Genomic DNA, 56612 nt, shown 5'->3' on the forward strand with positions numbered 1-56612 from the left:
GCCCAACTGCCGCCCCGCGCCAGCGGCAGGCCCGGATCGAGGGGCAGGCCGGCCAGCCACGGGCCCGCCGCCTCGGCCGCCAGGGCCGCCAGGCCGGCATCGGGATCGTCGGTCTCGGCCAGTTTCCGCAGGGACACGCCCTCGGCGGCGGCCAGCCGCGCTGCCACCGCCGCCAGGCCCTCCAGCTCCTGCCGTAACCCCAGTCCCACCAGCAGCAGTCCACCGCGGTACTGCGTTTCGGCCCCTGAAACCGACATGGTTGTTTGCACTGTCCGGGCCGGCTCGCTTCTACCATCGTGCTGCGAAGCAACACCGCCTGCGCCCTTGTCCACTTTCTCGACCGCTGAACGGGTGGAGCAGAGCGGCCAGCCGCCCCTCACCAGCCACGACCCTCGCCGGTTGCGGTTGTTCTGCGGCAACGCCAACCCTGACCTGGCCCGGGAAATCGGCGCCTATCTCGGAGTGCCCGACGGCCCGAGGGTGATCAAGCGTTTCGCCGATGGCGAGCTCTACATCCAGATCCAGGAGTCGATCCGTGGCTGCGACGTCTTCCTGATCCAGCCCACCTGCGCTCCGGTGAACGATCACCTCATGGAGCTGCTGATCATGGTGGATGCCTGCCGGCGGGCCTCGGCGCGCCAGATTACGGCCGTCATCCCTTACTACGGCTACGCCAGGGCCGACCGCAAGACGGCCGGACGGGAATCGATCACGGCCAAACTGGTGGCCAACCTGCTGGTCAAGTCCGGCGTCGAACGGGTGCTGGCCATGGACCTGCACTCCTCCCAGATCCAGGGCTACTTCGACATCCCCTGCGACCACATCTACGGCTCGCCGGTGCTGGTCGACTACCTCTCCACACGGGACCTGGGCGAAGTGGTGGTGGTCTCCCCCGACGTGGGCGGTGTGGCCCGGGCCCGTGCCTTCGCCAAGCAGATGAAGGACGCACCCCTGGCCATCATCGACAAGCGCCGCTCCGGCCACAACGTGGCCGAAAGCCTCACCGTGATCGGCGATGTGGTCGGCAAGACGGCGATCCTGATCGACGACATGATCGACACCGGCGGCACCATCTTCCAGGGCGCCCAGCTGCTGCGGGCCCGGGGGGCGGCCCGGGTGCTGGCCTGCGCCACCCACGCCGTGTTCTCCCCCCCCGCCGTTGAGCGCCTCTCCACCCCGGGCCTGTTCGAGGAGGTGGTGGTCACCAACAGCATCCCCCTGCCCCCCGACCTTCACTTTCCCCAGCTGCGGGTACTCTCGATCGCCAACATGCTGGGTGAAACGATCTGGCGCATCCACCAGGAGAGCTCGGTCAGCTCGATGTTCCGCTGAGCGGCACCGTCATGCCCGCCGCCCCACCGCCCGTCCAGCGGGTGCCGCTCAAGCGCTTCGCCCATCTCAAGCGCCACCTGCCGGTGCCGCTCACCGTGCTGGTCACGGCCCTGCTCGCCCTGACCGTGGGGGCGCCCGGTCCCGCCGCCGCCGAGGGACGCCTGCCGAAGGGGTTCGAGCGCCGCATCGGCGTCTGGCTCACCAACAGCCCCAGCCCCCTCTACTACGACGCCAAACGCATCGAGACCGCCGTGGCGCAGCTCGACGCCGCTGGCTTCAACACCCTCTACCCCAACGTCTGGAGCCGGGGCGCCACCTTCCACCGCAGCCGCTGGGCGCCGCTGGAGCCCGCCCTGGCCCGTTCCAACCCCGGCCTCGACCCGATCTGCCGCTTCACCAAGGCGGCCCATCGCCGCGGCATGCAGGTGATCCCCTGGTTCGAGTACGGCCTGATGGAGCCGGCCGATGCCGATGTGGTCCAGCGGAACCCGGAGTGGGTGCTGCGTCGCGCCGACGGCAGCGCGCTCTACGCCATGCACGGCGCCAACCTGAAAACCTCCCCGCTCAAGGACCTGCGGGTGTGGCTGAATCCGGCCCATCCGGGTGTGCGGGCCCGCTTCATCGGCCTGATCAGCGAGATCGTCCAGCGCTGCGGCGTGGACGGCATCCAGCTCGATGACCACTTCGCCTGGCCCGTGGAACTGGGCTACGACCCCTACACCCGCTCCCGCTATCTGGCGGACACCGGCCGGGAGCCGCCCACCAACTTCAACGACCGCTACTGGATGAAGTGGCGCCGCCAGCAGCTCACAGCCCTGCTGCGCGAACTGCGGGGCACCCTGCAGGAGGTGGGTGGTCCGCGGCGCACGGTGATCAGCCTCTCGCCCGGTCCCTTCCGCTTCGCCTACAACCACTGGCTGCAGGACTGGGAGCTCTGGGCCCTGGGCGAACTGGTCGACGACCTGATCGTGCAGAACTACGCCTATTCGGTGAAGGGCTTCGAGCGCGACCTCGACCAGCCGGCGCTGGTCAAGGCCCGTCGCTGGGGCATGCCGGTGGAGATCGGCATCCTGTCCGGCTTCGGCGGCCGCACCCCCGACATGGCCACCCTCGAGCAGAAGGTGCGCCTCTCCGCCGCCCGGGGCCACGGCGTGATCTTCTTCTACTGGGAGGGGCTCTGGGGCCAGCACGCCGGGCCGGAGGGGGCCGCCGTCCGGCAGGCCGCCTTCCGGCGCCTCAACAAAGAGGTGTTCGGCAACCGCTAGTCGTTCTCGGCAGCCGCGCCGAGGCACTGCCCCACCACCTCGCGGGTGTTGGTGGAGAGTTCGGCCGCCGCCAGCTGGTCGAGGGCCTCCCGCATCCGCTCCCGCCTCCCGGGGCCGTAGCTCTGCCAGCGGCTGAACACCTTGGCCAGGCGCGAGGCCGTGATCGGATTGCGCTGGTCCAGGGCGGCGATCTGGTCGGCCATGAAGCGGTAGCCGCTGCCATCGGCGGCATGGAACACCGATGGATTGCCCGCCAGCCCCCCCAGCACGGCCCGCACAGAATTGGGCGCCGCAGGATCGAAGCGGGGATGGTCGAGCAGCCGCTGCACCCGCTCAAGGCCATCGGCGAAGGGGGCTGAGGCCTCCAGGGCGAACCAGGAATCGAGGATCACCGGCTTCTGCTCCCAGCGGGCATAGAAGGCCTCCACCGCCTCCTGGCGCGCAGCGATCGGGTGATCCTGCAGCGCCCGCAGGCCCGCCCGGGCCAGGGTCATCGAGGGGCCGTCCACTGCCGAGCGGGCGGCGGCGATCACCGACGCGTCGCCGGCGGCCACCCGCCAGCTCCAGATCGAGGCCGTCAGCATCCGGTCGCCCACCCCCTCCGGCCAGGCCAGGGACCATTGGTTGCTGCAGCGCTGCAGGGCCCGCTGCAGCGGTTCGGCCAGGGCCTCCCCGAAGCGGCCGCGCAGGGCCTGCAGGGCGGCGAACAGGGCCGGGGGATCGGGCTGGGGGGCGGCATCCTCCAGTTCGGCCAGGCCCGGCAGGGCCAGCAGCAGGCTGCGGCTGGCCTCCGAGAGGGAGGGATCGGCCAGGATCCGTTCAAAGGCGGCGATCAGCGCCTCTTCCAGGCCCTCGTCCACCCGGCCGGCGGCCCGGCGCAGCACGGCCCGGCGCAGCAGCAGCTGGCCCGCGTCCCAGCGGGCGAAGGGGTCGCTGTCGGCCGCCAGCAGGCGCACCAGCTCGCTGCAGGGCCGCCCCAGTTCCACCTTCACCGGCGCCGAGAACTGACGCAGCAGGGAGAGGGCCGGCGGCGGTGCCTGGGCCGGCAGCCCCTCGAAGCGGAAGACCTGCTCCTCCTGATCGATCAGCAGCAGGCGCGTGCCCGCCCCCCAGCGCCGTGGCAGCAGCGGGGCGGCGCCGTGGTCGGGGTCTTCGGCCACCAGCTGCATCGGCAGGGGCTGGCCGGCCTGGCTCACCAGCCCCACCGCCAGCGGGATCACCAGGGGTTGCTTGTCGGGCTGACCGGGGGTGGCTGGGGTCGACTGGCGCACGAACAGCTCCAGGATCCCGGCCGCCTTGTGCCAGCGGCGCCGCAGCTTCAGCACGGGTGTGCCCGCCTGGTGATACCAACGCCGGAACTGGGCGAAATCGAAGGGCGGCAGGCGGCAGCTGCCCGCCACCGCGCCGGCCGCGTCCTGCATCGCCATCACGAAGTCCTCGCAGGTGGCGGCGGTGCCGTCGTGGCGCTTCACATAGAGCGCCATGCCCCGCTGGAAGGTCTCTTCCCCCAGCAGGGTGTGCAGCACCCGGATCACCTCCGATCCCTTTTCGTAGATCGTGGTGGTATAGAAATTATCGATCGCCTGGTACTGATCCGGTTGCACCGGATGGGCGGTCGGACCCGCATCTTCCCGGAACTGGGTGTTGCGCAGCATCGCCACGTTCTCGATCCTGTTGAGGGCATGGCCGTGCAGATCAGCCGAGAAGCACTGGTCGCGAAACACGGTGAGCCCCTCCTTCAGCGACAGCTGGAACCAGTCGCGGCAGGTGATGCGGTTGCCCGTCCAGTTGTGGAAGTACTCATGGGCGATCACACTTTCGATGCGCTCCAGCTCACCATCGGTGGCCGTGGCGGCATCGGCCAGCACCAGCTTGGAGTTGAAGATGTTGAGGCTCTTGTTCTCCATCGCGCCCATGTTGAAGTGGCGCACGGCAACGATGTTGTACTCGTCGAGGTCGTACTCCAGGCCGTAGACGCGCTCGTCCCATGCCATCGCCCGTTTCAGGGACGCCATGGCGTGGGCGGTGAAGGGGGCATCGCCCGGCTCCACATGCAGGCGCAGCTGCACCGTCCGGCCGCTGGCGGTGACGAAGCTGCCGCGAATCTCCTCCAGCCGGCCCGCCACCAGGGCGAACAGATAGGAGGGTTTGGGGAACGGGTCGTCCCAGACGGCGTAGTGACGGGCTTCCCCGTTGGGTCCGGGCGGCAGGTCGCCGCTCTCGAGGCTGTTTCCGTTCGAGAGCAGCACCGGGGCGGCCTGACGGTCGGCCTCGATCCGCACCCGGAAGCGGCTGAGCAGGTCGGGGCGATCGGGGTGGTAGGTGATGCGGCGGAACCCTTCCGCCTCGCACTGGGTGGTGACCATCCCCCCGCTCACGTAGAGCCCTTCGAGGCTGGTGTTGGCCCGCGGATCGAGCCACACCGTGCTGGTGATCACGAAGGGCCCCTGGGGCGGTTGCAGCACCAGCAGTCGATCCTCCTCCAGCCGGATGGCCTCGGGAGACAGGGGGACGCCATCGAGCTCCAGGGAGCGAAGCTCCAGATCCACGCCCCTCAACTCCAGCGGCGCGATGGTCCCCTGCGGCCCGTCGGCGCCAGGCCCGGGCAGGAACGCCAGTCGCGCCTCCACCAGGGCATGGTCGGCGAACAGGCGCACCGTCAGATCGGTGCGCTCGAGGAGATAGGGCGCCGGCCGGTAGTCGGCGAGGTGCACGACGGCCATCAGTGGCTCACTTGGGGGCTGGCTTGGCGGCGCCCTGCTGCTTGATGGCGTCCTGGACCTTCTTCATCACGTCGGCAGGCACTTCCTTGGGGCAGATTTCGGCGGCACCGAGCACGGCCGAGTTGATGGCGCCACGGCGCAGTTCCTCAATGGTGAGGGCCTTGGTGCCCACCTGTTGGATTTCCCCCTTGTGCTGGCCGAGGATCAGCTGGGCGATGGTTTCGCCGGCGATGCCCACCGATTTCTCGAAGTCGATGCCGGCGGCGCGGGAGATGCAGACGTTGACGGCGCCGATGCGGGTGTAGAGAGCCATCTCAGCGGCGGTGGCGGGTGCGGCATGGGCCGCCACGGGTGCCAGCAGCAACGGCATGGCCACCAGGGGGGCCACCAGCAGCGGCCGGGTGCGGCGAAGCAGGAGAGACAAAGGGGTAGGACGTCGTGAACCCCCATCGTGATGCATCACAGCAGTCGCCACAGCCGCCTCAGAGTCCGCTCCGCGAGGCGTCCCCGCCGCCGGGGCCCCGGCGCCGCCAGCGCTTAAGCGATCGGTTCTCCCGCGGGCTCCAGCCGGATTTCGTGGTGGAACTCCACCAGTTCGAGGCTGCCGTGGCGCCAGGTGTGGATCGAGCGGGAGCAGTAGTTGTCCTGATCCACCAGGCGGATCTGCTCGAGCACCTCCCGGTCGTCGTCGTGGGACTGGAACGCCATGGTGTGCTCATCGATCTGGCGGATCTGGCTGATGGTTGGGGCCCCCGCCAGGTCGCCGCTGCTGCGCCGCAGCTGGTGACCGCACAGCCTGGCCTCCATGGTGCCCTCCGGCCTGTAGTCGGGTTTGATCTGGAAGAACGGCTGATCCCCTTCCGGCCACCAGGTGAAGCGGTAGCCCTCATCCCCGTCCACCCTCTCGGCGTGGACCTCGATGCGCAGGTTCATGTCGACCCGCAGCACCACATCGTCCTCGGTGAAGAAGTAGGTGCGGCGCGACCGCCAGAGCCCCAGGTTGCGGGCGAACCAACGCCTCAGGCTGGTGTCGAGGCGGATGCGGCTCTGCACGGGAGCTCCCCTGGCAAGGTCCGGCTGGGTTGGCGTGGTCATGGCTGGCCCACCCCGGCACAGACGGACGATCCCTGAAGTCCTAGCGACGTTTATGGGAATGTGCCCAAAAGCCCATAAGGTTGGTGGCATTGCCGCCTGCCTGCCGTTGCCGGTCCTGGGGGAGCCAGAGTTCCCGATGTCAGCGGTGCCAGCCGCCACCGCCGAAGCCAGCGCCGCCGGCGCTGTGGCCCAGAAACCGCTGCAGCTCCTGCTGGTGGCGGCGCGTCATCACATGGCGTCGGCCGACCTGCGGGCCCTGCTCGGCTTCATGAATTCCGAGGAGTGCACCTACAAGGTGTCGCTGCAGGTGGCCGATCCGGCCGACCATCCCGAGCTGCTCGAACTGCACCGGCTGGTGGCCACACCGGCCCTGATCAAGCTCGACCCCCTGCCGAAGCAGGTCTTTGCCGGCAACACTCTGGCGGTGCAGCTGCGCACCTGGCTGCCCCGCTGGCAGCAGATGGAGGTGGTCACCAGCCTGGGGCTCAGCCTGAGGCCGCCGGAGATCGACGGCAGCCGCAGCCAGCGGGAGGTGCAGCTCGAGGACCAGCTGCTGGTGCTGCGGCAGGAGAACGAAACTCTGATCGAGCGGCTCGGTGTCCAGGAGCGGCTGCTGCGCATGGTGGCCCATGAGCTGCGCACCCCCCTCACCGCCGCCAAGCTGGCCCTGCAGAGCCACGCCCTGGGCCAGATCGACGAGAGCCGCTTCCGCGACGTGCTCAACCGCAGGCTCGACGACATCGAGGCCCTCTCCGGCGACCTGCTGGAGGTGGGCACCACCCGCTGGGAGGCCCTGTTCAATCCCCAGCGGCTCGACCTGAGTCAGGTGGCGGCCGAAGCCATCCTGGAGCTGGAGAAGCTCTGGGTGGGTCGGGGGCTGAGGCTGGTCACCGACATCCCCGCCGACCTGCCCGATGTCCATGCCGACCAGCGGCGCATGCGGCAGGTGATGCTCAACCTGCTGGAGAACGCCCTGAAATTCACCCCCGATGGCGGCAAGGTGAGCCTCAGCCTCATGCACCGCACCAGCCAGTGGGTGCAGGTGAGCATCTGTGACAGCGGCCCGGGCATTCCCCGCCAGGAGCAGCACCGCATCTTCCAGGACCGGGTGCGGCTGCCCCAGACCTCCGGCACCACCTCCGGCTTCGGCGTGGGCCTGTCCGTGTGCCGCCGGATCGCCGAAGTGCACGGGGGCCGTATCTGGGTGGTGTCCGAACCCGGTGAGGGCGCCTGCTTCAACGTCACGGTGCCGGTCTGGACCGGCCAAAGCTCCCCCGAGCCCGATCGCACCGCCGCCGCCTGGCCTGCCGCCAGCGACCTTTCTTGACGAAGGGTCCCTCCGGCCCGTAGCGTCCATCACATCAGACCGGCCGCAAGCCGGCTGTGGCCTCGCCCCCATCGTCTAGAGGCCTAGGACACCTCCCTTTCACGGAGGCGACAGGGGTTCGAATCCCCTTGGGGGTATCCATCGGTTCAGGGTCCGAGGCGGTCATGCCGCGGCCACAAGCTGGCTTCAGTCAGCGATGCCCTCTGGGGTGCAGCGTCAGCGTCAGCCCTGCTCGTAACGCCGCTGGGCTTCCCGCTGCACGCCGCGGAGATTGCTGGCCAGGTCCTCCTTGAGGCGCTGCTCGATCAGACCGATCGGCATGCCGGGTTTGCCCTGCACGGTGAGGTCGTACAGAAGCCAGGTGCTGGTGTCGTCGATGCCCACCTGCCAGAGGCCCTGGAAGCAGCGGAAATCGCCTTCCAGCATGCGGAAGGCGAGGCGGCCCTGCTCAGGGTCTTCATTGAGCTCCAGCTGCACGCGGGCACTGAAACGCAGACCGCAGAACTGCTGGGTGCCCACCTGCTCCAAGGCCACCTGGTTGCCGCGGCGCCAGAGCTGGCGGGAACTGGCCAGGTTGGGGATGAAACGGTCGAGATGGTCGTAGTCGGTGAGCACCGACCAGATCCAGTCCGGGGCGAGGTTGAGCCGCAGCTGCACGGCCAGACGGCGCGTGCCCTGGGGGAGCCGCTCCATCTCCTGCTGGATGGTGTCGAGGGCACAGCTGGCCTCTCTGGCGCCCATGGCCTCGGGGGACGGGAGGGTCACGGAGCTGGGAAACAACGCCAGAAGCTGTGCCAAGACGGATCGGAGCTCGCTCGGGGCTTGGGGGAGGGTGGCAGCGGTCGGCACCGGTCAAGGTGCGACGGAACACAAACTAGCCCTGGTTTCCGCTTTCCGGTCAAAGCGTCCGCTGCGAGGGGTGTGGGGCGAGTTCTCTATGATCGGCCCGATTTTCGGCACCGTTGCCCGCATGCGCGTTTCCACCGGCAAAGCCACCCAGTCCGACGGCCGCATGTTCACGGTTGTCGTCGAAGGTTTCGGCGTCGGTCTGCAGCGGCGGGCAGAACGTCGCCTCACCGTGCCGTTCAGCCAACTGCAGCGCCTGATGCAGACCATCGCCCTTCAGGGTGGTCGGATTCGGGCCATCAACGCCGAGGAGGTCCCTGCAGGGTCCGAACCCCAGGCCAGCGACGCCGCAGCCGAGGCCCCGGCCGCCACCCCCACCCCCGCCAGGAAAGCCCCCGTGAGCCACGCCGACGTTCCGGTCAACCTCTACAAGCCCAAGGACCCCTTCATCGGCACGGTCACCGGCAACTACAGCCTCCTGGTCGAGGGGGCCATCGGCCGTGTGAACCACATCACCTTCGACCTCTCGGAGGGCAACCTGCACTACGTCGAAGGCCAGAGCATCGGCATCATTCCCGATGGCGAGGACGCCAACGGCAAGCCCCACAAACTTCGTCTCTATTCGATCGCCAGCACCCGCCATGGCGACAACTGCGAGGGCGGCACGGTCTCCCTCTGCGTCCGCCAGCTCCAGTACGAGAAGGACGGCAGCACCATCAACGGCGTCTGCTCCAGTTTCCTCTGCGACATCGAACCCGGCGCCAAGGTGAAGATCACCGGGCCGGTGGGCAAGGAGATGCTCCTACCCCCTGATGAAGACGCCAACGTGATCATGCTGGCCACCGGCACGGGCATCGCCCCGATGCGGGCCTACCTGCGCCGCATGTTCGAGCCGACCGAGCGCGCCAAGAACCCCGAGTACCAGTTCCGCGGCAAGGCCTGGCTGATCATGGGCGTCCCCAAGACCCCCAACCTGCTCTACGAAGACGACTTCCAGCGCTATCTGGCCGAGTACCCGGAGAACTTCCGCTACACCAAGGCGATCAGCCGTGAGCAGCAGAACCCCGGCGGCGGCCGCATGTACATCCAGGACCGGGTCACTGAGCACGCCGATGAGATCTTCTCCCTGATCGAGGACCCCAAGACCCACGTGTACATGTGTGGTCTGCGCGGCATGGAGCCCGGCATCGACGAGGCCATGACCGCCGCCGCCGCCGCCAAGGATCTCAACTGGAGCGAACTGCGGCCCCAGCTCAAGAAGGCCGACCGCTGGCACGTCGAGACCTACTGACCCCAGCGGCAGCTCAGCCCCTTCCATCGCTCCCAAGGCCCGCCTCCGGCGGGCTTTTTCATGGGCGACGATCCGAGAATGCACACACCGGCGGGCTCCCCGCGGCGGCGATGCAGCGGGATGTCGGAGCAGCCGTTAAACCAGGGTGACCGGACGCTGCTTCCATGACCGCCATCCTCACCAATCCCCTGCGGGTGGGTCTGCGCCAGGAGCGGGTGATCTCGCCCCAGTGCATCGTCATCTTCGGGGCCAGTGGCGATCTCACCCACCGCAAGCTGATCCCGGCGCTGTTCGAGCTGTTCCGCCAGCGCCGGCTGCCCAGCGAGTTCGCGGTGCTCGGCTGCGCCCGTCGCCCCTGGAGCGACGAGGAGTTCCGCGACAAGATGGGCGCGGCGCTGTCCGATGAGATCGCCGCCCATCGCACCGCCTGGGACCAGTTCGCCCAGGGGCTCTTCTATGAGCCGGTGGATCTGCAGCAGCCCGACCACCTGGTGCGCCTTGGCCAGCGGCTCGAAGGCATCGACCGGTTGCGGGCCACCCGCGGTAACCGCACCTTCTATCTCTCGGTGTCGCCTGAGTTCTATGGCAGCGGCTGCCGTGCCCTGGCCGGGGCCGGCCTGCTGGCCGATCCGGAACGCAGCCGGGTGGTGATCGAGAAGCCCTTCGGCCGTGACTACGCCAGCGCCCAGGCCCTCAACAAGGTGGTCCAGGCCTGCGCCAAGGAAAGCCAGGTGTTCCGCATCGACCATTACCTGGGCAAGGAGACGGTCCAGAACATCCTGGTTCTGCGCTTCGCCAACACGATCTTCGAGCCGATCTGGAACCGCAACTACATCTCCAGCGTCCAGATCACGGCCGCCGAAACCGTCGGGGTGGAGGAACGGGCCGGTTACTACGAATCCTCCGGCGCCCTGCGGGACATGGTGCAGAACCACCTCACCCAGATCCTGGCCCTCACGGCCATGGAGGCCCCCGGCCGCTTCGATCCGGAGGCGATCCGCAACGAGAAGGCCAAGGTGCTGCAGTCGGCCCGCCTGGCCAACGAGGAGGAGGCCTGGAAGTGCTGCGTGCGGGGCCAGTACGCCGCCGGCGGCACCCTGCTCCAGCCGTTGCCCGGCTACCGCCAGGAGCCGGGGGTGAACGCCAACAGCACCACCGAGACCTACGTGGCCATGAAGGTGGCCATCAACAACTGGCGCTGGCAGGGCGTTCCCTTCTATCTGCGCACCGGCAAGCGGTTGCCGAAGCGCCTCAGCGAGGTGGTGCTCACCTTCCGGGAGGCCCCGGTGCACCTCTTCGACGCCGCCGGTGGCGCCCCCACCCCCAACCAGCTGATCCTGCGCATCCAGCCCGACGAGGGCGCCGAGTTCAAGTTCGAGGTGAAGGCCCCCGGATCGGGGATGCGCAGCCGGCCCGTCGACATGGCCTTCAGCTACGACGAATCCTTCGGTGAACCCTCCGATGAGGGCTACGTCCGGCTGCTGGCCGACGCCATGCTCGGCGATCCCACCCTGTTCACCCGCAGCGATGAGGTGGAGGCGGCCTGGCGGCTCTACACGCCGCTGCTGGCCCTGATCGAGGAATCCCCCTGGCAGCTGCCGGTCCACCCCTACGAAGCCCGCACCTGGGGGCCGGCCGCCGCCGATGGCCTCCTGGCCGATGACGGCCTGATCTGGCGCCGCCCCTGAGGCACGGGTCAGCCCCCCCACCACCCTCCAGCTCCGCCGACCAGCGATCTCCGCCCCCTCCCGCGTCCCAATGGCTCCCCAGCTCACCCTCCAGGCCCCCCTTGATCTGCCGCCCGAGGAGGTCCATCCCTACCTCCAGCGCCTCTGGACCCATGACCTGGAGGGGTCCATTGGGGCTGCCACCTTCACCCTGGTGGTCTGGGAACCCTCCTGGCTGGAGCAGCAGATGGTGCGCATCGGCCGGGTCGACGGGCCGATCACCGGCCTGCTGCGCCAGGAGCTTCTCGAGGCGGCCCGCCTGGCCCTGCCGGACACCGACCTGCCCCTCAGCACGGCGCCCATGGATCCCCGGCTGGCCTGGGCCATCGGCCAGAAGGATGGTGACCACAAGAGCCAGGACCTGCGCGGCCAGTTCGTGGAAAGCGCCATCAGCGCCCACATGCCGCGGCGGTTGATCACCCTGGCCCCCACCCTCGACCCCGGCCATCCCCTCGAGACCCTGGTGGCTGCCTACTGCCCGCTGCCGGAGGATGGTGGCGCTGGCGCCGCCTGCGGGGATGTGGTGGTGCTGCGCGGCGGCATGGGAGCCCTGCAGCAGAGCCTCGACCTGTTCCAGACCCTGGTGGACGAAAGCCTGCCCTGCTGGGTGTGGTGGAACAGCAGCCTGGATGAACCCTCCGAAATGCTGGAGGCGCTGGCACCGGTCCCCCGGCGTCTGGTGATCGACAGTTCCCTCGGGGAACCGCGCCGCTGCCTCGATCTGATGCTGGCCCGGATCAGCGCCGGTCAGGCTGTCAACGATCTCAACTGGCTGCGGCTGCGCACCTGGCGCGAGTCCCTGGCGATGGTGTTCGATCCCCCCTCCCGTCGGGACGCCCTCGGCCATGTGGTGCAGCTCGACATCGACGTGGAGGGGGACCACCCGGTGAAGGGGTTGCTGCTGGCCGCCTGGATCGCCGACCGCCTGGGCTGGCACCTGGTGAGCAGCTATGCGATGGAGGTGGACGGACCGGGCCAGGGCATCACGGCGGAATTCGAACGCACCGACGGGGTGGGGGTCCAGTTCACCCTGATGCCGGTGCCCATGGGCGTACCCAAGACCCATCCCGGCGCCATCGTCGGGATGCGACTGATCTGTGAACCCCAGCAGCGACCACCTCTGTGCGTGATTCTCTGTTCGGAATCGGGAGGCTGCATGCGGCTGGAATCCGGCGGCATGGCCAGCATCGATCTCGCGGAGGGGGTGGTTCCCCTGCCCGAGGAGAGCGAGGAGATGGAAATGGCCCGCCTGCTCTCCGGCGGCCACGACTCCACCGCTCCGCTGCTGGCGGCGGCCGTGCCGATGGCGGCCAGCCTTCTGCCAGCCTGAAGCGCCCCCCTTCCCCGGCTAAGCCACTCACCGCATGAGTTGCCTGATCGCCGCCCCCTGCAGCGGCAGCGGCAAGACCCTGCTCAGCCTCACCCTGGCGGCCGTGGCGCGGGCGCGGGGGGAGACCATCCAGCCCTTCAAGGTGGGGCCCGACTACCTCGATCCCCAGTTGCTGGGGGCGGTGGCGGGGCGCCCCTGCCGCAACCTTGACCCCCTGCTCTGCGGCGAGGAGTGGGTGCGGCGTTGCTACCGCTGGCATGGTGGCCGGGCCGGGCGCGTGCTGGTGGAGGGGGTCATGGGCCTGTTCGATGGCCGTGGCTCCGGCAGTGAGGGCAGTTCCGCCGCCGTGGCCGATCTGCTGGGACTGCCGGTGGTGCTGGTGGTGGAGGCGTCGCGCCAGGCCGGCAGCCTGGCGGCCCTGGTGCGCGGTTTCCGCGACCACGGCCCGCCCCGGGTGGCCCTGGCCGGGGTGGTGCTCAACCGGGTCGGCAGCGATCGGCACCTCCTCCTGCTGGCCGAAGCCCTTGAGGCCATTGAGGTTCCCCTGCTGGGGGTGCTGCCCAGCCATCCCAGCCTGGAACTGCCCTCCCGCCACCTGGGCCTGCTCACCCCGGGGGAGCTGGGCGACCTGGGCGAGCGCCAGCGGATCTGGGCCCGGCTGGCCGAGGAGCACCTTGATCTGGGCCGGCTCTGGCCCCTGCTGGCCCCTCCGGCCCCGGCTCCGGATCGGCTGGATCCGATTCGCTGGTGCCTGGAGCAGGCCCCGCCGGAGCCGGCCACCTCCACCGTCCCCTCCACAGCCACCTCCGCAGCGGCCCCCGGCCCCCTGCCCGTGGCGATCGCCAGCGACGCCGCCTTCCACTTCCGTTATCCCGAAGCCCAGGAGCTGCTCTCAGCCTGCGGCCTGCGGCCGGTGCCCTGGAGTCCCCTGGCCGACGAGGCCCTTCCCCCGGATTGCCGGGCGGTGCTGCTGCCCGGGGGCTACCCGGAACTGCATGCCGCCCAGCTGGCGGCCAGCCGGCGCAGCCTGGGATCCCTTGCCGCCGTCGCCCGCGCCGGTCTGCCGATCGTGGCCGAATGCGGCGGCTTGCTGCTGCTGGGCCGGGAGCTGGAGGATGGGGACGGTCGTCGCCATCCCATGGCTGGCCTGCTCCCCTTCAGCGCCCGCCGGGGTGGCCTCAGCCTCGGCTACCGCCAGGCCCTGCCGGCCGCCGATGGGCTGCTGGTGCGCCGCGGTGAAGGCCTCTGCGGCCATGAGTTCCACCGCTGGCAGCTCGTGCCCCAACCGGCCCTGGGCGATGCGTTGGCAGAGGGGGAGGGCCTGTGGCAACTTGATGGCTGGGGAACACCAGCAAGGATCGAAGGATGGACCACCCCGACCGTTCACGCCAGCTGGCTGCACCTCCACTGGGCTGGATGCCCGGCGATTCCCTTGAGACTGGCGAGAGCCGCCGCCAGCGCCGTGCCGCTGCCGAGGAACGCCGTTTCGTGCAGCCCTCTCTCCGGGTGAGTGCCACCCCCCATGAACGCTGGCGCATGAACGTGCGAGGGCTGGTGCAGGGGGTGGGGTACCGGGTGAGCTGCCGCCAGAAGGCCATCGACCTCGGACTCAGCGGCTGGGTGCGCAACCGCCCTGACGGTTCGGTGGAACTGGAGGCCGAAGGGCTTCCCGATCGGCTGGTGGAGCTGCGGCTCTGGTGTGAAAAGGGGCCCCAGGGCTCCCAGGTGAGCGGCGTCACCAGCGCCCAGGTGGCCGTAGCGGGCACCGACTGGTTTGAGATCCGCGCCTGAATGCGCGGGGAGCCCATACCCGGTCCCCGCTCAAAGCTCCGCGTCGAGATCGGCCAGCATCCGCCGCATCGCATAGGTCTCCTCCTGCAGGGGATCCAGCACCCCCAGCTGCCGCCGCCAGTCGGCCAGGGGGCGCTCCCAGCCCTCCTCCCAGCGCTGCACGCAGAAGGGGGCGCTGGCCAGTCCCATGGCCGTGCCCCGGGCGATCGCCTGGCTCACCAGGCCGTAGCGCTCGGGCTGGAAACGGAAGCTGCCGAAGGCTGCCGCGGTGTTGAGGATGACGAAGGCGGGGAACCCGATCTGCACGGCCGTGATCGCCAGCACTCCGTTCTCCCCTTCGCCGACGGTGGCGAAGCCGCTCACCACGTGGTGGATGTCATGGGTGGTGGCGAGGCGCTGGATCAGCCACTGCTCCGGCGTTGCCACCGGCCGGGGCCGGGCGAAGTCCGGGTCGTAGCCGAGCCGCAGCAGCACCGCGGCGACGCTGTGGCCCAGGCTGCCCCGTGGCAGTTGCGCCAGGGAGTCCAGATCCAGCTGCAGCGGCGCTGGGGCCAGGGCCAGCAGCTCCGGGCCACCGGGCAGGGCCAGAAAGCGCTCGAGACAAAGGGCCATCTGCTGGCTGCCGGCGAAGTTGTCCACCAGATCGGCCACGCTGGTCAGGGATCCGCCGCTGCGGCCGATGTCCCCCAGCAGCCGCAGGGTGCGAAGCGAGCGCAGGGCTTCCTGGAGACGGGCCATCGGGACGGGGATGCAACCAACACCCCACTCTGGCGCGGCCCCCAAACCCCCACTGCGCCCTGGCACCGACAGCACGGCACCGGACAATGGGGCATCGACGATCCCAACGATGCCGACCACCAGCCTCTGGCGTGAACTGTTCGGATTCGGCCTGGCGATCAGCTTCAGCCCGTTGCACATCGGCCTGCTGCTGCTGATCCTGGTGGGTCCCAGTCCGCTGCGCCGGGGGAGCTGGTTCGTTCTGGGGTGGCTGCTCACCTCCGCGGCGGCGATCGGTTTGCTGCTGAGCGTGGGCCATGGGCTGCTGCTCACCATGGAACAGGGCACCGATCAGCGCACCGGCCTCGACCTGCTGGGGGCGGGGGGGCTGCTGGCCCTGGGCCTCAAGGGTCTGCTGGGCAGCCGCGAGGAGGCTGGCCCCCCCGGCTGGACCCGCCGACTGGATGGCTTCTGCGCCCTGCCCCTGCCGCTGCTGCTGGGCCTCAGCGCCGCTGTGCAGGTGTCGAGCCCGGATGATCTGTTCCTGTACGCCAAGACCGCCGCCAGCCTGCTGGAGGCTGGGTTGAGCCGCCCCCGGGAGGTGCTCACCACGGGGGTGTTCAGCCTCTTCACCGGCATCCTGCTGCTGTTGCCCCTGGCGGGGCTGGCGCTGGTGGGCCAGGAACGCCTGTTGCCCGTGCTGCAGGCGGGCAAGGGCTGGCTGTTTGCCAACGCCGAGCTGATCGTGGCGGCCATCTGCTTCGGCCTGGCCGCCTACCTCGGCTGGCAGGGGATCGAGGGGCTGCGGGCCGGCTGAGCTCAGGGGCCGGCCGGGGGGTCCTCAGCGTCGAGGATCCGGCCGAGATACTTGGGATCGTGAAGGGTGCCGTGCCGGGAGACGCGCAACACCCGCTCCCGTGGCAGTCCCGGCATCGACGGCCGTGAGCGCAGCCTCAGCCAGCGCCGCACCAGCACGATCACCCCCACCAGGACCGCAGCGACGAGCAAGGCTCCCACCTCGCTGGTCAGCTCCCCGCCGCCCCCGGATGCACTGGCCACCCCTGGACGTTCCGCGTCCTTACCCACCGCTGGGGCGGTGCCGAGCAGAGCCACCGGATTCGTCGGGGACGGTGTCAGGCCGAGGAGAGGATTCAGGGTGCGATCCAGACAGGAACCTATGGATGGAGGGTAGGCGCTGTGCTCGGGTGGGTCCAGCTCATGGGGCCGATGTGATGCTGTCGGCCTCCCGCAACCAGCGTCCCCAGTGCTCCCGCTCGGCGTCATCCCCGGCCCCGGCCATCAGCGTCACCGCCTGGCTGGCCCGGCTCACCGCCACGTACACCAGCCGCTGCCGCAGCAGCAGGTCCCGGGGCCAGAAGACGTCCTCGTCGATGAAGACCTCGCCGAAGGTGCTGCCCTGGCTGCGGTGGACGGTGAGCACGGCCGCCGGCCCCAGGGAGGCGAAGGCGTCACGCACCAGGAAGTAGCGGCGCCAGAAGGGTTTGCCATCTTTTTTGCCCGCCTCGCGGGCCTGCTGCCGCAGCCCCTCCATCACCCCGTCCAGGCTGGCCCGGGGACCGCTGCCCAGGGGCGGCAGCAGCCGCAGGTTCAGCTGGGCTTCCCCCGCCTCCACGGTGGCGGTGAGGGTGTCGATCACGGGGGCGCCTAAGGAGGCCTCCACGCCGAACTCGGCCAGATCGCAGCGTTCGGGTCGCACGTCGCGCACCACCAGTTCCCGGTTGCTGCCAAGGAGCAGGTCGGGCTCCTCGGCGGCGGCGTCCCCTTCGCGGCAGGCCGGCGCCATCACGGCCGTGCGGGTGATCAGCACTTCGCCGGGGAGCACGGGCAGCTGGTCGGCCATGGCGCCGTGCAAGGCGCGGCGGGCGATCGGCACCAGCCGCTCCAGGGAACGGTTGGTGTAGCAGAGGATCCGGGCCAGGTCGGGATCGTCGGCGGCGGCGCTCCGGCGCAGGCCCTCCTGGGCGGCCGCCAGCCAGTCGCCGCGTTCCAGCAGCGACACCCGACCCGTGGCGGTGCGCACCGGCGCCAGCACGGGCGGCCTGCGGCAAGGGAGGTTCCCCTGCCGCAGGCCGCCGGCCAGCCGCAGCACCGGTCCCTGGTGGCGAACCACGTGGGTCAGGGCCACCCGCTGGGCCCGGCCCAGGGCGAACACCGGACTCTGCTCCTCGCCCACCGGCGGCAACTGGGCCGGATCCCCCACGAACACCAGACGGGTGCGGTAGGCCTGGGCGCAGCGGAGGGTGATCTCCAGCAGGCTGCCATCCACCATGGAGGCCTCGTCGACCAGGACCAGGCCCAGGTTCTCGAGCGCCAGGGCGGTCTGCGCCGTTTCCTCGCAGCGTTCCCGATCTCCCTCCCGCTTCAGCTTCAACCGCAGCAGCCGGTGGATGGTGGAGGGATACCAGGTGGGTTGCAGGCCCGCCAGGGCGAGGTGGTGGCGCAGCACGCCCACCGCCTTGTGGGTGGGGGCGACCACGGTCCAGCAGAGGCCGGCCCGCTCCGCCTGGGCCAGGAAGCGCATCGACAGGAACGTCTTGCCGGTGCCGGCATAGCCCTCCAGCACGAACGGCACGCCGTCGGCCGGGGCCGACAGCCAGGCGGCGAAGGCGGTCGCGGCGTTCTGCTGGTCGTCGCTCAGGCCGGAGAGATCGCTCACCCCAGCGGCAACCAGCCGGCGCCCTGGGCGATCTGCCAGGGCGAACCCAGCAGGGCCAGCCCCGGCAGGGCCACCAGGGGGCCCATCACGCTGCCAACCAGCACCTCGGTGCGGGTGTGGCCCAGGTTCTCCTTGAGGGGACGGAGCACGGGCTCGCTGCTGCTGCCACCTTCCTCAGCCTGCGTGTCCCAGAGGCCATCGGGGAGGCCGTTCACCCGCTGGGCCATCAGCCCGGCGGCGCGCCGGACGCCGCTGGCGTCGTAGAGGACGACAAAGCAGAGCACGGCCGCCAGGGCAAACAGGGGATCGGCAAAGCCCAGTTCCCACCCAAGGCCCGCGGCCGTGCCCGTCATCAGGGCGGAATGGCTCGACGGCATGCCTCCGGTCTCGACCAGCACCGCCGGCCGCCAGCGGCGATGCACCACCAGTTCGATCACCAGCTTGGAGAGCTGGGCCACGCCGCAGGCGGCCAGACCCCAGGCGAGCACACCGTTGGCCAGGAGTTCACCCAGGGCATCGAGCGCGCCGACGGCTTCGCTCATCGGTCGCGACTGGTGATGTAGTCAGCCAGGGCCAGCAGGGGTGCGGCCTGGGCGCTCCAGGGGGCCAGTACCGCCTTGGCCTCGCTCACCAGGGAGTCGGCCCGGCGGCGGGATTCCTCCAGGCCCAGCAATTTTGGATAGGTGGTCTTGTCGGCGGCCAGGTCCTTGCCGGCCGTCTTGCCCAGCACGTCGCTGCTGGCGGTGACGTCAAGGATGTCGTCGATGATCTGGAAGGCCAGGCCGATGCCGCGGGCGTAGGTGCGCAGGGCCGCCAGCAGCTCCTCTGAGGCCCCGGCGATCAGGGCGCCGGAGATCACGCAGGCCCGCAGCAGGGCGCCGGTCTTGTGCAGGTGGATGTATTCGAGGGTGTCGAGATCCACCTGCCGGGCCTCGCACTCCAGGTCCACCACCTGGCCGCCCACCAGGCCTGGGGCACCGGAGGCCAGGGCCAGCTCGCCGACCACCTGCAGCAGCCGCTCGGGCGGCACCCCGGGGCTGCGCAAGGCCACCATCTCGAAGGCACGGGTCAGCAGGGCATCGCCGGCCAGGATCGCCTTGGCCTCGCCATAGACCTTGTGGTTGGTCGGCCGGCCGCGGCGCAGGTCGTCGTTGTCCATGGCGGGCAGGTCGTCATGGATGAGCGACATCGTATGGATCATCTCCATCGCCACCGCCGTGGGCATGGCCAGATCGGCGTCACCACCGGCCAGCTCACAGGCCGCCAGGGTGAGGATCGGCCGCAGGCGCTTGCCGCCGGCCAGCAGCGAGTAGCGCATCGCCTCCCGCAGCGACTCCGGGCGCTCCGGGCCCAGGGAGCTGTCCAGGGCGGCCTCCACCCGCCAGCGGGCCGCCTCCAGGTAGGCGGTGAAGTCGAATGCCGTGCTCACCGCCGAGGTCATGGGGTCCTGAGGGTTGGGGCGGATTCTCTCAGGCCGATGGTGGCAGCGGCCGGATCCTCGCAACAGTTGCTGGATCCGCGCAACAGTTTGGAATTGGTGCAGCGGATTCGGGGCAGAAGCGGAATTGCTCCGGAAAGCCTCACTAGGTTTTCTTATTGACCTCGGCCAGTTCTCCTCATGAGACGCCTCAGGAGTGACGGCAGCGCCGGCGATGTCATTCGGCGCCCGTGATTGCCACCTCGCCTCCCGGCCAAGAGGCCTCGGTTCTCGTGGCCAGCGTCCTGGCCGTGGTGGGCCTGATCGCCCTCTGGATGGCCAGCGTGCAGGTGGTGGTGCGCCGGCGGACCGCGGAGCTGCAGCGGGTTCAGATGGACCTCAACACCACCATCAACTCGATTCCCGATCCCCTGGTCGAGCTCTCTGCTGACGGCGAGATCCTGGCGATCCACAGTGCCGAACGGGGGCTGTTCCACCTGCCCCAACAGTCCGATGGACTGAGTCGTCTGGAAGATGTGCTCTCCCCCGCGGCCGCCACCATGATGAAGGCAGCACTGGCGAAGGCGGAAGCTTCGACTGACGGCAGTAGGCCCCCTTGTCAACAGATCGAGGTGGCCAAGCCCGGGGGCGTCGACTGGTTCGAGCTCTCGATCGCTCGACGGGAACACAAGAACGGCGACGGCCCCCACTACCTGATGCTCTGCCGGGACATCACCGAGCGCAAACATCACGAAGCCGGGATTCTGCGCCTGAATCGGCTCTACGCCACCTTGAGTGCCGCTAACAAAGTGGTGGCCAGTGGTCGGGACTCTGAGGAGATGCTGGGGCAGATCTGCCGCCTGGCGGTCACCTCGGGGGAGATGCGACTGGCCTGGGTGGGGATGATCGAACCGCTCAGCCTCCGCATCAGGCCGGTGGCCTGGTTCGGCAACGACAGCGCCTATCTGGATGGATTGGAGATCAACCTCGATCCGGAAGACCCGAAGGGGCAGGGCCCCTTCGCGATCGCCCTGCGGGAGAACCACCCCTGCTGGATCAGAGATTTCATGACGGAGGCCTCGTGCGTGCCCTGGCACGAGCAGGCACTCCCCTACGGCTGGGGGGCCGCCGCCTTCCTGCCCCTGCACCGCGACGGCGTCGTGATCGGTGGTCTGGGGATCTATGCCAATGAAATCGATCGATTCGATGTCAAGAGCCAGCAGTTGCTGCTCGACATGGTCGGTGACATCGACGTCGCCCTCGATCGGCTCAGCCTCGAGGCTGCCCACGGGGCGCTCGAGGACGCGGTCAAGGACAGCGAGGAGAAGTTCCGTGAGATCACCGAGTCCACCCACGAAGTGATCTGGTCATTGGATCCCGAGACGCTTCGCTACCTCTATGTGAGCCCCTCCGTGCGGCGGCTGCAGGGCTACACGGCCGAGGAGGTGATGGCCAGGCCGTTCGGTGAGGCCTTCGGTGGGCAGGCCGCCGAGCGGCTGAAAGGGCAGATCAGCCAAGAGCTGGCCCAGTTCAGCGCCGGATTGCGCAGCAGCGACATCGTCTCGATCGACGAGAGCGAACTCCTGAGCAAGGACGGCTCGACGGTCTGGACCGAATCGGTCTCCAAGATGGTGCGCAACAAACGCACCGGCCGGGTGGAGCTCCACGGGGTGACCCGTGACATCACCGAGCGCAAGTTCGCCAAGGAGCAGATCGAGCGGCTGGCCTTTTTTGACCCCCTCACGGGCCTGGCCAACCGCACCCTGCTGCAGGATCGGATCCGCAACGGCCTTGAGGTGGCCAGGCGTTCCAACCTGCCCCTGGCCCTGCTGGTCCTCGATCTCGACAACTTCAAGCACGTCAACGACAACCTGGGCCATGCCATCGGCGACCGGGTGCTCCTTGAGATGGCCAAGCGCCTGAAGGCCAACATGGCGGACGCCGACACCCTGGCCCACACCAGTGGCGACGAATTCGTGGTGGTGCTGCCCGATTCGGACAACACGGCCACCCTGGCGAAAACGGATCGGTTGCGGAAATCGATTGCCATGGCCTTCAGCCTCGGCGCCGAGCCCCTCTACCTCACCGCTTCGGTGGGCATTGCCATCTTCCCCGACGATGGCACCACAGCGGAGCAGCTGATGTGCAACGCGAACATGGCACTCCATCAGGTCAAGATCGCCGGCCGCAACGGCCTCCAGTTCTTCACGCCCAACGTTCAGGAAAGGAGCATCCGCGCCCTGCGGCTCACCAACGCCCTGCACCAGGCCATCCAGCGTGGCGAACTCAGCGTGGAATACCAACCCCAATTCGAGCTCAGCAGCAACCGCATCTTCGGGGCCGAAGCCCTGGTCCGCTGGACCCATCCCAATCTGGGTCCGGTATCGCCGGCCGAATTCATTCCCCTGGCCGAAGTGTGTGGCCTGATCTTGCCGATCAGCCAGTGGGTGATGTGCGTCGCCCTCCAGGACGCCAGCGCCTGGACGGAGCTTGGATCGACACCGTTGACCGTCTCCGTCAACATCTCCGCGGTGCAGTTCGACCATGGCGATCTTGTCAGCATGGTGATCGAAGAGCTTCACGCTGAAGGGTTCCCGCCCGAGCGATTGGAGTTGGAGCTCACCGAGTCGGTGACGCTCGCGGATCCGGAGAAGGCTCTGGCCCAGATGGAGAAGCTCTATGCCCATGGCATCCGACTGGCCATCGATGACTTCGGCACCGGCTATTCCTCCTTGAGCTATCTGAAGAAGATCCATTCCCATCGGCTCAAGATCGACCAATCCTTCATCCGCGAGCTGGTGACCAGCGAAGATGATCGCGCCATCGTGGTGACGATCATCAACCTGGCCCGCTCGATGGGCATGCGCACGATCGCCGAAGGGGTGGAAACCCCCGAGCAGCTGGCCCTGCTCCGCGCCCTGGGCTGCGATGAGGTTCAGGGTTACCTGCTGAGCAGGCCCCTGCCCCAGGCGGCCTTCCTGGAGTTCCTCAAGACCCCCGTCCCCTTCACCCTCCCTGTAGAGGCCTCAGGGGAGCAGATCAGCTAGGGGATGGTCCAGCCCGTGGCGATCACACCAGGCCACCACGGTGTTCACCAGCAGCATGGCCACGGTCATCGGCCCCACCCCACCTGGTACCGGCGTGATCGCCGCCGCCAGGGGCTCCACCGTCTCGTAATCCACATCGCCGCAGAGTTTCCCGTCCAGCCGGTGGATGCCCACATCCACCACCACCGCCCCTGGCTTGATGTGGACCGCACCGATCAGATGGGGGCGGCCGGCCGCCGCCACCAGCAGATCGGCCTGCCGGGTCACCTCGGCCAGGTGATGGGTGCGGGAATGGGCCACGGTGACGGTGGCATCGGCGGCCTGGAGCATCAGGGCCATCGGCTTGCCCACCAGGATGCTGCGGCCGACCACCACCGCCTGGGCACCGGCGATCGGCACGTCGGCGCTGCGCAGCAGGGCCATCACCCCGGCCGGCGTGCAGCTGCGCGGGCCCCGCTCCCCCTTCAGCAGGCGACCCAGATTGAGGGTGTGCAGGCCATCGGCATCCTTGTCCGGGTCGATCGCTGCCAGCAGCGGTTCTTCAGCCAGACCCTGCGGCAGCGGCAGCTGCAGCAGGATGCCGTCGACCGTCGGGTCGGCATTGAGGCGCCGGATCTGGGCCAGCACCGCCTCGGCTGGGGTGTCCGCCGCCAGATGGCCGCCATGGCTGCTGATGCCCACCCGGCTGCAGGCCTTTTCCTTGTTGGCGACGTAGACGCCGCTGGCCGGATCGTCACCCACCCGCAGCACCGCCAGTCCGGGAGCCCGACCTGCCACCGCCAGGCCTTCGGCGATCACGGCGCTGAGGCGCCGTTCGATCTCCGCTGCCAGTCTTCGGCCGTCGAGAAGGGTGGCCATCAGAAGAAAGCGTTGCCTGACCCAGCATGCACCGACAACTCCCTGATGGAGCGATCTCGTGTATTGGCTAGCGTGGGGACATGAGATTGGGGCTGCGGCGGATCAGGGGACTCTGGCGCCAGCTGCTGCGGCTCGAGCGTCCCCGCCAGGCCCTGGTGGCCTGGCGGAGCGGAGGCGCGCTGCTTGTGCTGCTGCTCTGCCTTCTGGTGGCCCTGCTCTCCAGCTGGCCCTGGCTGGTGGAGCCGAGCCTTCGTCCCGGCATGGCGGCCCCCTTCACCGTCCGCGCACCCGCCGATGCGACGGTGATCGACAGCACCGACCTGGAGCAGCGCCGCAACCAGATGCTGCCCCGCAGCCAGGTCCAGGTGGTCGATCCCCAGGCCAGCGAGGCCATGGTGCAGCGGCTGGAGCAGCGGTTGCAGAAGGTGCGCGAGAAGGTGGCCGATGACCAGCCCCGCCCCGATTCCCTCAACCTCACCGAAGACGAGCGCCGCTGGCTCACGGGGCTGACACCCCCCCGGCTGGTGGCCTGGAAGGTGTCCCTGCGCCAGGCCCAACAGCGCATGCTCAGCCAGGGGGTCGTGGCGAGCCTTTCGGAGGGCCAGCTGCTGCAGGCCGCGGTGCTTCAGCTCGACAACCTTCCACCGCCCGCCCGCAGCCTGGGCAGCCGTCTGCTGGCCAGCAGCCTGCAGGGTCGTACCAATCTGCGCAGCGACAGCTTCCTCAGCCAGCGCCGGATCGAGGACCTGCTCACCCGTCAGGGGCTGCCGACGATCCGGGTCAGCAGGAACGACCTGATCACCCGTCAGGGGGAGGCGATCAGCCCCCAGTCGTTTGATGTGCTGGAGCACTTCGACCTGGTCAACCATCGCCCCCGCCCCCTGGCCTGGCTGGTCCGCTTCAGTGAGGCCCTTGCCGCCTGCGGCGTGATGCTGCTGGTGATGCGCCGTTGGCGGGCCAGCCTGGAGCCCCGCCAGGCCCTGCTGGCGCTGGCGATGTTGGTACTGGTGCAGGGATGCAAGCTCTGGCTGGGCAACCAGGTGAGCCCCCTGGCCTTGCTGGTCCCCCCCACCCTGCTCCTGTCCCAGGGCCTGGGCACGGCCGCCGGCCTCGCCTGGCTGGCCGTTGCCGCCATGCTCTGGCCGGTGCCGGTGCAGGGCCTGCTGGTGCCCCAGCTGGGGGTGGCGGCCCTGGTGGCGGCCATCTCGGCCGTGCTCGCCGGTCGTCAGCGCAATCGGGCCCAGCTGCTGCAACTGGCCCTGTTGCTTCCCGTCGGCGCCGTGCTGCTCCAGTGGCTGTTGATCCAGGTGTTCAACCTCCGCGACCTGGAGGCTTCCCAGGGACCGTTCAGCGGCAGCGACCTCCTCCAGGAGGCCCTGCTGATGGCCGGACTGCTGATGGCGGGCCTGCTGCTGGCGCCCTTGGTGGAGAGCTTTTTCGGCCTGCTCACCCGGGCCCGGCTGATGGAACTGGCCGATCTGGAACGCCCCCTGCTGCGGCGGTTATCGATGGAGGCGCCGGGCACCTTCGAGCACACCCTGATGATCTGTGGCCTGGCTGAGGAGGGGGCCCGTGCCATCCAGGCCGATGTGGATCTGATCCGCACGGGGGCCCTCTATCACGACGTCGGCAAGTTGCATGGCCCCCACTGGTTCATCGAGAACCAGGAGAACGACGCCAATCCCCACGACGAACTCGACGATCCCTTCGCCAGCGCCGCGATCCTCCAGGCCCATGTCGACGAGGGGCTCAAATTGGCCCGTCGGTACCGGCTTCCACGCCCCCTGGCGGATTTCATCCCCGAGCACCAGGGCCGGCTCAAGATGGGGTACTTCCTGCATCAGGCCAAGGAGCGCGATCCTTCTGTCAGGGAAGAGCAGTTCCGCTATCGCGGACCCGCCCCCCGCAGCCGGGAGACGGCGATCCTGATGATGGCCGATGGTTGTGAGGCGGCCCTGCGATCCCTGCCGCCGGGCACCACGGAGGCCGAGGCCCAGGCGATGGTGCGACGCCTCGTCGAAGCCCGGCAGAACGATGGCCAGCTCGACGGCAGTGGCATTTCGCGCGCGGAGCTGGAGTTGGTGATCCGGGCCTTCGTGCGGGTCTGGCGGCGCATGCGCCACCGGCGCATTCCCTATCCCATCTCCCCCCGCAAGGCCTTCAGCGCCTGAGGCGCCCGTGGCCCAGCCAGCGGCCGAGCCAACGCCCCAGCACCAGACCCACGCTCACCGCCACCAGACCCCCCAACAAGCTGATCAGCACCACCGCCAGGGCTTCATCGGGGCGCCCGCGGCGCAGGGCCAGGCTGATCTGCAGCATCCAGCTGCTGAAGGTGGTGAGCGATCCGCAGAAGCCGATGCCCCCCAGCAGCATCAGCCGCGGCCGGGGGGCTGGTTGGGCCGCGATCACGCCGATCAGGAACGTGCCGAGCATGTTGGCCACCAGATCGGACTCGATCAGGCCGGCGTGGCCTCCCACCAGCCCCTTGCCCAGGTCCTCCAGGCGCCAGCGCAGCAGGGCACCGGGCACCGCCCCGGCGGCCACCAGCAACAGGTCCCGCACTTCGCGGCGCAGGGCTGGAGGGCCTTCGGTCGGGGACGGTGCCATGGCGTGCCTAGGAGCTGCCCAGGGCCAGGCCGGCGCCCACGGCCAGCAGCCCACCCAGCACCGAGCCGCCACAGAGGAGGAGAGCCTCCCGGCGCTGCTGCCGCTGCAGGGTTTCGTGCAGTTCGGCGATCCAGGTGGAGAAGGTGCTGAAGCTGCCCAGGAATCCCGTGCCCAGGAGCAACAGGGTGCGGCCCGCCGCCAACCCGCAGCTGGTCTGCAGACTCACCAGCAGGCCGAGGGCGAAACAGGCGATCAGATTCACACCGAAGGTGCCCCAGTGCTTGCGGGGCAGCATCGGCTCGAAATGGTTGACGACCCGGAAGCGCAACCAGGCCCCCGGTACCGCTCCGATGGCGACGAACAGGGCCTCGTTGCTGAAGGCTGCCGCCATCTCAGCCCTTCCCCCGGGGACCACGGCCCCAGGGTTCTCGCCCCTCCAGCAGCGCCCGTAGCTTGCGTTCCAGCACCACCGTCGCCGGCACCAGGGTGACCAGGTTGGCGATGATCACTGGGCCATCGGCCTTGAGCAGTCCGTAGGCGGCCCAGGCCAGGATCCCCAGGGTGAACAGGCCATACATCCGCAGGGAAATGGCGCTGGTGTCGCCACTGCGCACGGTCTTCACGGCCTGCGGGAACAGGCTGAGGGTGGTCAACGAGGCAGCCCCATAACCGAGGGCACTCACCGCGAAGGACTCCATTGGCGCTGGCGTCTGTTGGGAGCAGCATGACGATATTCCGCCCATTCCGCCGTGGTCCTGAGCTTCCGCGAACTGCAGGGGCAGCTGCAGGCCCCCTGGGGCCGGGAGCATGGCGAGGCCAGTGGTACTGGTGCCGGTGGCAGTGGGGCCGGTGCGGACTTCGATCTGCTGATGGTGCCCTCCCTCACCATGGATCCCTCCCAGCTGGCCCTGGTCACGGGAGCCCACCACTACGAGGAACGGCAGCTGTTCTCCCTGATGCGGCTCCGCAATCCCGGGGTGCAGGTGGTGTACGTGACCAGCAAGTTGTTGCCGGAGCTGGTGGTGGACGCCGTGCTGGAGCTGATGCCCGGGGTCCCCACCTCCCATGCCCGCCGGCGGCTGCACCTGTTCGACACCGACGACGGCTCCGCCCGACCGCTCACCCAGAAGCTGCTGGAGCGTCCGGCCCTGCTGGAGAGGATCCGGGCACGGCTCCGGCCCGGCCGCAGCTTCATCAACTGCTACGTGGTGACGCCGCTGGAGAAGACACTCTCCGAACGCCTGCAGGTGCCGCTGCTGGGCACCGATCCGGCCCTGGGTTACTGGGGCACCAAGGCGGGCAGTCGGGAGCTGTTTGCCCGCTGCAGCGTTCCCCATCCCCCCGGCACCGGCCTGGCCCATGGTCTCGAGGATCTGGCGGAGGCGGTGGCCGATCTCTGGGACGCCCACCCCGAGTTGGGTGGTTGCGTGATCAAGTTGAACGAGGGCTTCAGCGGCGAAGGCAATGCCCGGCTGGAGTTCACCCCCCTGGCCCTGGCCGGTCGCTCCAGGCGGGAGCGGGTCGCCCGGCTCGCTGAGGCCCTGGAGGCCCTGCCGATGCCGGCGGCGGCCTGGAGGGGGCTGATGGCCCAGCAGGGGGCGCTGGCCGAGGCCTGGCTGGAGGGTGGTGCCGAGCTCCGTTCCCCAAGTGTGCAGGGCACGATCCATCCGGGGGGGCTGGTGGAGGTGCTCTCCACCCACGAGCAGATCCTCGGTGGCCCTGGCGGCCAGACCTACCTCGGCTGCTGCTTCCCCGCCGCCGAGCCCTACCGGGTGGCCCTGATGGAGCACGGCCGGGCCGTCGGCCAGGCCCTCGCCGCCGAAGGGGCCCTGGAGCGCTACGGGGTCGATTTCATCGCCCGCCGCTTTGGCGAAACGTGGGATCTCCAGGCCATCGAGGTGAACCTGCGCCAGGGCGGCACCACCCATCCCTTCATGGCCCTGCGGGCAATCACCGCCGGCAGCCTCGAGCCCGCCACGGGCCGCTTCCTCTCCCCCACCGGCCAACCGCTGCACTACCGCGCCACCGACAACCACAGCGACCCCCGTCTGCGGGGCCTGATGCCGCTCGACCTGATCGACATCGTCGCCGAGGCCGGCCTGCACTACGACCCCGCCCGGTTGCATGGCAGCGTCTTTCACCTGTTGGGCTGCCTTTCTGAGTTCGGCAAGCTGGGCATGACCTGCATCGGCCGCGATCCGGAGCAGGCCTCGGCCGTCTACCGATCCACGGTGGCGGAGCTGCTGGCCGGTGCCAGCGCCCGCAGTGGGGCCTGACGGTCAGGTCCATGCAGGGCAGGATGGGGCAGCACAGGGGGCGGCATGGTCTCGATCACCGACCGCGACGACGATGGCCTCAGGCCACCACCGGCGGCTCCCAGTGGGCCGCCGGTCTGGACCGGCTGGCTGCAGATCGGCCTGAGCACCATGCTGGCGGTGCTGTTCCTGGTGATGCTGACGAAGTCGCGGGAGCAGAGCCAGCGGCTGATGCGGCTGGAGCAGCGCCTGCAGGGACTGGAGAACAGTCGGGCCCTCGATCGCACCTCCGTGCTGGAGGAACAGCAGCGGGCGATGGTGGGCCGCCTGCAGACCCTGGAAGCCGGTGCCCAGCGGCTCGAAGCCCTCGAGCGGCAACAGGAGCAATGGCGTGCGGCCCTGGCCGACATACAGGGCCGGGCGGTGCGGCGCCCGCCGGCGGATGCGGATCCTTTCCCTGTCTCGCCGATGCCATCGTCAGGCCCTGGTGGGCGCTCCGGCCCAGCACCGGCCGACCGCAGTGATGGCGGCGTTCTGCGCCCCCCAGCCCCCGGCAACCCCTGAAGGGCCCCGTCTCAGCCCTTCACCGCATCGCCGCTGGCGCTGGGAAGGATGTAGCGCTGCAGCAGCACGAACAGCAGCAGCACCGGCAGGATCGAGACCACCGACCCCGCCGCCACCAGGCGCCAGTCGAGGGAGAAACTGCTGGCCAGCTGCTGCAGGCCCAGGGGCAAGGTGTAGAGATTGGGGTCGTCGAGAATGATCAGCGGCCAGAGGAAATCACTCCAGGTGCCGATGAACACGAACATCGCCAGGGTGATCAGATCGGCCCGCGCCGCCGGCAGCATCACGTTCCACCATTCCCCGACCGGCGTGCAGCCGTCGATCCGGGCCGCCTCCTCCAGTTCCACCGGCACCGCCAGGAAGCTCTGGCGCAGCAGGAAGATGCCGAAGGCGGTGGCGGCCTGGGGCACGATCAGGGCCCAGAGCGTGTTGCGCAGGCCGATCTGCACCATCAGCAGGTAGAGGGGGATCATTACCACCTGGAAGGGGATCAGGATCGTGGCCACCACCAGGGCCAGCACCAGCCCGCGGCCGCGGAAGCGCATCCGCGCCAGGGGATAGGCCGCCAGGGAACAGAACAGCAGGTTGGCCAGCACCGCCAGGGCGCTGACGATCGTGCTGTTGAGCAGGTAGGTGCCCATGGGATTGGCGGCGAACAGGCGCCCGTAGGCCTCCAGGCTGGGCTGACTCGGCAGCAGGGCGGGAGGGCTGGTGAAGATGTCCTCCGCCGGCCCCTTCAGGGAGGTGCTTACCAGCCACAGCAGGGGCAGCAGCAGCAGCACGGCCACCAACAGCAGCACGGCGAGTTGCAGGCCCGTGGCCAGCGAGGAGCGGTTGGGGGCGTTCACAGCCGCGGCAGTTCCGCCACCGGAAGGGGGGTCTTCTGGGGATGGAGCGGGGCGCGCTGGCTGCCCGACACCAGCCGGTTGAGGGCGTTGACGAAGGCCTGGGCCGCGGCCACGACGATGTCGGTGTCGGCGGCATGGCCCGAATAGAGCACCCCCTGGTGGCGCAGGCGGATGGTCACCTCGCCCATGGCGTCGATGCCTTCGGTGACGGACTTGATGCTGAATTCCACCAGCTCGTTCGGCACCTGGGCCAGGTGGTTGAGGGCCTGGCAGACCGCATCCACCGGACCGGTGCCGATGGCCGCCTCGGTCAGGTCGATGCCGTCTCCGTCCCGCAGGGTGACCGTGGCGGTGGGCTGCAGGTTGGTGCCGCAACTCACCTGCACCGATTGCAGGGCATAGCGGGGGCCGTCCTGCTGCTGCACCTGTTCACTGACGATCGCCTCCAGATCCCGGTCGGTGATCTCGCGCTTGCGGTCGGCCAGCTCCTTGAAGCGGGCGAAGGCGTCGTCGAGGTCGTTGCGCTCCAGGGTGTAGCCGAGCTCCTCGAGCCGGGCGCGGAAGGCGCTGCGGCCCGAGAGTTTGCCGAGGGAGAGGCGGTTGTCGGCCAGGCCGACGGTGCGGGCATCGATGATCTCGTAGGTGAGCCGGTTCTTGAGCACGCCGTCCTGGTGGATACCGGACTCGTGGGCGAAGGCATTGGCACCCACGATCGCCTTGTTGGGCTGCACCGCCATGCCGGTGAGATTGGACACCAGCCGGGAGGTCTTGGTGATTTCCTCGGTGCGCACGTTGGTGAGCGGATCGCGCTGCTCGGCCGGCCGGCCCAGGAACGGATTGAAGTAGCTGCGGCGGACGTGCAGCGCCATCACCAACTCTTCAAGGGAGGCATTGCCGGCCCGTTCGCCGATGCCGTTGATGGTGCACTCCAGCTGGCGGGCACCGTGCTTGACGGCCTCGAGGAAGTTGGCGACGGCCAGCCCCAGATCGTTGTGCCCATGCACCGAAATCACCGCCTGGTCGATGTTGGGCACCGAGCGGTTGATGCCGGCGATGATTTCACCGAATTCGGCCGGCGTGGTGTAACCCACGGTGTCGGGGATGTTGATAGTGGTGGCCCCGGCCTTGATCGCCGCTTCGATCACCTCGTGCATAAAGGCCGGGTCGCTGCGGCCGGCGTCCTCGCAGGAGAACTCCACGTCCTCCACCAGGGAGCGGGCATAGGCCACCATCTCCTCGGTGATGGCGAGCACCTCGGCGCGGCTCTTGCGCAGCTTGTGCTCCAGGTGGATGTCGCTGGTGGCGATGAAGGTGTGGATGCGCCGGTGGGCCGCCGGGGCCACGGCTTCGGCGCAGGCTTTGATGTCGCCGCTGGCCGCCCGGGCCAGCCCGCAGATCACGGGACCATCCGCAGTCCCCACGGTCGCGGCGATCTTTTGAACGGCGTGAAAATCGCCACTGCTGGCGAAGGGGAAGCCGGCCTCAATGATGTCCACCCCCAGGCGGGCCAGCTGCTGGGCGATCGCGAGCTTCTCCTCAAGGTTGAGGCTGGCGCCAGGGGACTGTTCCCCGTCGCGGAGGGTGGTATCGAAGATCAATACCCGGCCGGGATCGCGGGCCATGGGGGTTTAGGCGGAACAGCTATGAGTTAGGGCCACTCTAGGGGCCGGAGGCCCTGCTCCTGGAGCGGAACGTACAGTGACGCCCCAGAGTGGCGCCCCAGAGGTTTCCCCATGGCCGCAGGCGATCTGGCCCTGGTGTTGCATGCCCACCTCCCCTACGTCCGGTCGGGAGAACCCGGGTCGCTGGAGGAGGACTGGTACTTCCAGGCGCTGCAGGAATGCTATCTGCCCCTGCTGGCCGTGCTGGAGCGGGCGGCCGCCGATCCAGAACAACGGCCGAAACTCACCCTTGGCCTCTCCCCCACCCTGCTGTCCCTGCTGAGCGACAGGGCCCTGAACGGCCGTTTCCCTGGCTGGCTGGCCCTGCGCCGGACCTTGCTTGACCAGGCGGATCAGGACCTGGAGTTGCCAGCCCGCCAGCTGCAGCTCACGCTCTCGGCCATCGAGGTCCAGTGGCGGCAGATGGAGGGGAATCTGCTGCCCCGGTTCCAGCGCCTGCAGGAGCAGGGGGTCCTGGATCTGATCACCTGCGGCGCCACCCATGGCTATCTGCCCCTGCTGCGGGAGTCGCCGGAGGCGGTGCGGGCCCAGCTGCTCACCGCCGTGCGGGAACATCAGCGGCTGCTTGGCCAGCGCCCCCTGGGGATCTGGCTGCCGGAGTGCGCCTACTACGAAGATCTCGACCGGCTCCTGGCGGAGTGCGGCCTGCGCTATTCCCTGCTCGACGGCCACGGGCTGCTCCATGGCCTGCCCCGCCCGCGCTACGGGGTGTATGCCCCGATCTGTTCCACCGCCGGGGTGGCCTTCTTCGCCCGTGACAGTGAGTCCACCCTGCCGGTGTGGAGTGCCAGCCAGGGCTATCCAGGCGACGGCGCCTACCGGGAGTTCCACCGCGACCTGGGCTGGGACCTGCCGGAAGAGGCGCTGGGCGCCCTGGGCATTCGCGATCGGCGCCCCCTGGGACTCAAGTTGCACCGGGTCAGCGCCCAGGGCTGTCCCCTGGAGTTGAAGCAGCCCTACGACCCGGAGCGGGCGGCGGACAAGGTCAAGGAGCACGCGGGGGCCTTTCTTCGCGGCCGCTCCGAGCAGATGGCCCATCTGGCTGCCACGATCGAGCCGCCACCGCTGCTGGTGGCGCCCTTCGACGCCGAACTGTTCGGCCACTGGTGGTTTGAAGGGCCCCAGTTCCTGGCCGAGCTGTTCCGCCAGGGCCCCGCGATGGATGTGCGCTTCACCCACCTGCGCGACGTGCTCAGCCAGAGTCGGTCGCTGCAGGTCTGCCGGCCGGCCCCCTCCAGCTGGGGCCAGGGGGGCTACCACGACTACTGGCTGAACGACACCAACGCCTGGGTCGTGGCCGAGTGGCAGCGCGCCTCCCGGGCCATGGTGCAACGGGTGAACCGGGGGGTGGGCAGCACCGACCAGCGCACCCTGCTCACCCAGGCGGGTCGCGAACTGCTGCTGGCCCAGAGCTCGGACTGGAGCTTCATCCTGCGGGCCGGCACCACCACCGGCCTGGCCCGCGAGCGGATCCGTCGCCACCTCGACCGGTTCTGGCGCCTGATCGATGCCCTCGAGCACGGCACCGACCCGCCCCAGGAATGGCTGGTGGGGGTGCAGCGGGAGGACGGGCTGTTCCCGGAGCTGAACGCGGCCGACTGGGCGACGCGCGCCTAGGTGTGTAGTCCCACCAGGTTGTTCAGCTGACGATTGGGTGTGAGGTCGCCAGGGTCGGGGTGTCACCGCCCCTCTCAAGACCTCACACCCCATGCATAGCCACCCACTGGTCCGTCTGACGCCGATCAGTCGGGAACGCCTGATTCGTCGGCATCTCGATGAGGGCGTGCAGCTCAAGACCCTTGCGGCGCAAGCCGGGATCAACCTGCGCTGCGCCTACAAGTGGCTGGCCCGGGCCCGCTCGATCGCGGCCTCGCGCTCTGGAGTCGACCGTTGAATCAGCAGGACCGTGGACTGGTGGTATTGGCGATCAGATCAGGGTTTGAGGCGCTGATCAATACAGAGCACGAAGGAAGCGCCGCTGGCGTGCTCCAACCTCGTGGCCACGGTGCGGCAGGGCTGGCCGGTGGCCAGGCTGATGTAGGTGTCGGTGATGTGCTGATGGAGACCCGTGTCAATCAGGCTGAAGAAATACTCCTTGTTGGCGTGGTCGGTGCCCCGCGTGGCGGGTGTGAACAGGCGGTTCCTCGACGGGGGGAGACGCTGGCCCAGGTGCGTGTTGCTGATCTGCAGTCCGTCGCCATCGAGCACGTAGGCCGCTTCGATCATGGTGTTGGTGCCTACCCAGTTGGCAAGGCCGCCGTCGAACGTTTGGGCAGCGATGTGACGTAGGCCTTCACACCCTGCGCGGGCCAGATTGATCAGATCGAGGCCCTCCATGTGGCGGGCCTGGATGGCGGCCACGGCTTTGACCCGTTGCCGGCGGGCGGCTTCCATCAGCACTGGGTGCAGGGCTGCCAAGTGCAGGTTGGCCGCTGGCTTGGGGCGCGCAAAGTGATAGCCCTGGAAGAACTCTGCTCCGAGGGCGGCGCAGGTGTCCAGCTCTGCCTGGGTTTCCACCCCTTCAGCCAGCACCAGAGTGCCGATGGTCTTTCCAAGTAAGACCAGCGACTTCATCATTTCCTGCTTGAAAAAGTCCCGGTCGACTCCGGCGATGAGACTGCGGTCGAGCTTGATGATGTGGGGCCGCAATTCGGCGATGCGTGGCAGGTTGCTGTGGCCGGATCCCAAGTCGTCAATTGCGATCAGGAAACCCAATTCACGATGGCGCTCCACGAAGCGTTTCAGGGTCATCGTGTCCTGAACCTTGGTTTCGTTGAGCTCGATCACGATGTCTCTGGGTTCCAGACCCGTGGCCTCGGTGGCCTCGAGCAAGGCTCCCGAGCCTTCAACTCCCTCGTCGATCAATGAAGTTTCAAAGTTGAGAAACAGAAAGGGGCGCATGGACCGGGGCAAGTTGAGATCCCGGTAGGCCTCCATGGCCCGGATGCGGCAGCGGCGATCCAGCTCCAGCAGCTTCCCAGCCTTGCGGGCCTTGTCGAACTGCTGTCCGACACCCATGTGCGTCGGGCGCGCGAGGGCCTCCAAGCCCACCACGGAGGCTTGCTTGAGGGAGACGATTGGTTGAAAGTGAATGTCTAGCTGATTCGACGGGAGGGTCGCAGGGACCTCCATCGTTAGCTCCATAAGTTCAGCATGAACCATTGAGCGCAAATGACGGCGGACTACAGTTGTAGCGAGCCAGCAGCATTTAACCCTAGGGAACATCTGAAAAACGTACTAAAATCAATCGAGATCCAAGACTGAGACTGGAACGGATCGCCGCCCCCCTCCAGCTGGGCTTTTCGGACGACGAGCAAATTCACGCCAAAAAGAGCACGCGTCGCCAGCGCTTCTTGGATGAGTGGAGGCCACGGTTCCCTGGGAAGCCTTCCTGGCCTTGATCGAGCCCGTCTATCACAAGCACTCCAGCAAGGGAGGTCGCCCGCCGATTCCTTTGGAAGTGATGTTGCGGATCCACCTGCTGCAGCAGTGGTTCACGCCGTCCGATCCTCTGATGGAGGAGATGCTGATGGATACGCCCTGCTTCCGTCGCTTTGCCGGAATCGGGTCGATGGAAGGGAGAATCCCCGATGAGACCACGATCCTCAACTTCCGCCATCTGCTGGAGGAGCACCGCATCGCCGAGCAGATCCTGGAGGGGGTGAAGCAGATGCTGAGCGAGAAAGGAGTGATTCTGAGAGAAGGCACAATCCTTGATGCCACGATCATGAATGCCCCCTGCTCCACCAAGAACAAGGCAAAGGAGAGAGATCCTGAAAATGCACTCGGTAGCCAAAGGCAAGCAGTGGTTTTTGGGGATCCGTTGCCACATCGGCATCGAGAAACGAAACGAATTCCAAGACTGCAAGGCAGAGCTCAGGATTGCCATGAAACCCGGCCAACGCAGAGTGCTTCCAGAGACACCAGAGGGCAGGCGTCTGGATCTGATTGAGACGGCGAAGGCCCACTTCCACGCCATAGTGGAGCATCCCTTTCGGATCATCAAATATCAGTTCGGCTTCCGGAAGGTCTTCTATCGAGGCATCCGCAAGAACGACCTCAAACTGAAGTTACTCTTTGCCCTGGCATACCTCTGGATGGTACGGGAACGGATACCTGATCCAGCGTGATACAAGGGCTTGGTGTGTCCAAAGATCGAAAATCATCCAGAAATCAAGCGGAACGTATGGTGGAAACTGTCTCAACGCATACACGAGGGCTGCTCTGAGCGAAAAGCGGGCAAAATCCGCCGGGCATGTCTCATTGACGAGAATGTGACTAGATTGTCTGAATTATGCCGTCTTGATCAGAGGTTCCCTAGCGGTTTTCATTCAGTTCCGCTTTCATCCCAGCCCAAGGAGGAATCGCCGATGGTCTTTTTCCCATGGTTTGTAGGTGCCGATCTCTGATCTGACCCCTACAAAGTTTGCCTTAGGAGCTCCCCCGGCGTGGGCTATGAGAAGGTCCATGTGGCCGTGGATGACGCCACCCGCCTGTCCGTCGCACCGGAAGGTGCGCTTCGCTGACCATGCCGAGGTGTTGGACGACGAGAAGGGGCCGACCACGGTGGGCTTCCTGAGCCGAGCGGTGGCCTGGTTCAACGTCCAGGGGATCGAATGCCGCCGGGTGCTCAGCGACAACGGCTCGGCCTACAAGTCACATGGGTGGCGAAATGCCTGCCACGCCATGGGATTGAAGGTGAAGAAGACCAGGCCCTACACCCCTCGTACCAATGGCAAGGCCGAGCGGTATGGCCTCCGGCCGACTTCGTCTACATCAAGACGTTGCTGGAGGAATGGGCCTACGTGATGCCCTACAGCACATCAGCGGCGCGCAATGAGCGGCTGCCGGCCTACTTGCGGATCGATAACGGCCGCAGGTGCCACATGGCCCTGGGTGGACTCACCCCCCAGCAGCGGCTCGCTCAGCTGCAGGCATGAACAACCTGGTGGGAAAGCACACCTAGGGCGATTCAGAGGATCTGATCCAGGAAGCGTCGGGTGCGCTGGTGGGAAGGGTTGGTGAAGAACACCTCGGGCTCGGCCTCCTCCACCACTTCGCCGTCGGCCATCAGCACCACCCGGTGGGCCACATGGCGGGCGAATTTCACCTCGTGGGTCACCACCACCATGGTGATGTCGTCGGCGGCGAGGTTCTGCATCACCTCCAGGACTTCGCGCACCATCTCCGGGTCAAGCGAGCTGGTCGGTTCATCGAACAGCAGGATGCGGGGCTCCATGCAGAGGGCCCGGGCAATCGCCACCCGCTGCTGCTGGCCCCCCGAGAGCTGGCCGGGATACTTGCCCGCCTGCTCGGCGATGCCCACCCGTTCCAGCAGGGCCCAGGCCTGTTTCTCCACCTCGGCCTTCGGGCGCTTGCGGACCAGCACCGGAGCCAGGGTGAGGTTGTCGAGAACAGAGAGGTGGGGGAAGAGGTTGAACTGCTGGAACACCATCCCCACCTCCCGGCGGACGGCGTCGATGTTGCGCAGGTCGTTGGAGAGGACGATGCCATCGACGGTGATGCTGCCCTTCTGGAAATCCTCCAGTGCATTGAAGGTGCGGATGAAGGTGCTCTTGCCCGAGCCCGAGGGGCCCATGATCACCACCACCTCACCGCGCCTCACCGTCAGGCTGGCCCCACGCAACGCCTGAAATCCGTTGGGGTACCACTTCTCGACGGCCCGCGCCTCGATCATCAGTTCGCTGCTGGGTTGGCTCATGGGGCGGGAAACGGGAACGGAGCGTGGGAAGGGGGAAACTGCTCAGGTGGCGGTGGGCACCGCGTGGGGATCGAGGCGCCGCTCCAGGGCCCGGCTGCCCAGTCCGAGGGCGGCACAGCAGCCCCAGAACAGCACGGCCAGGGTGAGGTAGACCTCACCGTTCCTGCCTAGAAAAGCCGGGTTGGCCATCACAGTTCGGGCCGTGCCGAGCAGTTCCAGCAATCCGATCAGTGACAGCAGGGTGGTGTCCTGCAGGAGCGAGATGAACTGCCCCACCATCGCCGGCAGGGCCACCCTCAGGGCCTGGGGCAGCACCACGTGCTGGAGCGCTTTTGGATGGGACAGGCCGAGGGAGCGGGCGGCTTCCAGCTGGCCCTGGGGTACGGCCGCCAGGCCGGAGCGCACCGCCTCCGCCAGGTAGGCGGCGGCGAAGAAGGTGAGCACCCAGGCCGCCCGCCAGACCCGCTCCGGCGCCAGGCCGCCGGGCAGCAGGAAGCCGAGGATGTTCTGGCCGAGGAACAGCAGGGTGATCAGGGGGGCCCCCCGGATGAACTCGATGTACAGCACCGAACCCCAACGCAGCAGGGGGAGGTCGCTGCGGCGACCGAGCGCCAACAGCACACCGATCGGGAAGCACAGCAGGATGGCGAAGCTGGAGGCCAGCAGGGTGAGCATCAGTCCGCCCCATTCGGAAGGGGAGACGGTCACCAGGCCCAGGCCGCCGCTGATCAGCACCATGCCCACCAAATAGAGGACCGGCCACATCAGGGCCACCAACCGCAAGCCCGTGGGGCCGAAGCGGCGACCGAAGCGTCCGGCCAGCCAGCGGACCAGCAGCAGCAGGGCCACCAGACCCCACCAGCGGGCCTGAATGGAGACGGTCAGCCCCATGGCCCAGGGCCTCCACAGTCCCAGCACCACCAGAAGCGTTGCCGCGATCCGGTCGTTGCGAGGCCAGAGCACACCGGTGCGGTCGGGGCGGGGGTGGGCCCGCAGCAGGCCCCAGGTGGCACCGCTGGCCGCGACCAGCAGAGCGGTGAGCAACCAGACGCGCCACTGCTGCTCCACCGGGTAGCGGCCCACCGCGAAAAGGGTGCTGTTGACCCGGATCACGGCCCACTGGGCCTGGGTGAAGGCCCAGCGCAGGACTCCGAAGGCCGCCAGGCTGATCAAGCTGATCAACACCACGCTCAGCACCGCGTCGGTGCGGGTGGCGAAGAGTTCGGCGCGCAGCCGCCGCAGGAGGCGTTTCATTTCAGCGCTCCCGGATCTGGACCAGATGGTTGAGACCGTTCATCAGAGCGGAGATCAGCAGGTCAAGGGTGAGATAGGCCGCCAGCAGCACCAGGATCACCTCCACCGCCCGGCCGGTCTGGTTGAGGGTGGTTTCGGCCACCGAATAGAGGTCGGTGTAGCCCACCGCCACCGCCAGGGAGGAGTTCTTGGCCAGGGAGATGTACTGGGTGTTGAGCCCCGGCACGATCACCCGCAGCGACTGGGGCAGGACGATGCGGCGCAGGGTGGCGAACCAGCTCAGTCCCAGGGAGGAGGCCGCCTCCCACTGCCCCTTCGGCACCGCCGCGATGCCGCCCCGCACCACTTCGGCGATGAAGGCCCCCGAATACACGATCAGGCCGGTGAGCAGGGCGCCGAATTCGACGCTCAGGCGCACCGGTGCCTGCCACACCCCGTTCACCAGCGTCGGACCCATCCAGCGCAGCCCCTCGCCCAGCCCGGCGATATACAGCCCCGATTTGGCCAGCACCACCCCGGGGAGCTGGATCGCCGCGACGCCGTTAGGCAGGGTGAGGAACACCACGAAATACCAGAACACCAGCTGCAGCAGCAGGGGGATGTTGCGCACCACCTCCACGTAGACCCGCGCCAGACGCCGCAGCAGGCCGTTGTGGCTGAAGGAGGCCATCCCCACCAGGCAGCCCATCAAGGTGGCTCCCACCAGACCCACCAGCACTGCCCGGATCGTGTTGACCAACCCGGCCGCCAGGGCGCGCCAGTAGGGCAGCTGGGCATTGAAGGGAATCACCGATTCCGAGATGTCGAAGCCGGCGGGCTGCTGCAGCCAGCGCCAGCTCAGCAGCAGCCCGGCCGCTGTCAGGTTGCGGATCAGATTGCCCAGAAGAAAGGCGATCAGCAGCAGCACCAGCAGACCCACCACGGCCTGCACCACCCAGGGAACGACGCGGCGGTCGCGCCACCAGGGCGGCTTGGGGGCAGGCAGGGACGATGGGGTCGGTTTGGCGGGGGGGACCGGCGCCATCAACGGAAGGGCGGGGAGTAGATCAGCCCGCCATCCTTCCACTGGCGGTTGAGGCCGCGGTCGAGCTTGAGGGCGGAGGCGGGGCCCACGTTGCGATCAAAGATCTCGCCGTAGTTGCCCACGGCCTTCACGGCCTTGACCACGAAGTCGGGCGGCAGGCCGAGCAGCTTGCCGAAATCACCTTCCACCCCAAGGAAGCGGCGCAGGTCGGCCTGGTTGGTGTTGGCCTTCGCCTCGGCCAGCTTGGCGTCCACATTCGCCTGGGTGATGCCGCTCTCCTCGGCCTGCATCAGGCCGAAGACGATCCAGCGCACGGCATCGGCCCAGGCGGGATCGCCGTTGGTGGTGGCGGGGGTGAGGGGCTCCTTGCTCATCACCACCGGCAGCAGGGTGTGGGCGTCCGGTTTGGGGAAGCTGGTGCGCTTGCCGGCCAGCTGGGAGCGGTCGCTGGTGACGGCCACGCAGCGGTCACCGAGATAGGCGGCGAAGGTCTGGTCGCTGGTCTGGAATTTCAGCGGCGTGTAAGGGATGTTCTGCTCCCGCATCCGGTCGGCCAGGTTGAGCTCGGTGGTGGTGCCGCTCTCCACGCAGATCGGTTTGCCGGCGAGCCCCTTGAGGTCCTTGATGCCGCTGGCCACGGGCACCAGCACGCCCTGACCGTCATAGAAGGTGGTGGGGGCGAAGCTGAGGCCGTTGCCGCCGGCCGCATCGCGGCTCAGGGTCATGGTGGTGTTGCGCGAGAGCAGATCCACCTCTCCGCTGGCCAGGGCGGCGAAGCGCTCGCTGGAGTTCAGATCCCGGAATTCCACTTTCTCGGGATCCCCCAGCACCGCGGCGGCCACCGCCTTGCAGACGTCCACGTCCAGGCCCAGATACTTGCCGTCGGGCCCCACGAAGCTGAAGCCGGGCAGCTTACCCTCCACCCCGCAGATCAGCTTGCCCCGTCCCGTGATGGTGGAGAGCTTCTGGCTCTGCACGCCGCCATCATCCCCAGCACAACCGGCGAGCAGGCCGGCGGCCAACAGGGAGGCCCCAAGGGTGAGGGTCCGGTTCCAGAACATGCTTGCGTCATTAAGGTGGCCGCATTGTTGCAGGTGCGGGCCGGCGCAGGTAGGCCGCCCGGAACCTCCTCAGCGGAAGGGCGGGGCGATGTGCAGGCCGCCGCGGCTCCAGAGCCGGTTGAAGCCCCGCTCGAGGCCCAGGGGGGTGGCAGGGCCCAGGTGGCGCTCGAACAGCTCGCCGTAGTTGCCGACCGCTTTCACCACCTGAAGCGTGAAGTCGGCGGGCAAGCCCAGCTGACGGCCGAAATCCCCCTTGATCCCCAGGAAGCGGCGCGCTTCGGCCTGGCTGGTGTCGGCCTGGGCCGCGTCGCGGCTCGCCTCAATGTTGGCCTGGGTGAGGCCGCTCTCCTCGGCCTGGATCAGGGTGTAGGTGACCCAGCGCACCGCATCGGCCCAGGCCGGATCCGCCTGCACCGTCACCTTGGCGCTGGGTTCCTTGCTCAGGAGCTCCGGGAGCAACCCATGGGCGCCAGGATCCTTGAAGCCGCTGCGCTTGGCCGCCAGCAGGGAGCTGTCGCTGGTGATGGCGGCGCAGCGGCCCTGCTCATAGGCCGGGTAGGCCTGCTCACCGGACTGGAAGCGCAGCGGCTGGTAGGCCAGGCCCAGCTCCCGCATGCGATCGGCCAGGTTGAGCTCGGTGTTGGTGCCGCTCTCCACGCAGATCGGCTGGCCGGCCAGCTGCCGCAGGCTGCGGATGCCGCTGGCCTTGGGCACCATCACCCCCTGGCCGTCATAGAAGAAGACTGGCCCGAAGCTGAGGCCGTTGCCGCCCGGGGCGTCGCGGCTGAGGGTGTGGGTGGAGCTGATCGAGAGCAGGTCCACCTCGCCGCTGCTGAGGGCCACGAAGCGCTCGCCGGCCGTCACCGGCCGGAACTCCACCTTGCCGGGATCGCCAAGCACCGCGGCGGCCACCGCCCGGCAGAAGTCGGCGTCGATGCCCACGAAGGCTCCGCCGGGGCCCACGGTGCTGAACCCCGGCACCGCGCCGTCGACGGCGCAGACCAGCCGTCCCCGTTCGCGGATCTTGGCCATGGTGGGGCTGCCGGGGGCCCCGTTGCCCGCGGCGCAGCCCACCAGGGCCCCGAGGGCCGCCAGGAGCGTCACCGCCGTGCCAAAGGACAGCGCCGCCCTGATCATCCGGGCAGGATCACCCGGTCGATCACATGCACGATGCCGTTGTCGCAGACGATGTCGGCGGACACGACGGTGGCGTTCTTGACCTCGAAGGGCTCGGCCCGGCGGATCGCCACCGGTGCCCCCTCCAGGCTTTCCCATTCCGGCTGCGCCACCAGTTGCTCCCGCAGGTAAGCCCCGGAGAGCACATGGAATTTGAGGATTCGGGCCAGCTGGGGAACGTTGTCCACCAGGGTCTGGACCGTGCCGGGGGGAAGGGCGGCGAAGGCGTCGTCGACGGGGGCGAAGACGGTGAAGGGGCCTGGACTCTCGAGGGCGGCGGTGAGACCGGCCAGCTCGACGGCGGTGAGCAGGGTGGCGAAGACACCGGCTCCCTTGGCGGTTTCGATGATGTTGGCCATGGAGATCTCCTAGCGGTAGTCCTGGGTCTGGATCTGGCTCAGGCGGGCCTCGGGCCTGATGAAGCGGTCCATCTGGGCCTCGAAAAACTTCCGGTTGGCCATCAGGTGCTCGGGGTCGGTGTCATCGAGGGGATAGAGCAGGGCGCAGCGCAGGGCCTGGATCACCGCCGAGGTCACGTTGTACATGGAGCGCTGGAAGGTGACACCCAGCTGGTTGAGGATGTCGCCCTCGCCGCGTTTGTGCTGGGCGTAGAGCTCGGTGAGGTACGGGGGCAGGAAGTGCAGCATGTCCTGCATCAGCAGGGTGGGGGGGATCCCCGCCGAACCCACCGGGAAGACATCGGCATAGAGGATGCCGTAATGGAAATCAGCCTGCTCGGAGGGCACCTGGCCGGCCTGGGCGTTGTAGCTCTTGGTGCCCCGGAAGGGGGCGGTCCGGTAGAACACGGCTTCCACATAGGGAAGGGCCGCCTCGTAAAGCCAGGTGAACCCTTCCGATTTGGGAATGATCTCGAGGCATTCCCCACCGATGTAAACATGGTGGTAGATGGGCCGGCCCGCCACGGCGAAAATGCCGTTGACCAGGAAATCCATGGCGGCGGGCACGCCGGAGAAGCCGCCCTCGTCGTAGATGTCACTCATCTCGAAGAACACCGGCGCCATCACCTCCCAGAACAGGCCGAGGTTGGCGTAGTAGCTCATCTTGCGCACCTGCTCCAGGAACATCTCCGGGAACAGGGCGTAGAGCCCCAGCATCAGGGGATTGCCCTTGAAGTAGGCCTTGATCGCCCGATCGGCGTTGGCCTTGTAGGCGTCGCACTCCAGGTAGTCGTAGAAGCGGCCACCCATGCCCTGGTGCCAGAACATGGCATCCATGCAGGCCTCGGCGAACTCCATGTTGATGCGGTCGTGCCACAGGTGATGCAGCAGCTTCGGCATGGCCGTCGTCTCGCCCTTGGCCATGAACTCCAGCAGTTCCGGGTGGGCCTTCTCACCGCCGCGCCAGATGCGCAGCTTCGACTGCTCACCCTGGTAGGAGTTGGGCAGATCGAGGTACTCCTGGGTGGGGAAGTACTTGAAGGCGGGCAGGGGATCGAGGAACACCCGCTCGGCGATGTAGAGCAGGTCACGCCAGTAGAAATCCATCGGCACGGCGTAGGCCTTGTAGATGCCGATGATCTGCATCAGGTTCTCGGGCGTGTCCGGCAGCATCGAGCCGCCCGCCTCGAGCCGGTGGATCACTTCGGCGTAGCGATGGGTCGACGGGGGGATCAGGGGCTGACGCACGGCTTCCGGTGCGGTGGCGGTGGGGGGCGTCATGAGGGGAGCTGGCGGGGGGACGCGGAGGGGGCGATGGCCACGAGGGCGGTGAACGGTTCACGGCGCAGGGCTAGGGCCGTGGTGGTGGATTCGCTCCAGCCCACCAGCAGGCCGGGCCAGAGGCCGCCCACCAGCACCAGGGCAGCGAGAAGCACGGCCGGGAAGCGCTCGCTCCATACGGTGACGGGGTAGTCGACACGGTCGTTATCGAGACGGCCGAAGCCGACCCTGTTGAACACCCGCACCGCGTACACGGCCGTGAACCCCGAGGCGATCAGGCAGAGCAGGGTGGCCACCGGGAAGGGGGTCCAGCTGGCCTCGAACATCAGGAATTCGGGCACGAAGCCCGCCAGGCCGGGGATGCCTGCACTGGCCATCAGGGCCAGCAGGAACAAACCCAGGGTGAAGGGCAGGCCGCGGTAGGGATTCAGCAGGCCCGCCAGCTCGGGGATCTGGATGGAGCCGGTCTTGGCCTCGATCAGACCCACCAGGTGGAACAGCAGGGCCGAGATCAGACCGTGGGCCAGCAGCTGGGCCACCACCCCCTGCAGACTCAGGGGGGTGGCGGCTGCCAGGGCCACCACCAGCAGCCCCATGTGGCCGAGGGAGCCGTAGGCCACCAGGCGACGGATGTCGCTCTGGACGATGGCGTTGAGGGCGCCATAGGCCGCCGTGAGGGCGCCGACCCCGGCGATCCATGGGGACCAGAGGATCCATTCATCCGGCATGAAGCCGATGGCGAAGCGCAGCAGGCCGTACCCGCCGAGGATGGAGACCCCACCGCTGAGCAAGATCGCCACCGGACTGGAGGCCTGGCCGTAGGCCAGGGGCTGCCAGCCATGCAGGGGGACCACCGGCAGCTTGAGGCCGAAGGACAGCACCAGCAGGGCGAACACCCAGTGGCTGGATCCTGTGGGGAGCTGCATGGCGGCCAGATCGGCGAAGGCGAAGCTGAAGCCATCGCCGTTGAGCCAGCCCAGGGCCAGCACGCCGCCCAGCAGGGCCAGTCCCGAAGCAGCGCCGTACATGACGTACTGGATGGCCGCCTGGGCGCGGCGCGGGCCACCCCAGACGGCCAGCAGCAGTGTGGTGGGGATCAGCACCAGCTCGTAGGCCAGCAGGAACAGGAGCGCGTTGCGGGCCAGCACTGCCCCCATCAGGCCGACATCGGTGGCCAGCAGCAAGCTGAAGAACAGCCGCGGCCGGGCCTGGTCGGCGGGGCTGGCCAGCACGGTCACGAGAACGATCAGGGCGATCAGGACAGCCAGCGGAGCTGACAGGCCATCGAGGCCGAGGTCGAGGGCGAGGCCAATCCGCGGCAACCACACCTGGTGCAGCTCAGTGGGGGACTGGCCCAACTGGGTGAGACCAATGATCAACTGGAGCAGTGCAGTCACCAGCGCCACGCGGCGCAGCAGCACCTGGCGCTCAGGCAGCAGCGGTAAAAGCCCGGCCCCAAGGGCCGGCAGAAGCAAGAGCAGGAGGAGGGCCATCAGCGCAGCAGGGTGGAGGGCACGATCGTCAGCAGCCAGGCGGCCATCAGCACAACGCCGATCAGCAGGGTCAGGGCATAGGTCTGGGTGCGGCCGGAGGTGGTGAAGCTGAGGCGGCGGGCGCTCTGGAGAGCGGCTTCTCCAGTTGCGCCGGTGAAGCCATCCACCAGCTGCCGATCCGTCCAGGAACTCAGCCGGGCCAGGCCGAGCACCAGCGCCACCACGGAGCGCTGGTAGAAGTTCTCCGTGTTCATGTCATGGGCGAGCCAGTGCTGCAGACCGCCGAGGGCGGAAGGCAGCTGGGCCAGGGGATGGGGCCTCAGGTAAAAGACCGCCGACACCCCGCCGCCCACCAGGGTGGAGAGCAACAGGGGCACGGCCTGGGGACCCCAGCCCAGCAAGGGCGAGGCGGCGAAGACGCCGAAACGGGCCAACAGGATCGGCAGGTGCAGCACCACCCCCATCAGCACCAGGGTGGGCAGCACCATCAGCCAGAGCACCTCGGCGGAGCGGATCGTGAAGAGGCTGGGGCGCCCGCCCCAGATCAGGCCGAACACCCGCACCAGACCGGCCGCCATCAGGGCATTGGTGACCAGCACGAAACCGCCCAGCAGCAGCGGCTGGGGGCTGGAGCTGCAGAGTTCGAGCAGCTCGCGGATGGCGGCGAAGCCCCCGAAGGGCGGCAGGGCCATCAGGCCACCGGCCCCGGTCAGGAAGGCCAGGCCCACCAGCGGCCGGCGGCTCCACAGACCCCCCAGCTGGGTGAGGTCCTGGGTGACATTGCTGACGATCACTGTGCCCACGGCCATGAGCACCAGCGCCATCGGCAGGGGGTAGACCAGCAGCAGGTGACCCGCCACGGTGGGATCACCCAGGCCCACGGCGAGGAACAGCAGGCCCATCCAGCTGCTGGCCAGGAAGGACAGGGCCCGTTTGATGTCGATCTGGGCCAGGGCGATCAGCGCCCCCACCAGGGCGGTGGTGCCGCCCACCACCACCAGCACCGTGGTCACCAGGGGGCTGAGGGCCAACATGGGCTGGAGCTTCAGCAGCACCCAGGCGCCACCGGCGACCACCACCGAGTTACGCAGGACGGTGGAGGGAAGCGGACCCTCCATGGCCTCATCCAGCCAGAGGTGCAGAGGGATCTGGGCGCACTTGCCCATGGGACCGGCCACCAGGGCCAGCAGGATCAGCTCCTGGCTCAGGGGCAGGCTTCCCGGGGTCTGGGCCGCGGCCCAGGTGGCGAGGGCACCGAAGTTCCAGGTGCCGGTGACCGGCAGGATCGCCACCAGGCCAGCCAGCAGGATGAGGTCACCGATGCGCTTGGTGAGGAAGGCATCCCGCGCCCCTTTCACCACCAGCGACTGGTTGTACCAGGTGCCCACAATCAGATAGGTGCCGAGCGTGAGTAGCTCGAGGATCACATAGCTGAAGAACAGTGAATCCGTGAGCAGAAGGGCACACAGTCCGGCCTCGAAAAAGCTGAGGGAGCCGAAGAAGCGTGGCCAGCCCCAATCCATCTCCAGATAGCCGATGGCGAAGATCTGGGCCAGCACATGGACCCCGGTGACGAACAGGGTGGCGATCAGGGCCGGCTGGGTGATTGAGCCGTCGAAGCCGATCGCGAGGCCGGCGGTGTCCAGCCAGGTCCAGCCGAAGTGCAGGGGCAGGGCCTCTGGATGGGCATTGGCCGCCAGCAGGGCCAGGAGGCTGTGGGCAAACGCCACGCTGACCATGGTCAGGTTGAAGTAGCCGCAGGGGCGCGGTCCCGTCTTCCAGATGAACCCGGGCGACCAGGCCAGGGACACCAATGCCGCCAGCAAGGGGTAGAGGGGGACCAGCCAGGCCGTCTGGGCGAAGAACAGGGTCATGGCGGGAGAACAATCGGGACCGGTGATGGCCCGCGTGGTGGCGAAGACTAAGATCCCCGGCGCCGAGTGGTGGGCTTTCCGAAACGGAAAGTCCTATGGGAACTGCAAGCTTTCGTTATCAGTCAGCCGTGGTCTCCTCAGCCGTCCCCTGGGCCGTGCGACGGGAAAGGCTTCAGGCGTTGGCGCTGCGGCGGCGGCGCCAGAGCCGCCATACTTTCTCGAGTTCCAGGTAAAGGAAGAACAACAGACTGAAGCCGACACAGATGCCCAGGTCGCGGGCCGAGAGGGGCACGGTGCCAAAGAACTGCGAGAGGACGGGGACGTAGAGCAACGACAACTGCAGCAGGGTGGTGAACACCACCGCTCCCAGTAACCATGGGTTGGTGAAGGGATTCACCTGCACCAGCGGGCGGTCGCTGCGGGCCGCCAGGGCGTGACCCATCTGGGCCAGGCACAGCATCGTGAACACCATCGTCTTCCAGGGACCATCGGGCCCACCGGACCTGTAGGCCAGCACCATCATCGTGATCGTGATCACGGCGAACACCACGCCGATGCGCAGGATGTAGCTGCCGATCCCTCTGGCGAAGATCGATTCACCGGGCTCGGCGGGGGGACGTTGCATCAAGCCGGCCTCCCCGGGCTCCAGGGCCAGGGCCAGGGCGGGCACCCCATCGGTGACCAGGTTCATCCAGAGGATCTGGATGGGGCTCATCGGCACGCCCACCAGCCCCAGCAGCGGGGCCGAAGCGATCGTGATCAGTTCACCCACGTTGCTGCCGAGGATGTACTTGATGAAACGGCGGATGTTGGCGTACACCAGCCGCCCCTGCTCCACGGCGTTGACGATCGTGGCGAAGTTGTCGTCGAGCAGCACCATGTCGGAGGCCTCCTTGCTCACCTCAGTACCGGTGATGCCCATGGCCACGCCGATGTGGGCCTGCTTGAGGGCCGGGGCGTCGTTGACGCCGTCGCCGGTCATGGCCACCACCTGGCCCAGGCCCTGGAGAGCCTTGACGATGCGCAGCTTCTGCTCGGGCGGCACCCGGGCATAGACGTTGCAGCGAGCCACGATCGCGGCCAGGCCGGCGGCATCGGCCTCCTCCAGCTGCCGGCCGAGCACCACTTCGGCGCCGGCGTCGACCAGGCCGATGTTGACGCCGATGGCCCGGGCGGTGAGGGGGTGGTCGCCGGTGATCATCACCGGGCGGATGCCAGCTTCCCGGCAGCGGGCCACCGCCATGGCCACCTCGGGGCGGGCGGGATCCAGCTGGGCCATCAGCCCCAGCAGCACCTGGTGCTCCAGTTCATGCTCGGGGCTGGGGTGGTGGGGGGCGCAGGCGAAGGCGAGCACCCGCAGGCCGGAGGCGGCCAGATCCCGGGCCTGTTCCAGCCACCACTGGCGCTGGTCATCGCTGAGGGTGGCAACGCCGGAGGCGTCGAGCCAGCGATCACAGGTGCCGAGGATCACCTCGGGGGCCCCCTTGCTGATCATCAAGGTGCTGGAGCCGGCCGCCGTGTCCCCCAGGGGAGCCTGCAGGCTGCCGTCACGATCCAAGACCCACACCGCCATCAGCTGGCGCTCGGAGCTGAAGGGGATCTCGGCGTCGCGCTTGTAATGGCTGCGCATGGCGAAACCATCCAGGTCGGCCTTTGCCGCTGCCACCACCAGGGCTCCCTCGGTGGGATCGCCGAGGATTTCCCAGCGACCGTCCGGCTCCTGCTTGAGTTCGGCGTCGCTGCAGAGGACGCCAGCCTGGAGCAGCAGATTGCGGCCGCCTGGCGCCACACCGGCGGTGGCTCCGGGCGGGGGGGTGAGCTCGGTGGTGTGGAACTCGCCGTGGGGGTCGTAGCCATTGCCGCTCACCTGAAGCGCCGTGGTGCCGCTGCGCAGCTCCTGCACCACCTGGCGGTTGAGGGTGAGGGTGCCGGTCTTGTCGGTGCAGATCACCGTGACCGAACCCAGGGCCTCCACCGCCGGCAGACGCCGGATCAGGGCGGCGCGCTGCACCATCCGCTGGGTGCCGATGGCCAGGGTCACCGTGATCACCGCCGGCAGCCCCTCCGGCACGATCGCCACCGCCATCGACAGGGCCACCTCCAGAAGATCCAGCAGGCGCTGGCCCAGCAGCCAGCCCAGAAGAACCACCACGGCCACCAAGGCCAGGGCGGAGACGACCAGCACGTTGGCGAGACCGTCGAGCCGTTCCTGCAGCGGTGTGGTCTCCCCCCCCGCCGTGTTGATCATCTGGGCGATCTTGCCCAGTTCGGTGTCCATGCCCGTGGCGCTGACCACGGCCAGACCGCGGCCACGCACCACTTCGGTGCCCTGAAACACGCAGTTCTGACGCTCCAGGACGGGGGTGGAGGGTTCGAGCACCAGCATGGCCAGCTTGTTCACCGCTTCGGCCTCGCCGGTGAGGGCCGCCTCGCGCAGGCCCAGCTCGGCCACCTCCAGCAGGCGGGCATCGGCCGGTACCCGGTCGCCAGCCTCGACCCGGATCAGGTCCCCGGGCACCAGCTGTTCGCTGGGCAGCCGTTCCCAGATGCCGTCCCGACGTACGGTCACCAGGGGTTGGGCCATGTCGCGCAGGGCCTGGAGCGCCTGCTGGGCGCGGCTTTCCTGCATGTAGCCGAGAAGGGCGTTGAGGCCCACGATCAGCACGATGGCGATCGCATCCTTGGGGAAGCGCTGGGCGGCATAGGCCACACCGGCCGAGACCGCCGCCACGGCCAGGAGCATGATCAGCATCACGTTGCTGAACTGATCCCAGAGGATGCGCAGGTTGCTGCGTCCGGCCTTGAGTTCCAGCCGGTTCAGTCCCACCCTGGCCAGGCGTTCGGCGCACTGGGCCGTGCTCAGGCCGTCGGTGCTGGCCTCCAGCGCCTCGAGGCAAGCCTCAGGAGCCAGGGCGTGCCAGGGGGTCGCGGTGGTGGCGGTGTTCAACGCGGCGGTTCACGAATCGCACAAACATTAGTCACAGGATGCGGCGCTTCCGGTTAGCCGTGCACACCTTGCGGAACTGCCTCGAGGCGATTTAGCCGCCGCTCCAGCAGCATCAGGCCCACCACCGTGGTGAACGTCACCATCAGCACGAGGGAGGAGAACTGCACCGCATCGATCAGGCCCTGGTTCAGGGCGGTGGTGGCGAACACCAGCCCCGGCAGGCCACGGGGGATCAGACCGAACACCACCAGCCAGCGGTCGACCCCCGCCCGCCTGTCGTTGCGGTGGATGCCCAGGCCACAGGCCAGCTTGCTCAGCACCGCCATCACGATCAGGGCCGCCGCCAGGCTCCAGGCCGCCGGCTGCAGCAGGGTGCCGGCGCTGATGCGCATCCCCACACTGATGAAATAGAGGGGCAGGAACACCTCCGAGAGCACGGTCAGCACCCGCTGCACCTCCCCTTCCACCGGCCCCAGCCGGGCCATCAGCACCCCTCCCCAGAGGGCCCCCAGCAGGCTGGTCAGGCCGCAGGCCTCCCCCACCCAGGCCGAGCCGATCAGCAGCATCAGGATCGCCAGGGCGCTGGTGGGCCGCCGGCTGTGGTGGCGGCTCCAGTGCGCCACCGCCAGCCAGCTGAGCAGCGCCAGCAGCAGCCCCAGCAGTGGTCCGGCCCAGCCCATCCCCTGGCTACCCAGCCGCAGGCCAGCACTGGCGGTGGCGATCGCCAGCAGAGCGATGGCCGGCAGATCATCGAGGACTGACACCCCCACCAGCATCCGGCCCGAGGGGGTCTGCAGGGCTCCGCGCTGGGCCAGGAGCCGCAGGGTCACGCCGGTGCCGGTGGCACTCAGCACCGCCAGGCAAAGGAGGGTGGTGGGGGTGGAGAGACCGAAGGCGCTTTTCAGGGGCCAGAAGGCGAGCATCGGCGTCAGGAAGCTCAGCGCCACCGTGCGCAGGATCGCGGCACGGCGGGTGCTGAGCAGGTCGCCGCGCACCTCCAGCCCCACCTGGAAAAACAGGGTGAGCACCCCCAGCTCCGTCAGGCCGCTGAGGGGCTCCATCGCCTTGAACGGCACCACGGTGTTGCCGAGGACGAAGCCCATGACGAGCTCCAGAACGATCGCCGGAACCGCCAGGCGGGCCATCCAGCCTTCCGACAGGCGTGCCAGCAGCACGCCGATCAGCAGGATCAGGAGGGTGCTGAGCAGTGAAGGGTGTGCCATGGCACGAATCCGCCCAGACGGCATTCAAGCCCCCCAGCCACGTTGTGGTGCCGAAGGGATGCAGACCTAGCGTCCTAAGTCATCCAGCGGAAGAGCCGAAGTCGCATGCTCATCCTTGACAACCTGCGACGCCGGCTGATCGGCACACCCCTGCCCACCAGCGCCCACCACGAGGAGCGCTACAGCAACGCCGAGGCCCTGGCGATCCTGAGCTCCGACGCCCTCTCCTCGGTGGCCTACGCCACCCAGGAAATCGTGCTGGTGCTGGGGATGGGCGGGGCGGCGGCCCTGCCGTTCACCCTGCCGATCACGGTGCTGATCGTGGGACTGATGCTGATCGTGGCCAGCAGCTACCGGCAGACGATCAAGGCCTATCCGCTGGGGGGCGGCTCCTACCGGGTCTCGCAGCAGAATCTCGGTCAGGGCGCTGGCCTGGTGGCCGGAGCCTCCCTCTCGATCGACTATGTCCTGACGGTGGCGGTGAGCGTGGCTGCCGGTATCGCCGCCCTCACGTCCTATTTCCCTGGGCTGGCTGCGGCGCGGGTACCCCTGTGTCTGCTGGCGGTGCTGCTGGTGATGCTCGCCAATCTGCGGGGGGTCAGTTCCAGCGCCAGGTTCCTGAGCCTGCCCACCTACCTGTTCATGGGGGCCGTCGTCACCCTGCTGGTGGCAGGGTTCATCAAGATGGGGCTGGGACAGCTCCCCCCCCTGCCGCTGGCGGAGCAGCAACGGCTGCTGGCGGCGGCCCACCAGGGCAGCCAGGGTCTGCAGGCCATTGGCCCCCTGCTGTTGATGCGGGCCTTCAGCTCCGGCTGCGCCGCCCTCACCGGGATCGAGGCGATCAGCGACAGCGTCGCCGCCTTCAAGCCGGTGGAGTGGCGCAACGCCCGTCGGGTGCTGGGGGTGATGGTGTTGATGCTGGCCCTGATGTTCAGTGGCATCAGCGCCCTGGCCAGCCAGGGCGGCCTGGTGGTGCAGGACAACGGACCCACGCTGCTTTATCAGCTGGGCGATCGGATCTTCGGCGATGGGCCGCTGCTGTTCGTACTGCAGCTCGCCACGCTGCTGATTCTGCTGCTGGCCGCCAACACCGCCTACGCGGATTTCCCGCGGCTGTCGGCCTTCCTCGCCCAGGACGGATTTCTACCGCGCCAGCTTTGTTCCCTGGGCGACCGGCTGGTGTTCAGCAACGGCATCTTTGCCCTCAGCGGCCTGGCCGGCCTGCTGCTGGTGATCGTCGACGGCAGCGTCAGCCGCCTGATCCCGCTCTATGCCGTAGGGGTGTTCATCAGCTTCACCCTGTCCCAGGCGGGGATGGTGGTGCACTGGTGGAAGCTGCGGGAGCGTGGCTGGCGGTCCCGGGCGCTGATCAACGGCATCGGTGCAGCGATCACCGCCGTGGTGGCGGTAATTCTTCTGATCAGCAAGTTCACCCAGGGGGCGTGGGTGGTGGTGGTGGCGATACCGCTGCTGGTGGCGCTGTACCTCCGCATCCGCACCCACTACGACGACGTGGCCCTGCGTCTGCGCCTGGCCACCGATGGGCCCCTGCCCTTGCCGGCCGCCCCTCCCGCCGGTGGCGGCATCCCCACGGTGGTGCTGGTGGGCCAGCTGCATCGCGGCAGCCTTGAAGCCCTCTGCTTCGCCCGCAGCAACGCCAGCGAGCTCGTGGCCGTTCACGTGGATCTCGGCGGCGGTCGCGCCCAGGCCTTACGCGAGCAATGGAGTCGCCAGCTGCCGGACATCCCCCTGGAGGTGCTGGAGTCCCCCTACCGCTCCCTGGTGGATCCGGTGGTCGCCTTCGTGCGGCGCTTCGAGACGCTGCACCGCAAGCATCACGAGGCCTTCTGCATGGTGGTGTTGCCGGTGTTCGTCACCCGGCAGCGCTGGGAGAACCTGTTGCACAACCAGTCGACGATTCGCCTGCGGCAGGCCCTGCGTGAGCGCGGCACCCGGGTCGTCACTACGGTCGGCTTCTACCTCTGAACGGCTCGATGCAAGCGTTCCTCACGGTCGCCGCCACCCCGGAGGGTCTCATCACCCTGGCGGTGTTCGTGGGGGCCATGGTGCTGTTCGTCACCGGTTGGCTCGCCCCGGAGGTGACCGGTCTGCTGGCGGCGGCCCTGCTGGTCAGCTTCCAGGTGCTCAATCCCGATGAGGCGGTGCAGGGGTTCGGCAGCCCGGCCCTGATCACCCTGATGGGTCTGTTCGCCGTCTCCGCAGGGCTGTTCCGCAGCGGCGGCCTGGATCGGTTGCGGGCCCTGATCGGTTCCGATGCCGTCCGCAGCCCCAAGCGGATGATCGCCCTGATGGTGGGCGTGGTCGCCCCCATCTCCGGCTTCATCCCCAACACCCCGATCGTGGCCACCCTGCTTCCGGTGATCGAGGGCTGGTGCCACCGCCGCGGCGTCTCCCCCTCGAAGGTGCTGCTGCCCCTGTCGTTCGCCACCGTGCTGGGCGGCACCATCTCCCTGCTCGGCACCTCCACCAACCTGCTGGCCAGTGATGTGAGCCGCCAGCTGGGCTACGGCTCCCTGGAGCTGTTCAGCTTCACGGCCATCGGCATCCCCGTGTGGCTGCTGGGGGGGCTGTACATGTTGCTGGTCTCCGATCGGCTGCTGCCCGACCGCGGCAAGGGCGATGAGGACCTGCTCGGCGGCCTTACCCGCGACGGCTACCTCACGGACGTGCTGATTCCGGAGCAGTCGGGTCTGATCGGCCAGTCGCTGCACAACAGCCGCCTGCAGCGGCGTTTCGACGTCGACGTGCTGGAGCTGCACCGCGGCCAGGACAGCTTCACCGCGCCCCTGGCCGACCTGCCCCTGCAGGCTGGTGACCGCCTGCTGCTGCGCTGTAACCGCGACAACCTGCTGCGTCTCCAGCAGGAGCACACGGTGACCCTCGCCCCGATTGGCGACCAGGAGGAGGACCTGCGCGAACTGGCCGGCGAGACGACCTCCCCCCAGCGGGTGGTGGAGGTGCTGCTGCCCAACGGTTCCACCCTGGCCGGGGCGAGCGTGCGGGACATGCGCTTTCGCCAGCGCTACAACGCCACCCTGCTGGCAGTGCGGCGGGGGAACCAGGTGCTGCGCGAGCTGCTGGGCCGGGTGGTGCTGCAGGCCGGCGACGTGCTGCTGTTGCAGGCGCCGGTGGATGCCATTCGCGGCATGCAGGCCAACAACGACCTGGTGCTGCTTGACGAGCTCGAGAAGGACTTGCCCACCACCGATCGCAAGCTTGTCGCCATGGTGATCGCGGCGCTGATGATCCTGCTGCCGATGCTCAAGATCCTGCCGTTGATGGCGTCGGTGCTGCTGGCGATGGTGGCGATGGTGGCCACGGGCTGCCTGCGCTCCGGAGAATTGCTGCGCTCCATCCGCTGGGACGTGATCCTGTTGCTGGGCTCCCTGTCCTGCTTCAGCGTGGCGATGCAGAAGACCGGTCTGGCGGAGGCCCTGGCCACCGATCTGCTGCGCTCCCTCCAGGGCTGGCCCGCCTATGGGGTACTGCTCGTGGTGTTCGTGCTGGGACAGGTCTTCACCGAAGCCCTCAGCAACGGCACCACCGTGGTGCTGCTGATCCCGATCGCCACCGAACTGGCCAAGGGGCTGGCGATGCCGCCGATGGCCTTCATCTTCGCGATCACCTTCGCCGCTAGCCAGAGCTTCCTCACCCCGATCGGCTACCAGACCAACCTGATGGTGTTCGGCCCCGGCCGCTATCGCTTTCTGGACATGGCCCGCTACGGGGCGCCCCTCACATTCGGGCTGGCGCTTGTGGTGCCCTGGCTGATCTGCCGGCACTTCGGCCTGTAGCTCCTGCAGGCACCGGCGGGTTCAGGGCGTGCGCCGCAGGCCACCCCGTTGCCGCAGTGAATCGCCTAGGGAGAGCAGCAGCATCCCGATGCCGATCAGGCCCGTGAACCATTCAGGCAGATGGAGATCGTGCTGGGCCAGCACGATGCTGGACAGCATCAGAACCCCAAGGGCGCCGATGGCGTAATGGGCGCCATGCTCCAGGAACACCAGCTGATCGAGTGCCTTCTCCCGGCTCAGCATCAGGGTGAGGGAGCGGATGAAAAGGGCTCCGAGCCCCAGGCCGGTGAGGATCAGGCCCAGGTTCTGGGTGATAGCGAAGGCCCCGATGGTGCCATCGAGGCTGAAGGAGGCATCGAGAAGCTCCAGATAGAGCAGGCTGGCCAGCCCCCCCCCTGCGGCCAGCCGCAACCCCGCCTGCTCCTCATCACCGAAGGCCTCGGCCAGGGAGGTGCTCAGCAGCTGCAGCACCAGGCCGATCACGCCGCTGATCATCACCTCGGCCCGCAGGCCCGCAGGCAGAACGGCGACGAGCAGCAGCAGCAGGATGAGGGCGAGGGCCACTTCCAGTGACTCCACCCGTCCGGCGGCGCTGAGGCGGCGTTCCAGGGGGCGGAACCAATGAAGGGTCTTGGCTTCGTCGAAGAAATAGCGCAGAAACACCATCAGCAGAAACAGTCCGCCGAAGGCGAGGATTCTGGGTTCCGCCAGCTCCAGCAGCTCCCGGTAGCGCTGCGGGTGGTGCAGGGCCGCATCGAGGGCGGTGCCCATGCCGACGCCACCGGCCAGGGACACCATCACCAGGGGGCCCGCAAAGCGAACGCCGAAGACGGGAATCACCAAGCCCCAGGTGAGAAAGAAGCGCTGCTGACCGGGGGTGAGTCGATCGAGCACCCTGGCGTTCACCACCGCATTGTCGAAGGAGAGTGAGATCTCCAGAAGCAGGAGCACCAGGGTGATCCAGGCCGCCTCCAGGCCATGCAGGCCGAGCACGATCGCGAGCCCCCCGGCGCAGCACGCCAGGGGCACCAGCAGATAGCGCAGATATCGCATCAAGGGGGGCTCTCTTCTGCCTCATCTTCCAGCTGACGCGCCTCGAAGCGGGCCACCAGCTTCGGCACCACCAGCACGATCACCAGCAACACCAGGGCGCCGAGGCCGAACTCGACGACGCCCTTCACCATCTGATCGAAGGGGATCCAACGTCCGCCGAGCCAGGCCAGGCCCACCATCGTCGAGGCCCAGAGCACGGCCCCGAGCATGTTGAACAGCAGGAAACGGCGGTAGGGCATGCGCACCGCCCCGGCGATCGGGCCGGCGAGCACCCGCAGCACCGCCACGAACCTCCCCAGCAGCACCGACTTGCCGGCGTGGCGCAGGAAGCGTTCTCGCAGGGCCTCCATCTGCTCCGGACTGCGGCCCAGCAGCCGTCCCGCCCGCAGCAGCAGCCCCCAGCCCGCCCGGCGGCCCACCCAGTAGCCGAGGTTGTCCCCCAGGATCGCCCCGCCGGCCGCCGCCCCCATCACCCCGAGCACCTGCAGCTGGCCGCTGCCGGCCGCATAGCCCGCCAGCAGGGTGACGGTCTCGCCGGGCAGGGGCACGCCAGCGTTCTCCAGCAGCATGGCGCCGAACACCACCCAGTACCCCCAGTCGTGGAGGAGGGATTCCAGGGTGGTGAGGCTGATGGTCCCGTCGAACACGGCCAGGGGCCAGGCCATCGCAAGGTGGAAGGAAGGCAGACCCTATCTCCCTGGCCAGGCCAGTGTTCCGGTCCAGAGCCAGCGGCGGCGGCGCAGTCGGTTGGGGTGGGGCCCCGGCCAGGTGAAGCGGGGCAGGTCCAGGGCCGGCGTCGAGGCGGTGAGCAGGGCCCCGTCGACGGTGGCCACCTGGCAGAAATGGCGTCCGCAGATCTGGGCGTCGCCGGGCAGATGGCTGTTGAAGGGAT

The 56612-nt window shown here is 68.3% G+C and carries 49 protein-coding genes, 1 tRNA gene and 2 pseudogenes (1 of these 52 running past the window's edge); 21 read left to right on the forward strand and 31 right to left on the reverse strand.

Translation table 11 applies throughout. The annotated features are described in order from the left end of the window. The coding region (locus tag KQ305_RS09175; RefSeq protein WP_259725112.1) for a hypothetical protein at nucleotides 1–257 on the reverse strand (257 nt) is incomplete at its 3' end. 67 nt (nucleotides 258–324) lie between these two features. Here KQ305_RS09175 and KQ305_RS09180 point away from each other — a divergent pair. Then, entirely contained in the window at nucleotides 325–1332 is a 1008-nt protein-coding gene (locus tag KQ305_RS09180) for a ribose-phosphate pyrophosphokinase (RefSeq protein ID WP_190609237.1), read from the forward strand. Nucleotides 1333–1343: 11 nt separating this feature from the next. Further along, entirely contained in the window at nucleotides 1344–2597 is a 1254-nt protein-coding gene (locus KQ305_RS09185) for a glycoside hydrolase family 10 protein (protein WP_259725113.1), read from the forward strand. On the opposite strand, the gene pepN is transcribed toward KQ305_RS09185, so the two are convergent. The 3 genes from pepN to KQ305_RS09200 all read right to left on the reverse strand — a co-directional run bounded on the left by pepN (nucleotide 2594) and on the right by KQ305_RS09200 (nucleotide 6415). Further along, nucleotides 2594–5320, reverse strand: a complete 2727-nt coding sequence (pepN, locus tag KQ305_RS09190; protein WP_259725114.1) for an aminopeptidase N — start codon at nucleotides 5318–5320, stop codon at nucleotides 2594–2596. The genes KQ305_RS09185 and pepN overlap by 4 nt on opposite strands. Nucleotides 5321–5327: 7 nt before the next feature. Beyond that, the gene (locus tag KQ305_RS09195) at nucleotides 5328–5744 is read right to left on the reverse strand and encodes a cAMP phosphodiesterase (RefSeq protein ID WP_259725115.1); all 417 of its coding nucleotides are present in this window, start codon (nucleotides 5742–5744) and stop codon (nucleotides 5328–5330) included. Nucleotides 5745–5857: 113 nt separating this feature from the next. After that, nucleotides 5858–6415: a hypothetical protein gene (locus KQ305_RS09200; protein WP_259725116.1), complete on the reverse strand. Its 558-nt coding sequence runs from the start codon at nucleotides 6413–6415 to the stop codon at nucleotides 5858–5860. Nucleotides 6416–6551: 136 nt separating this feature from the next. On the opposite strand from KQ305_RS09200, the gene KQ305_RS09205 reads away from it, so the two are divergent. Both KQ305_RS09205 and KQ305_RS09210 read left to right on the forward strand, forming a co-directional pair. Next, nucleotides 6552–7742: a histidine kinase gene (locus KQ305_RS09205; protein WP_259725117.1), complete on the forward strand. Its 1191-nt coding sequence runs from the start codon at nucleotides 6552–6554 to the stop codon at nucleotides 7740–7742. Nucleotides 7743–7806: 64 nt separating this feature from the next. Further along, nucleotides 7807–7879, forward strand: a tRNA-Glu gene (locus tag KQ305_RS09210). A gap of 85 nt (nucleotides 7880–7964) precedes the next feature. On the opposite strand, the gene KQ305_RS09215 is transcribed toward KQ305_RS09210, so the two are convergent. Beyond that, on the reverse strand, nucleotides 7965–8483 hold the full coding sequence (locus tag KQ305_RS09215; RefSeq protein WP_259725199.1) for an SRPBCC family protein: 519 nt from the start codon (nucleotides 8481–8483) through the stop codon (nucleotides 7965–7967). Nucleotides 8484–8712: 229 nt separating this feature from the next. Here KQ305_RS09215 and petH point away from each other — a divergent pair, with 229 nt between their 5' ends. From petH to KQ305_RS09240, 5 genes are all read left to right on the forward strand, one after another. Beyond that, nucleotides 8713–9879, forward strand: coding sequence for a ferredoxin--NADP reductase (gene petH / locus KQ305_RS09220; RefSeq protein WP_259725118.1), 1167 nt, complete (start codon nucleotides 8713–8715; stop codon nucleotides 9877–9879). Between the two features lie 164 nt (nucleotides 9880–10043). Continuing rightward, on the forward strand, nucleotides 10044–11567 hold the full coding sequence (zwf, locus tag KQ305_RS09225) for a glucose-6-phosphate dehydrogenase (protein WP_259725119.1): 1524 nt from the start codon (nucleotides 10044–10046) through the stop codon (nucleotides 11565–11567). Between the two features lie 70 nt (nucleotides 11568–11637). After that, nucleotides 11638–12936 (forward strand): glucose-6-phosphate dehydrogenase assembly protein OpcA, encoded by a 1299-nt coding sequence (locus KQ305_RS09230; protein WP_259725120.1) that lies wholly within the window; start codon nucleotides 11638–11640, stop codon nucleotides 12934–12936. A 34-nt stretch (nucleotides 12937–12970) separates the two neighbouring features. Continuing rightward, complete coding sequence (locus KQ305_RS09235) at nucleotides 12971–14446, forward strand: cobyrinate a,c-diamide synthase (RefSeq protein ID WP_259725121.1); 1476 nt, start codon at nucleotides 12971–12973, stop codon at nucleotides 14444–14446. Next, nucleotides 14443–14727, forward strand: coding sequence for an acylphosphatase (locus tag KQ305_RS09240; RefSeq protein ID WP_259725122.1), 285 nt, complete (start codon nucleotides 14443–14445; stop codon nucleotides 14725–14727). The genes KQ305_RS09235 and KQ305_RS09240 overlap by 4 nt, the downstream gene beginning before the upstream one ends. Nucleotides 14728–14757: 30 nt before the next feature. On the opposite strand, the gene KQ305_RS09245 is transcribed toward KQ305_RS09240, so the two are convergent. Then, the gene (locus KQ305_RS09245) at nucleotides 14758–15465 is read right to left on the reverse strand and encodes a Coq4 family protein (protein WP_259725123.1); all 708 of its coding nucleotides are present in this window, start codon (nucleotides 15463–15465) and stop codon (nucleotides 14758–14760) included. A gap of 109 nt (nucleotides 15466–15574) precedes the next feature. On the opposite strand from KQ305_RS09245, the gene KQ305_RS09250 reads away from it, so the two are divergent. After that, nucleotides 15575–16261, forward strand: a complete 687-nt coding sequence (locus KQ305_RS09250; protein ID WP_259725124.1) for a GAP family protein — start codon at nucleotides 15575–15577, stop codon at nucleotides 16259–16261. Between the two features lie 2 nt (nucleotides 16262–16263). Here the strand turns inward: KQ305_RS09250 and KQ305_RS09255 are convergent, their stop codons facing one another. From KQ305_RS09255 to crtE, 4 genes are all read right to left on the reverse strand, one after another. Continuing rightward, a complete protein-coding gene (locus KQ305_RS09255; RefSeq protein ID WP_259725125.1) occupies nucleotides 16264–16557 on the reverse strand; it encodes a hypothetical protein in 294 nt (97 codons plus the stop codon). A gap of 103 nt (nucleotides 16558–16660) precedes the next feature. Continuing rightward, entirely contained in the window at nucleotides 16661–18121 is a 1461-nt protein-coding gene (locus tag KQ305_RS09260) for an ATP-dependent RecD-like DNA helicase (RefSeq protein ID WP_259725126.1), read from the reverse strand. Continuing rightward, the gene (locus KQ305_RS09265) at nucleotides 18118–18663 is read right to left on the reverse strand and encodes a divergent PAP2 family protein (RefSeq protein ID WP_259725127.1); all 546 of its coding nucleotides are present in this window, start codon (nucleotides 18661–18663) and stop codon (nucleotides 18118–18120) included. The genes KQ305_RS09260 and KQ305_RS09265 overlap by 4 nt, the downstream gene beginning before the upstream one ends. Further along, a complete protein-coding gene (crtE, locus tag KQ305_RS09270) occupies nucleotides 18660–19562 on the reverse strand; it encodes a geranylgeranyl diphosphate synthase CrtE (RefSeq protein ID WP_259725128.1) in 903 nt (300 codons plus the stop codon). Before crtE ends, KQ305_RS09265 begins: the two co-directional genes overlap by 4 nt. A 227-nt stretch (nucleotides 19563–19789) precedes the next feature. Between crtE and KQ305_RS09275 the strand changes: the two genes are divergently transcribed. Next, entirely contained in the window at nucleotides 19790–22585 is a 2796-nt protein-coding gene (locus KQ305_RS09275) for an EAL domain-containing protein (protein WP_259725129.1), read from the forward strand. Here KQ305_RS09275 and folD read toward each other — a convergent pair. After that, a complete protein-coding gene (gene folD / locus KQ305_RS09280) occupies nucleotides 22565–23443 on the reverse strand; it encodes a bifunctional methylenetetrahydrofolate dehydrogenase/methenyltetrahydrofolate cyclohydrolase FolD (protein WP_259725130.1) in 879 nt (292 codons plus the stop codon). The two genes, KQ305_RS09275 and folD, sit on opposite strands and share 21 nt — an antisense overlap. An 80-nt stretch (nucleotides 23444–23523) precedes the next feature. Between folD and KQ305_RS09285 the strand changes: the two genes are divergently transcribed. Continuing rightward, nucleotides 23524–25614 (forward strand): HDIG domain-containing metalloprotein, encoded by a 2091-nt coding sequence (locus tag KQ305_RS09285; RefSeq protein WP_259725131.1) that lies wholly within the window; start codon nucleotides 23524–23526, stop codon nucleotides 25612–25614. Here the strand turns inward: KQ305_RS09285 and KQ305_RS09290 are convergent. From KQ305_RS09290 to KQ305_RS09300, 3 genes are read right to left on the reverse strand one after another with little or no spacing between them, the layout of a single operon-like run. Continuing rightward, nucleotides 25604–26050 carry a CrcB family protein gene (locus KQ305_RS09290; protein WP_259725132.1) on the reverse strand — a complete coding sequence of 149 codons (447 nt, stop codon included), beginning with the start codon at nucleotides 26048–26050 and terminating at the stop codon, nucleotides 25604–25606. The two genes, KQ305_RS09285 and KQ305_RS09290, sit on opposite strands and share 11 nt — an antisense overlap. Before the next feature lie 7 nt (nucleotides 26051–26057). After that, complete coding sequence (locus KQ305_RS09295) at nucleotides 26058–26441, reverse strand: CrcB family protein (protein WP_259725133.1); 384 nt, start codon at nucleotides 26439–26441, stop codon at nucleotides 26058–26060. A gap of 1 nt (nucleotide 26442) precedes the next feature. After that, nucleotides 26443–26793, reverse strand: coding sequence for a SemiSWEET transporter (locus KQ305_RS09300; protein ID WP_311134337.1), 351 nt, complete (start codon nucleotides 26791–26793; stop codon nucleotides 26443–26445). A gap of 6 nt (nucleotides 26794–26799) precedes the next feature. Between KQ305_RS09300 and KQ305_RS09305 the strand changes: the two genes are divergently transcribed. Next, nucleotides 26800–28326, forward strand: a complete 1527-nt coding sequence (locus tag KQ305_RS09305; RefSeq protein ID WP_259725135.1) for a peptide ligase PGM1-related protein — start codon at nucleotides 26800–26802, stop codon at nucleotides 28324–28326. A gap of 45 nt (nucleotides 28327–28371) precedes the next feature. Further along, on the forward strand, nucleotides 28372–28869 hold the full coding sequence (locus KQ305_RS09310; RefSeq protein ID WP_259725136.1) for a lipase chaperone: 498 nt from the start codon (nucleotides 28372–28374) through the stop codon (nucleotides 28867–28869). A gap of 11 nt (nucleotides 28870–28880) precedes the next feature. On the opposite strand, the gene KQ305_RS09315 is transcribed toward KQ305_RS09310, so the two are convergent. Next, the gene (locus KQ305_RS09315; RefSeq protein ID WP_259725137.1) at nucleotides 28881–29717 is read right to left on the reverse strand and encodes a carbohydrate ABC transporter permease; all 837 of its coding nucleotides are present in this window, start codon (nucleotides 29715–29717) and stop codon (nucleotides 28881–28883) included. Continuing rightward, complete coding sequence (locus tag KQ305_RS09320) at nucleotides 29714–31339, reverse strand: 2-isopropylmalate synthase (protein ID WP_259725138.1); 1626 nt, start codon at nucleotides 31337–31339, stop codon at nucleotides 29714–29716. The genes KQ305_RS09315 and KQ305_RS09320 overlap by 4 nt, the downstream gene beginning before the upstream one ends. A 111-nt stretch (nucleotides 31340–31450) precedes the next feature. Between KQ305_RS09320 and KQ305_RS09325 the strand changes: the two genes are divergently transcribed. Beyond that, complete coding sequence (locus KQ305_RS09325) at nucleotides 31451–33016, forward strand: glycoside hydrolase family 57 protein (RefSeq protein ID WP_259725139.1); 1566 nt, start codon at nucleotides 31451–31453, stop codon at nucleotides 33014–33016. Between the two features lie 91 nt (nucleotides 33017–33107). Beyond that, nucleotides 33108–33293, forward strand: a complete 186-nt coding sequence (locus KQ305_RS09330; protein ID WP_259725140.1) for a leucine zipper domain-containing protein — start codon at nucleotides 33108–33110, stop codon at nucleotides 33291–33293. Between the two features lie 38 nt (nucleotides 33294–33331). Here KQ305_RS09330 and KQ305_RS09335 read toward each other — a convergent pair whose 3' ends face one another. After that, nucleotides 33332–34624: an EAL domain-containing protein gene (locus KQ305_RS09335; RefSeq protein WP_259725141.1), complete on the reverse strand. Its 1293-nt coding sequence runs from the start codon at nucleotides 34622–34624 to the stop codon at nucleotides 33332–33334. A gap of 68 nt (nucleotides 34625–34692) precedes the next feature. On the opposite strand from KQ305_RS09335, the pseudogene KQ305_RS09340 reads away from it, so the two are divergent. The 3 genes and pseudogenes from KQ305_RS09340 (at nucleotide 34693) to KQ305_RS09350 (ending at nucleotide 36339) form a co-directional block, all read left to right on the forward strand. Further along, nucleotides 34693–35529 (forward strand): annotated as a pseudogene (locus KQ305_RS09340) (IS5 family transposase). A gap of 349 nt (nucleotides 35530–35878) precedes the next feature. After that, nucleotides 35879–36064, forward strand: a pseudogene (locus KQ305_RS09345) (hypothetical protein); the annotation flags it as partial. Then, nucleotides 36064–36339 carry a hypothetical protein gene (locus tag KQ305_RS09350; protein ID WP_259725201.1) on the forward strand — a complete coding sequence of 92 codons (276 nt, stop codon included), beginning with the start codon at nucleotides 36064–36066 and terminating at the stop codon, nucleotides 36337–36339. The pseudogene KQ305_RS09345 and the gene KQ305_RS09350, both read left to right, overlap by 1 nt. Nucleotides 36340–36371: 32 nt before the next feature. On the opposite strand, the gene KQ305_RS09355 is transcribed toward KQ305_RS09350, so the two are convergent. The 11 genes from KQ305_RS09355 to KQ305_RS09405 all read right to left on the reverse strand — a co-directional run bounded on the left by KQ305_RS09355 (nucleotide 36372) and on the right by KQ305_RS09405 (nucleotide 50852). Next, nucleotides 36372–37121, reverse strand: a complete 750-nt coding sequence (locus tag KQ305_RS09355) for an amino acid ABC transporter ATP-binding protein (protein ID WP_311134338.1) — start codon at nucleotides 37119–37121, stop codon at nucleotides 36372–36374. Between the two features lie 42 nt (nucleotides 37122–37163). Next, a complete protein-coding gene (locus KQ305_RS09360; protein WP_259725142.1) occupies nucleotides 37164–38375 on the reverse strand; it encodes an amino acid ABC transporter permease in 1212 nt (403 codons plus the stop codon). A 1-nt stretch (nucleotide 38376) separates the two neighbouring features. Continuing rightward, complete coding sequence (locus KQ305_RS09365) at nucleotides 38377–39399, reverse strand: ABC transporter permease subunit (RefSeq protein ID WP_259725143.1); 1023 nt, start codon at nucleotides 39397–39399, stop codon at nucleotides 38377–38379. Next, the gene (locus KQ305_RS09370; protein WP_259725144.1) at nucleotides 39399–40460 is read right to left on the reverse strand and encodes an amino acid ABC transporter substrate-binding protein; all 1062 of its coding nucleotides are present in this window, start codon (nucleotides 40458–40460) and stop codon (nucleotides 39399–39401) included. Before KQ305_RS09370 ends, KQ305_RS09365 begins: the two co-directional genes overlap by 1 nt. Before the next feature lie 69 nt (nucleotides 40461–40529). Next, nucleotides 40530–41597 carry an amino acid ABC transporter substrate-binding protein gene (locus KQ305_RS09375; protein WP_259725145.1) on the reverse strand — a complete coding sequence of 356 codons (1068 nt, stop codon included), beginning with the start codon at nucleotides 41595–41597 and terminating at the stop codon, nucleotides 40530–40532. Then, a complete protein-coding gene (locus KQ305_RS09380) occupies nucleotides 41594–41995 on the reverse strand; it encodes a fasciclin domain-containing protein (RefSeq protein ID WP_259725146.1) in 402 nt (133 codons plus the stop codon). Before KQ305_RS09380 ends, KQ305_RS09375 begins: the two co-directional genes overlap by 4 nt. Before the next feature lie 9 nt (nucleotides 41996–42004). Beyond that, nucleotides 42005–43315: a CO2 hydration protein gene (locus tag KQ305_RS09385; RefSeq protein WP_259725147.1), complete on the reverse strand. Its 1311-nt coding sequence runs from the start codon at nucleotides 43313–43315 to the stop codon at nucleotides 42005–42007. Continuing rightward, complete coding sequence (locus KQ305_RS09390) at nucleotides 43312–44808, reverse strand: NADH-quinone oxidoreductase subunit M (RefSeq protein ID WP_259725148.1); 1497 nt, start codon at nucleotides 44806–44808, stop codon at nucleotides 43312–43314. The genes KQ305_RS09385 and KQ305_RS09390 overlap by 4 nt, the downstream gene beginning before the upstream one ends. Beyond that, nucleotides 44808–46682, reverse strand: coding sequence for an NAD(P)H-quinone oxidoreductase subunit F (locus KQ305_RS09395; RefSeq protein WP_259725149.1), 1875 nt, complete (start codon nucleotides 46680–46682; stop codon nucleotides 44808–44810). The genes KQ305_RS09390 and KQ305_RS09395 overlap by 1 nt, the downstream gene beginning before the upstream one ends. A gap of 172 nt (nucleotides 46683–46854) precedes the next feature. Then, on the reverse strand, nucleotides 46855–49629 hold the full coding sequence (locus tag KQ305_RS09400; RefSeq protein ID WP_259725150.1) for a cation-transporting P-type ATPase: 2775 nt from the start codon (nucleotides 49627–49629) through the stop codon (nucleotides 46855–46857). 53 nt (nucleotides 49630–49682) lie between these two features. Continuing rightward, entirely contained in the window at nucleotides 49683–50852 is a 1170-nt protein-coding gene (locus tag KQ305_RS09405; protein WP_259725151.1) for a cation:proton antiporter, read from the reverse strand. A 105-nt stretch (nucleotides 50853–50957) separates the two neighbouring features. Between KQ305_RS09405 and KQ305_RS09410 the strand changes: the two genes are divergently transcribed. Together KQ305_RS09410 and KQ305_RS09415 are read left to right on the forward strand one after the other, a co-directional pair. Then, nucleotides 50958–52838: an APC family permease gene (locus KQ305_RS09410; protein ID WP_259725152.1), complete on the forward strand. Its 1881-nt coding sequence runs from the start codon at nucleotides 50958–50960 to the stop codon at nucleotides 52836–52838. 8 nt (nucleotides 52839–52846) lie between these two features. Then, on the forward strand, nucleotides 52847–54667 hold the full coding sequence (locus KQ305_RS09415; protein ID WP_259725153.1) for an SLC13 family permease: 1821 nt from the start codon (nucleotides 52847–52849) through the stop codon (nucleotides 54665–54667). A 21-nt stretch (nucleotides 54668–54688) separates the two neighbouring features. Here the strand turns inward: KQ305_RS09415 and KQ305_RS09420 are convergent, their stop codons facing one another. The 3 genes in view from KQ305_RS09420 to KQ305_RS09430 are tightly spaced (at most 24 nt apart) and all read right to left on the reverse strand, a layout consistent with a single transcriptional unit that may run on beyond the window. After that, entirely contained in the window at nucleotides 54689–55720 is a 1032-nt protein-coding gene (locus KQ305_RS09420; protein ID WP_259725154.1) for a DUF475 domain-containing protein, read from the reverse strand. Then, nucleotides 55720–56385, reverse strand: coding sequence for a DedA family protein (locus KQ305_RS09425; protein WP_259725155.1), 666 nt, complete (start codon nucleotides 56383–56385; stop codon nucleotides 55720–55722). The genes KQ305_RS09420 and KQ305_RS09425 overlap by 1 nt, the downstream gene beginning before the upstream one ends. A 24-nt stretch (nucleotides 56386–56409) precedes the next feature. Beyond that, nucleotides 56410–56612: the final stretch of a polysaccharide deacetylase family protein gene (locus KQ305_RS09430; protein ID WP_259725156.1), read on the reverse strand. It continues 805 nt past the right edge of the window; only the last 203 of its 1008 coding nucleotides appear in the window; its start codon lies beyond the right edge, outside the window; the stop codon is at nucleotides 56410–56412.

Source organism: Synechococcus sp. CS-1332 (genome assembly GCF_025127995.1).
In the GTDB taxonomy this organism is placed as follows: Bacteria; Cyanobacteriota; Cyanobacteriia; order PCC-6307; family Cyanobiaceae; genus Cyanobium.

Excerpts from the sequence above, each read along its gene's own strand:
- pepN (WP_259725114.1), bottom strand. The coding sequence starts at position 5,320 with ATGGCCGTCGTGCACCTCGCCGACTACCGGCCGGCGCCCTATCTCCTC.
- KQ305_RS09390 (WP_259725148.1), bottom strand. The coding sequence starts at position 44,808 with ATGGCCCTCCTCCTGCTCTTGCTTCTGCCGGCCCTTGGGGCCGGGCTT.
- KQ305_RS09290 (WP_259725132.1), bottom strand. The coding sequence starts at position 26,050 with ATGGCACCGTCCCCGACCGAAGGCCCTCCAGCCCTGCGCCGCGAAGTG.
- KQ305_RS09230 (WP_259725120.1), top strand. The coding sequence starts at position 11,638 with ATGGCTCCCCAGCTCACCCTCCAGGCCCCCCTTGATCTGCCGCCCGAG.
- KQ305_RS09395 (WP_259725149.1), bottom strand. The coding sequence starts at position 46,682 with ATGACCCTGTTCTTCGCCCAGACGGCCTGGCTGGTCCCCCTCTACCCC.
- KQ305_RS09415 (WP_259725153.1), top strand. The coding sequence starts at position 52,847 with ATGCAAGCGTTCCTCACGGTCGCCGCCACCCCGGAGGGTCTCATCACC.
- KQ305_RS09365 (WP_259725143.1), bottom strand. The coding sequence starts at position 39,399 with ATGGCGCCGGTCCCCCCCGCCAAACCGACCCCATCGTCCCTGCCTGCC.
- KQ305_RS09385 (WP_259725147.1), bottom strand. The coding sequence starts at position 43,315 with ATGACGCCCCCCACCGCCACCGCACCGGAAGCCGTGCGTCAGCCCCTG.
- KQ305_RS09295 (WP_259725133.1), bottom strand. The coding sequence starts at position 26,441 with ATGGCGGCAGCCTTCAGCAACGAGGCCCTGTTCGTCGCCATCGGAGCG.
- KQ305_RS09335 (WP_259725141.1), bottom strand. The coding sequence starts at position 34,624 with ATGTTCCCTAGGGTTAAATGCTGCTGGCTCGCTACAACTGTAGTCCGC.
- KQ305_RS09420 (WP_259725154.1), bottom strand. The coding sequence starts at position 55,720 with ATGCGATATCTGCGCTATCTGCTGGTGCCCCTGGCGTGCTGCGCCGGG.
- KQ305_RS09375 (WP_259725145.1), bottom strand. The coding sequence starts at position 41,597 with ATGATCAGGGCGGCGCTGTCCTTTGGCACGGCGGTGACGCTCCTGGCG.
- KQ305_RS09380 (WP_259725146.1), bottom strand. The coding sequence starts at position 41,995 with ATGGCCAACATCATCGAAACCGCCAAGGGAGCCGGTGTCTTCGCCACC.
- KQ305_RS09360 (WP_259725142.1), bottom strand. The coding sequence starts at position 38,375 with ATGAAACGCCTCCTGCGGCGGCTGCGCGCCGAACTCTTCGCCACCCGC.
- KQ305_RS09325 (WP_259725139.1), top strand. The coding sequence starts at position 31,451 with ATGGCCGCAGGCGATCTGGCCCTGGTGTTGCATGCCCACCTCCCCTAC.
- KQ305_RS09185 (WP_259725113.1), top strand. The coding sequence starts at position 1,344 with ATGCCCGCCGCCCCACCGCCCGTCCAGCGGGTGCCGCTCAAGCGCTTC.
- KQ305_RS09310 (WP_259725136.1), top strand. The coding sequence starts at position 28,372 with ATGGTCTCGATCACCGACCGCGACGACGATGGCCTCAGGCCACCACCG.
- KQ305_RS09355 (WP_311134338.1), bottom strand. The coding sequence starts at position 37,121 with ATGAGCCAACCCAGCAGCGAACTGATGATCGAGGCGCGGGCCGTCGAG.
- KQ305_RS09405 (WP_259725151.1), bottom strand. The coding sequence starts at position 50,852 with ATGGCACACCCTTCACTGCTCAGCACCCTCCTGATCCTGCTGATCGGC.
- KQ305_RS09200 (WP_259725116.1), bottom strand. The coding sequence starts at position 6,415 with ATGACCACGCCAACCCAGCCGGACCTTGCCAGGGGAGCTCCCGTGCAG.
- crtE (WP_259725128.1), bottom strand. The coding sequence starts at position 19,562 with ATGACCTCGGCGGTGAGCACGGCATTCGACTTCACCGCCTACCTGGAG.
- folD (WP_259725130.1), bottom strand. The coding sequence starts at position 23,443 with ATGGCCACCCTTCTCGACGGCCGAAGACTGGCAGCGGAGATCGAACGG.
- KQ305_RS09235 (WP_259725121.1), top strand. The coding sequence starts at position 12,971 with ATGAGTTGCCTGATCGCCGCCCCCTGCAGCGGCAGCGGCAAGACCCTG.
- KQ305_RS09410 (WP_259725152.1), top strand. The coding sequence starts at position 50,958 with ATGCTCATCCTTGACAACCTGCGACGCCGGCTGATCGGCACACCCCTG.
- KQ305_RS09245 (WP_259725123.1), bottom strand. The coding sequence starts at position 15,465 with ATGGCCCGTCTCCAGGAAGCCCTGCGCTCGCTTCGCACCCTGCGGCTG.
- petH (WP_259725118.1), top strand. The coding sequence starts at position 8,713 with ATGCGCGTTTCCACCGGCAAAGCCACCCAGTCCGACGGCCGCATGTTC.
- KQ305_RS09370 (WP_259725144.1), bottom strand. The coding sequence starts at position 40,460 with ATGTTCTGGAACCGGACCCTCACCCTTGGGGCCTCCCTGTTGGCCGCC.
- KQ305_RS09300 (WP_311134337.1), bottom strand. The coding sequence starts at position 26,793 with ATGGGCGGAATATCGTCATGCTGCTCCCAACAGACGCCAGCGCCAATG.
- KQ305_RS09330 (WP_259725140.1), top strand. The coding sequence starts at position 33,108 with ATGCATAGCCACCCACTGGTCCGTCTGACGCCGATCAGTCGGGAACGC.
- KQ305_RS09425 (WP_259725155.1), bottom strand. The coding sequence starts at position 56,385 with ATGGCCTGGCCCCTGGCCGTGTTCGACGGGACCATCAGCCTCACCACC.
- KQ305_RS09215 (WP_259725199.1), bottom strand. The coding sequence starts at position 8,483 with ATGGGCGCCAGAGAGGCCAGCTGTGCCCTCGACACCATCCAGCAGGAG.
- KQ305_RS09285 (WP_259725131.1), top strand. The coding sequence starts at position 23,524 with ATGAGATTGGGGCTGCGGCGGATCAGGGGACTCTGGCGCCAGCTGCTG.
- KQ305_RS09265 (WP_259725127.1), bottom strand. The coding sequence starts at position 18,663 with ATGAGCGAAGCCGTCGGCGCGCTCGATGCCCTGGGTGAACTCCTGGCC.
- KQ305_RS09320 (WP_259725138.1), bottom strand. The coding sequence starts at position 31,339 with ATGGCCCGCGATCCCGGCCGGGTATTGATCTTCGATACCACCCTCCGC.
- KQ305_RS09250 (WP_259725124.1), top strand. The coding sequence starts at position 15,575 with ATGCCGACCACCAGCCTCTGGCGTGAACTGTTCGGATTCGGCCTGGCG.
- KQ305_RS09205 (WP_259725117.1), top strand. The coding sequence starts at position 6,552 with ATGTCAGCGGTGCCAGCCGCCACCGCCGAAGCCAGCGCCGCCGGCGCT.
- zwf (WP_259725119.1), top strand. The coding sequence starts at position 10,044 with ATGACCGCCATCCTCACCAATCCCCTGCGGGTGGGTCTGCGCCAGGAG.